This window comes from Ruegeria sp. AL11, from assembly GCF_056540865.1.
On the sequence record NZ_JBQFXO010000017.1, the window covers coordinates 1 to 52,351 of the forward strand.

Annotated in this window: 45 protein-coding genes, 1 other RNA gene and 1 riboswitch; of the genes, 34 read left to right on the forward strand and 12 right to left on the reverse strand. The window is 58.5% G+C overall.

Annotated features, from left to right (window positions below):
- Positions 1-104: 104 nt before the first annotated feature.
- Positions 105-1,862 (reverse strand): DNA polymerase III subunit gamma/tau, encoded by a 1,758-nt coding sequence (locus ACR0IP_RS21830; RefSeq protein ID WP_480527952.1) that lies wholly within the window; start codon positions 1,860-1,862, stop codon positions 105-107.
- Positions 1,863-2,031: 169 nt separating this feature from the next.
- Here ACR0IP_RS21830 and ACR0IP_RS21835 point away from each other — a divergent pair, with 169 nt between their 5' ends.
- Entirely contained in the window at positions 2,032-2,535 is a 504-nt protein-coding gene (locus tag ACR0IP_RS21835) for a phosphatase domain-containing protein (RefSeq protein ID WP_170642670.1), read from the forward strand.
- Here the strand turns inward: ACR0IP_RS21835 and ACR0IP_RS21840 are convergent.
- Entirely contained in the window at positions 2,532-2,939 is a 408-nt protein-coding gene (locus ACR0IP_RS21840) for a hypothetical protein (protein WP_480527954.1), read from the reverse strand. The genes ACR0IP_RS21835 and ACR0IP_RS21840 overlap by 4 nt on opposite strands.
- A gap of 88 nt (positions 2,940-3,027) precedes the next feature.
- A riboswitch (cobalamin riboswitch) is annotated at positions 3,028-3,247 on the reverse strand.
- A 160-nt stretch (positions 3,248-3,407) separates the two neighbouring features.
- Here ACR0IP_RS21840 and ACR0IP_RS21845 point away from each other — a divergent pair.
- Positions 3,408-4,265, forward strand: coding sequence for an alpha/beta hydrolase family protein (locus ACR0IP_RS21845; RefSeq protein ID WP_480527956.1), 858 nt, complete (start codon positions 3,408-3,410; stop codon positions 4,263-4,265).
- A gap of 43 nt (positions 4,266-4,308) precedes the next feature.
- On the opposite strand, the gene rsgA is transcribed toward ACR0IP_RS21845, so the two are convergent.
- The 3 genes from rsgA to ACR0IP_RS21860 form a co-directional block, all read right to left on the reverse strand.
- Positions 4,309-5,337 carry a ribosome small subunit-dependent GTPase A gene (rsgA, locus tag ACR0IP_RS21850; RefSeq protein ID WP_480527958.1) on the reverse strand — a complete coding sequence of 343 codons (1,029 nt, stop codon included), beginning with the start codon at positions 5,335-5,337 and terminating at the stop codon, positions 4,309-4,311.
- Positions 5,338-5,494: 157 nt separating this feature from the next.
- Positions 5,495-5,593, reverse strand: an RNA gene (ffs, locus tag ACR0IP_RS21855) — signal recognition particle sRNA small type.
- Positions 5,594-5,632: 39 nt separating this feature from the next.
- Positions 5,633-7,480 carry a bifunctional 2',3'-cyclic-nucleotide 2'-phosphodiesterase/3'-nucleotidase gene (locus ACR0IP_RS21860; protein ID WP_480527960.1) on the reverse strand — a complete coding sequence of 616 codons (1,848 nt, stop codon included), beginning with the start codon at positions 7,478-7,480 and terminating at the stop codon, positions 5,633-5,635.
- Between the two features lie 185 nt (positions 7,481-7,665).
- On the opposite strand from ACR0IP_RS21860, the gene nudC reads away from it, so the two are divergent.
- Positions 7,666-8,649, forward strand: coding sequence for an NAD(+) diphosphatase (gene nudC, locus ACR0IP_RS21865; RefSeq protein WP_170661513.1), 984 nt, complete (start codon positions 7,666-7,668; stop codon positions 8,647-8,649).
- A gap of 39 nt (positions 8,650-8,688) precedes the next feature.
- The gene (locus ACR0IP_RS21870; RefSeq protein WP_480527962.1) at positions 8,689-9,156 is read left to right on the forward strand and encodes an SRPBCC family protein; all 468 of its coding nucleotides are present in this window, start codon (positions 8,689-8,691) and stop codon (positions 9,154-9,156) included.
- Between the two features lie 25 nt (positions 9,157-9,181).
- Here ACR0IP_RS21870 and ACR0IP_RS21875 read toward each other — a convergent pair whose 3' ends face one another.
- Complete coding sequence (locus ACR0IP_RS21875; protein ID WP_480527964.1) at positions 9,182-10,015, reverse strand: prephenate dehydratase; 834 nt, start codon at positions 10,013-10,015, stop codon at positions 9,182-9,184.
- Between the two features lie 120 nt (positions 10,016-10,135).
- Between ACR0IP_RS21875 and ACR0IP_RS21880 the strand changes: the two genes are divergently transcribed.
- The 5 genes from ACR0IP_RS21880 to ACR0IP_RS21900 all read left to right on the forward strand — a co-directional run bounded on the left by ACR0IP_RS21880 (position 10,136) and on the right by ACR0IP_RS21900 (position 16,507).
- Positions 10,136-10,651 (forward strand): c-type cytochrome, encoded by a 516-nt coding sequence (locus ACR0IP_RS21880; RefSeq protein WP_170471271.1) that lies wholly within the window; start codon positions 10,136-10,138, stop codon positions 10,649-10,651.
- A 171-nt stretch (positions 10,652-10,822) separates the two neighbouring features.
- Positions 10,823-12,730 carry an extracellular solute-binding protein gene (locus ACR0IP_RS21885; RefSeq protein WP_480527966.1) on the forward strand — a complete coding sequence of 636 codons (1,908 nt, stop codon included), beginning with the start codon at positions 10,823-10,825 and terminating at the stop codon, positions 12,728-12,730.
- Between the two features lies 1 nt (position 12,731).
- The gene (locus tag ACR0IP_RS21890) at positions 12,732-13,826 is read left to right on the forward strand and encodes a microcin C ABC transporter permease YejB (protein ID WP_170375427.1); all 1,095 of its coding nucleotides are present in this window, start codon (positions 12,732-12,734) and stop codon (positions 13,824-13,826) included.
- Positions 13,827-14,933, forward strand: a complete 1,107-nt coding sequence (locus tag ACR0IP_RS21895) for an ABC transporter permease (RefSeq protein WP_170661509.1) — start codon at positions 13,827-13,829, stop codon at positions 14,931-14,933.
- Positions 14,930-16,507, forward strand: a complete 1,578-nt coding sequence (locus ACR0IP_RS21900) for an ABC transporter ATP-binding protein (protein ID WP_480527968.1) — start codon at positions 14,930-14,932, stop codon at positions 16,505-16,507. The genes ACR0IP_RS21895 and ACR0IP_RS21900 overlap by 4 nt, the downstream gene beginning before the upstream one ends.
- Positions 16,508-16,526: 19 nt before the next feature.
- Here the strand turns inward: ACR0IP_RS21900 and ACR0IP_RS21905 are convergent, their stop codons facing one another.
- Both ACR0IP_RS21905 and hemN read right to left on the reverse strand, forming a co-directional pair.
- The gene (locus ACR0IP_RS21905; protein ID WP_480527970.1) at positions 16,527-18,455 is read right to left on the reverse strand and encodes an elongation factor G; all 1,929 of its coding nucleotides are present in this window, start codon (positions 18,453-18,455) and stop codon (positions 16,527-16,529) included.
- Between the two features lie 214 nt (positions 18,456-18,669).
- Positions 18,670-20,025, reverse strand: a complete 1,356-nt coding sequence (gene hemN, locus ACR0IP_RS21910; protein ID WP_480527972.1) for an oxygen-independent coproporphyrinogen III oxidase — start codon at positions 20,023-20,025, stop codon at positions 18,670-18,672.
- 61 nt (positions 20,026-20,086) lie between these two features.
- Between hemN and fnrL the strand changes: the two genes are divergently transcribed.
- Positions 20,087-20,830, forward strand: coding sequence for a transcriptional regulator FnrL (gene fnrL / locus ACR0IP_RS21915; RefSeq protein ID WP_170375417.1), 744 nt, complete (start codon positions 20,087-20,089; stop codon positions 20,828-20,830).
- A 73-nt stretch (positions 20,831-20,903) separates the two neighbouring features.
- Here fnrL and ACR0IP_RS21920 read toward each other — a convergent pair whose 3' ends face one another.
- A complete protein-coding gene (locus ACR0IP_RS21920) occupies positions 20,904-21,743 on the reverse strand; it encodes a universal stress protein (RefSeq protein ID WP_170690606.1) in 840 nt (279 codons plus the stop codon).
- A gap of 193 nt (positions 21,744-21,936) precedes the next feature.
- Between ACR0IP_RS21920 and ccoN the strand changes: the two genes are divergently transcribed.
- The 11 genes from ccoN to nusG all read left to right on the forward strand — a co-directional run bounded on the left by ccoN (position 21,937) and on the right by nusG (position 32,022).
- Entirely contained in the window at positions 21,937-23,544 is a 1,608-nt protein-coding gene (ccoN, locus tag ACR0IP_RS21925) for a cytochrome-c oxidase, cbb3-type subunit I (RefSeq protein ID WP_170690605.1), read from the forward strand.
- A gap of 14 nt (positions 23,545-23,558) precedes the next feature.
- Positions 23,559-24,287, forward strand: a complete 729-nt coding sequence (ccoO, locus tag ACR0IP_RS21930; protein WP_170375411.1) for a cytochrome-c oxidase, cbb3-type subunit II — start codon at positions 23,559-23,561, stop codon at positions 24,285-24,287.
- Between the two features lie 11 nt (positions 24,288-24,298).
- Positions 24,299-24,505, forward strand: coding sequence for a cbb3-type cytochrome c oxidase subunit 3 (locus ACR0IP_RS21935; protein WP_170375409.1), 207 nt, complete (start codon positions 24,299-24,301; stop codon positions 24,503-24,505).
- Positions 24,502-25,365: a cytochrome-c oxidase, cbb3-type subunit III gene (gene ccoP, locus ACR0IP_RS21940; protein WP_170375407.1), complete on the forward strand. Its 864-nt coding sequence runs from the start codon at positions 24,502-24,504 to the stop codon at positions 25,363-25,365. The genes ACR0IP_RS21935 and ccoP overlap by 4 nt, the downstream gene beginning before the upstream one ends.
- A gap of 400 nt (positions 25,366-25,765) precedes the next feature.
- Positions 25,766-26,644 (forward strand): LysR family transcriptional regulator, encoded by an 879-nt coding sequence (locus ACR0IP_RS21945; RefSeq protein ID WP_170375403.1) that lies wholly within the window; start codon positions 25,766-25,768, stop codon positions 26,642-26,644.
- Between the two features lie 99 nt (positions 26,645-26,743).
- Positions 26,744-28,171 carry a cytochrome c oxidase accessory protein CcoG gene (gene ccoG / locus ACR0IP_RS21950; RefSeq protein WP_480527976.1) on the forward strand — a complete coding sequence of 476 codons (1,428 nt, stop codon included), beginning with the start codon at positions 26,744-26,746 and terminating at the stop codon, positions 28,169-28,171.
- 2 nt (positions 28,172-28,173) lie between these two features.
- The gene (locus ACR0IP_RS21955) at positions 28,174-28,632 is read left to right on the forward strand and encodes a FixH family protein (protein ID WP_170460237.1); all 459 of its coding nucleotides are present in this window, start codon (positions 28,174-28,176) and stop codon (positions 28,630-28,632) included.
- A gap of 4 nt (positions 28,633-28,636) precedes the next feature.
- Positions 28,637-30,814 carry a heavy metal translocating P-type ATPase gene (locus tag ACR0IP_RS21960; RefSeq protein WP_170690598.1) on the forward strand — a complete coding sequence of 726 codons (2,178 nt, stop codon included), beginning with the start codon at positions 28,637-28,639 and terminating at the stop codon, positions 30,812-30,814.
- A gap of 5 nt (positions 30,815-30,819) precedes the next feature.
- Positions 30,820-30,978, forward strand: a complete 159-nt coding sequence (ccoS, locus tag ACR0IP_RS21965; RefSeq protein WP_170375394.1) for a cbb3-type cytochrome oxidase assembly protein CcoS — start codon at positions 30,820-30,822, stop codon at positions 30,976-30,978.
- A 101-nt stretch (positions 30,979-31,079) separates the two neighbouring features.
- On the forward strand, positions 31,080-31,277 hold the full coding sequence (secE, locus tag ACR0IP_RS21970; RefSeq protein WP_170690596.1) for a preprotein translocase subunit SecE: 198 nt from the start codon (positions 31,080-31,082) through the stop codon (positions 31,275-31,277).
- Between the two features lie 211 nt (positions 31,278-31,488).
- Positions 31,489-32,022, forward strand: a complete 534-nt coding sequence (gene nusG, locus ACR0IP_RS21975) for a transcription termination/antitermination protein NusG (RefSeq protein ID WP_117872965.1) — start codon at positions 31,489-31,491, stop codon at positions 32,020-32,022.
- A gap of 35 nt (positions 32,023-32,057) precedes the next feature.
- Here nusG and ACR0IP_RS21980 read toward each other — a convergent pair whose 3' ends face one another.
- Positions 32,058-32,435, reverse strand: coding sequence for a winged helix-turn-helix transcriptional regulator (locus tag ACR0IP_RS21980; RefSeq protein WP_170690595.1), 378 nt, complete (start codon positions 32,433-32,435; stop codon positions 32,058-32,060).
- Positions 32,436-32,549: 114 nt separating this feature from the next.
- Between ACR0IP_RS21980 and ACR0IP_RS21985 the strand changes: the two genes are divergently transcribed.
- The 3 genes from ACR0IP_RS21985 (at position 32,550) to rplA (ending at position 34,670) form a co-directional block, all read left to right on the forward strand.
- Positions 32,550-33,266, forward strand: coding sequence for a glutathione S-transferase family protein (locus tag ACR0IP_RS21985; RefSeq protein ID WP_480527979.1), 717 nt, complete (start codon positions 32,550-32,552; stop codon positions 33,264-33,266).
- A gap of 254 nt (positions 33,267-33,520) precedes the next feature.
- Entirely contained in the window at positions 33,521-33,970 is a 450-nt protein-coding gene (gene rplK / locus ACR0IP_RS21990) for a 50S ribosomal protein L11 (protein WP_113791694.1), read from the forward strand.
- Position 33,971: 1 nt separating this feature from the next.
- The gene (rplA, locus tag ACR0IP_RS21995; protein ID WP_170375389.1) at positions 33,972-34,670 is read left to right on the forward strand and encodes a 50S ribosomal protein L1; all 699 of its coding nucleotides are present in this window, start codon (positions 33,972-33,974) and stop codon (positions 34,668-34,670) included.
- Positions 34,671-34,736: 66 nt separating this feature from the next.
- Here rplA and ACR0IP_RS22000 read toward each other — a convergent pair whose 3' ends face one another.
- A complete protein-coding gene (locus tag ACR0IP_RS22000; RefSeq protein ID WP_480527981.1) occupies positions 34,737-35,696 on the reverse strand; it encodes a phosphotransferase family protein in 960 nt (319 codons plus the stop codon).
- A 434-nt stretch (positions 35,697-36,130) separates the two neighbouring features.
- On the opposite strand from ACR0IP_RS22000, the gene rplJ reads away from it, so the two are divergent.
- The 6 genes from rplJ (at position 36,131) to ACR0IP_RS22030 (ending at position 47,997) form a co-directional block, all read left to right on the forward strand.
- On the forward strand, positions 36,131-36,649 hold the full coding sequence (rplJ, locus tag ACR0IP_RS22005) for a 50S ribosomal protein L10 (protein WP_170375385.1): 519 nt from the start codon (positions 36,131-36,133) through the stop codon (positions 36,647-36,649).
- A gap of 79 nt (positions 36,650-36,728) precedes the next feature.
- Complete coding sequence (rplL, locus tag ACR0IP_RS22010; RefSeq protein ID WP_008204003.1) at positions 36,729-37,103, forward strand: 50S ribosomal protein L7/L12; 375 nt, start codon at positions 36,729-36,731, stop codon at positions 37,101-37,103.
- Between the two features lie 250 nt (positions 37,104-37,353).
- Positions 37,354-41,490 carry a DNA-directed RNA polymerase subunit beta gene (gene rpoB, locus ACR0IP_RS22015; protein ID WP_170375383.1) on the forward strand — a complete coding sequence of 1,379 codons (4,137 nt, stop codon included), beginning with the start codon at positions 37,354-37,356 and terminating at the stop codon, positions 41,488-41,490.
- 50 nt (positions 41,491-41,540) lie between these two features.
- Positions 41,541-45,782 (forward strand): DNA-directed RNA polymerase subunit beta', encoded by a 4,242-nt coding sequence (gene rpoC / locus ACR0IP_RS22020; RefSeq protein ID WP_170471243.1) that lies wholly within the window; start codon positions 41,541-41,543, stop codon positions 45,780-45,782.
- Positions 45,783-45,925: 143 nt separating this feature from the next.
- Positions 45,926-46,999 carry a PLP-dependent cysteine synthase family protein gene (locus ACR0IP_RS22025; RefSeq protein ID WP_480527984.1) on the forward strand — a complete coding sequence of 358 codons (1,074 nt, stop codon included), beginning with the start codon at positions 45,926-45,928 and terminating at the stop codon, positions 46,997-46,999.
- 128 nt (positions 47,000-47,127) lie between these two features.
- Entirely contained in the window at positions 47,128-47,997 is an 870-nt protein-coding gene (locus ACR0IP_RS22030; protein WP_480527986.1) for a DMT family transporter, read from the forward strand.
- On the opposite strand, the gene ACR0IP_RS22035 is transcribed toward ACR0IP_RS22030, so the two are convergent.
- Entirely contained in the window at positions 47,982-48,797 is an 816-nt protein-coding gene (locus ACR0IP_RS22035) for a putative rhamnosyl transferase (RefSeq protein ID WP_480527988.1), read from the reverse strand. The two genes, ACR0IP_RS22030 and ACR0IP_RS22035, sit on opposite strands and share 16 nt — an antisense overlap.
- Before the next feature lie 409 nt (positions 48,798-49,206).
- Here ACR0IP_RS22035 and rpsL point away from each other — a divergent pair, with 409 nt between their 5' ends.
- From rpsL to ACR0IP_RS22055, 4 genes are all read left to right on the forward strand, one after another.
- Positions 49,207-49,578, forward strand: coding sequence for a 30S ribosomal protein S12 (gene rpsL / locus ACR0IP_RS22040; RefSeq protein WP_005621086.1), 372 nt, complete (start codon positions 49,207-49,209; stop codon positions 49,576-49,578).
- A 15-nt stretch (positions 49,579-49,593) separates the two neighbouring features.
- Positions 49,594-50,064 carry a 30S ribosomal protein S7 gene (gene rpsG / locus ACR0IP_RS22045; RefSeq protein ID WP_039529242.1) on the forward strand — a complete coding sequence of 157 codons (471 nt, stop codon included), beginning with the start codon at positions 49,594-49,596 and terminating at the stop codon, positions 50,062-50,064.
- An 18-nt stretch (positions 50,065-50,082) separates the two neighbouring features.
- Positions 50,083-52,200: an elongation factor G gene (fusA, locus tag ACR0IP_RS22050; protein ID WP_170375372.1), complete on the forward strand. Its 2,118-nt coding sequence runs from the start codon at positions 50,083-50,085 to the stop codon at positions 52,198-52,200.
- Positions 52,201-52,260: 60 nt separating this feature from the next.
- The coding region (locus ACR0IP_RS22055; protein WP_215675807.1) for a GTP-binding protein at positions 52,261-52,351 on the forward strand (91 nt) is incomplete at its 3' end.

Consider the following 52,351-nt stretch of genomic DNA (forward strand, 5'->3'; position numbering starts at 1 on the left):
GCTCGTGCAAAGCCCGAGCGCTGCCGGGCCCAAGGCCGCTCAGGGTGATCGGCTTTAGCCGATTGCCCGTGGCGGGCGCGGGAGGGTTTTGCTTTTTATAGAGGTCAGTCTTCTTCGAAAGGATCCCATTCATCTTCGACCTCGGGCAGGGCTTCGGTCTCGACTTGGGCGGCGCGTTGTTCCGGTGTTTCGATACGGGTGATTTTGGCCTTGGGGAAACTTGCCAGAACGGCCTGAACCAGCGGATGCGCCGAGGCCTCTTCTTTCAGAGCCAGTTCCGCTTTATCGCGGATTTCGGCGATCGTCGGAGCGTCGCCATCCGATACAATGGACACCGCCCATCTGTTGCCAGTCCAACGTTGCAAGGCCGATCCCAGCCGTGGTGCAAGATCAGTCGGGGCTTGCGCTGAAGGGGTGAACTCGATCCGTCCCGGCTGGTAAGAGACCAGCCGCACGCCGTTTTCGACCTCGACCAGAAGTTTGACGTCTCGGTTGTTCCGGATCAGCTCGACCACATGTTCGAAACTCGGGTATCGCGCCAATGCGGTCTGCGTGTCTTGCGCCAAAGCGGCGACTGGAGCGCCGCCGGACCTGCGTGGCGCAGGGGCGTAGCTTGTAGCGGCGCGGGCTTCAACCGGGGCCGCGCCGTTGCTTTGGATTGGCATCCCGCCGCCTGGGCCGCCGTTGGGGGGCGGAGGCGTATCCTGCAGCCGTTTGATCAACTCTTCCGGGCTGGGTAAGTCGGCCACGTGAGTCAGGCGGATCACAGCCATTTCGGCAGCCATCATGGCGTTGGGGGCGGCTGAAACTTCCTCAAGCGCTTTCAACAGCATCTGCCACATCCGAGTCAGTACCCGCATGGGGAGGGCCTCAGCCATCTGCTGGCCCCGGGCGCGTTCATCCGGGGAAACTGTAGGGTCTTCGGCTGCGTCCGGAGTGATCTTTACAACAGAGACCCAATGAGTGATTTCGGCCAGATCACGCAGCACGGCCAGTGGATCAGCCCCTTCGGCGTATTGGCCACCAAGCTCGGTCAGCGCCCCAGCTGCATCGCCCCGCAGGATCATGTCCATGAGATCCAGAACCCGGCCACGATCCGCCAGGCCCAGCATCGCGCGTACTTGATCTGCCGTCGTCTCTCCGGCCCCGTGCGAGATCGCCTGATCCAGCAATGAGGTCGCGTCGCGAGCAGATCCCTCGGCAGCACGGGTGATCAGCGCCAGCGCATCCTCGGCAATCTCTGCGCTCTCAGCTGAGGCGATCTTGCGCAGCAGGCCGATCATATCCTCGGGCTCGATCCTACGTAGGTCGAAGCGTTGGCAGCGCGACAGAACCGTGACGGGAACCTTGCGAATCTCAGTTGTGGCGAAGATGAACTTCACGTGCGCGGGAGGTTCTTCAAGCGTCTTGAGCAGCGCGTTGAAGGCGCTGGTCGACAGCATGTGGACTTCATCGATGATGTAGATCTTGTAGCGGGCCGAGGCTGCGCGGTAGCGAACACTGTCGATAATCTCGCGAATATCATTCACGCCGGTGCGGCTGGCGGCGTCCATCTCCATGACGTCGACATGACGACCTTCCATGATGGCGACGCAGTGCTCACATTGGCCGCAAGGCTCGGTCGTGGGTCCGCCAGTTCCGTCCGGTCCGATGCAGTTCATGCCTTTCGCAATGATCCGTGCGGTCGTGGTTTTACCGGTTCCGCGAATGCCTGTCATGACAAAGGCTTGCGCGATGCGATCCGCCTCGAACGCGTTTTTGAGCGTGCGGACCATCGCATCCTGACCCACCAGATCGGCAAAGGTTTCCGGGCGGTATTTTCGGGCGAGAACCTGATAGGCGGGGCTGTCTGAGTCGGTCATGTCTGCTCTGGCGGATTCGGAACGTCACCGCAGCGTAGAGGCCCGCGCCGCCCGCGTCCACATGAGTTGAAGAACGATTTTGTTTTGGAAACTGGCGCGTCAGGGGTACACTCTTCAGATTGTGAATCAAGCCTAGAGTCAGGATCAACGCTTCCGGGGGGATGCTGTCATGACGAATTTGGTCATTCATGCTTTGCAAGTGGGCGGGGGCACACTTGCCCTAACGTCGATGCCGGGAAAGGGCGGCGACTATGCAGGCGACCTTGAAACGATTGGAGATTGGAGGCCGGGGCTCGTGCTTTCGATGACAACCGAGGCCGAGCTGGTCCAGTTCGGAGCCCGCGATTTTGGCCGCGACGTTCAGGGTCGCGCCAGCCGCTGGGTGCATCTGCCGATTCAGGATTTCGGCGTGCCACCGTCAGAGGTTGATGCGCAATGGCCCGATGTCAGTGCCGCGGCGCGTCAGGCTTTGTCTGGCGGAGGGCGCGTGCTTGTCCATTGTCAGGGCGGATGCGGTCGCTCCGGCATGGTGGTGCTTAGGTTGATGATCGAATGCGGCGAGGCTCCAACCCAAGCACTGGACCGGTTGCGCAAGCTGCGCCCCTGCGCAGTCGAAACCGATGCACAGAAGCACTGGGCCACCTTGCCCGCCCGAGCTTTGGCGGATTCTTAAGCCGACAGTTGCAGTTCCGCCGGGGCCGGTTTGCGTGGCGCAATCACTGATGCCTCGAGCATGGCGCAGGGCAGGGAAGTCATGGCTGCGGCAGGCAGGCTGCTCGTGTCGGTACCGAACATCAAATCGGCATAGAGATCGAGGACCTCACTGTCGACATCAGGGTCCGCTCCGCAATAGACCCGCACCTGAGACTGGCTGGCCCGAAACCGGGCGTGGCAGCCGTCCGTGCAATGGGTCAGGTCGCTGCTGCCTTCTATTTCGAAATCCGATGTGGTCGCCGGACCGGCTTGGTCCAGCGCGTCAACCATCGAACGCGCCAGCCGTGCAAGTGCAGGGCATGTCTTGCCGGTATGTTGGCAGATGGTTGCTGAGAACCTATGTGTCTTCGTCTTCCAGATCATCCTGCGCCCTCCGCGCGGTGGACAGGGGCTGGGATCAGGTGGGGCAGATAGGGTCTGTCACGGCCTGCCCGGACACCCCGCCCGAGTTTGGGTTATGTTGACGATGGCAGGTCTCCTGACTTGCGGGTCATCGCTTTGCCGACCTTCCCGGCCTTTCGGCCAGTGGCTCTTCGACATCGCTCACCGCTTACAGTTGCGGGGGCAGTCGCGGATTTGGTTCGTCCCGAGCAAGCCGGGGAAAACCGCACCGTGTTCCCTTTTCATCCCGACTTCTTGTGAAAGCCGGGAACCATCGAACCATCGCTAGCGTTCATAACCATTCTGAGTCAAGTTGAACTTTCTGCGCTGCGGAAAGACGATCCGCAAAGTGGACGCGTGGTCAAGCGGGATCGCAGTTGACTTGCATGGGCTGTCTGGGGTCAAGTTGCAATGTGAACTCATCAGTTCAGTTTTCCACCGAGGATGCCCATGTTGGATGCAAACCAAACAGTGCTGATCGAAGATGTTCAGATCCCGGTGGGGGATGGTGCCCTGTCCGGGCGGATCTACCGGCCCGTGGCGCAGCCCGAAACCGTAGTGGTGGTCAACAGCGCGACAGGGGTTCCGCGAGACTACTACAAGCATTTCGCACAATGGTTGGCCTCGGATCGTGATATCGCCTGTCTGATCTACGACTACCGGGAATTCGGGCATTCGAAATCGGGCCCACAGCGTTGGTCGAAGATTTCGATGGCCGATTGGGCGTTGCAGGACATGCCCGCCGCGCGGGCCGAGATGCGCCGACGGTTCCCGCTGGCGCAGCATTGGTCGATTGGCCATTCGCTTGGAGGGATGTTGGGACCGGTACAGCCGGATATCGACAAGATTGATCGCATGATCTGCGTCTGTTCCGGCCTTGTGACACTACGCGATCATCCTTGGCCGTACCGCGCTTTGGCAGGGTTATTCTGGTACGGGCACGTGCCTCTGGTCGTGCGCGGTTTGGGCTACTTGCCCGGCAAGGCTCTGGGGTTCGGGTCGGACCTGCCGCCTGCGGTCTATTGGCAGTGGCGCAAGTGGTGCACCGCGCCGCACAGCTACCTGCCCGAGATGGGAGACACCCTGCCGCATGCCACATGGCAAGATGCGGACACTCCCGTCGACCTGTTCGCCTTCACGGATGACGAGATGGTCCCAGAAGCTGCCGTTTGGCGGTTGGCTGAACTTTACGGGCCAAAGGCGCGCCGTAACCTGCTGTCACCAGAAGAGTTTGACGTTCCGGAAATCGGCCATATCGGTGTGTTTGCCCGCCGCAATGCGGCGCTCTGGCCTCGATTGATCGCTTGATGGGGGGCGCCGGTGGACCGGCGCCCCTGTTTCAGCCCGTGTTTCAATCGCCGCGCCGCGCGGATTTTCCGTGCATCGCGGATCGGACCATCTTGCCGAAAGCCTTGTCGCGTGCCCGCGCCTCGGCCACGGTCTCGGAGTTGCGCTGATCCTCGCGCCGCAGCTTGCGCCAGCGGTCCAGCCGATCTGCATCCAGCGTGCCGACCTCAATCGCGGCCTGCACGGCGCAACCGGGCTCGGCCTCATGCTGGCAATCCGAGAACCGGCAGGCTTGGGCCAGCTCCAGAATGTCCGAGAACACCTCGTCCACCCCGTCCTGCGCATCCAGCAGGCGCAAGGCGCGCATGCCGGGAGTGTCGACCAGCCAACCGCCGTTTTGCATCGGACGCAAGGCACGAGACGTCGTGGTGTGACGGCCGCGGGCGTCATCCTCTCGGATTGCGGCTGTTGCCTGATCCTGCCCGGTCATTCCGTTGGCGAGCGTTGTTTTGCCAACCCCGGATGACCCGACCAAAGCCGCTGTCTGACCTGTCGGACACCATGCCAGAACCTGCTGCAGGTCTAACGCGTCATGCGCGTTGACCGTCAGGACTGTCAAAAACGGTGCCAGCGCTTCGGCCTGTTTGGCGTAGGCTGCTGGGTCCGAGCAGCTATCTGCTTTGGTCAGGACCACGACAGGATAGCAGCCCGCCTGATGCGCCAGTGCCAGATACCGTTCGAGCCGGGGCACATTGAAATCCGCATTGCACGAGCTGACGATGAACAGCACGTCAACATTGGCTGCGATCAACTGCGCCTCGGCCCCGGTTCCGGCAGCACGGCGTTGCAACAGGCTGCGCCGGTCAAGCAGATGCTGAACGCGATTCTTGTCATCGGCCAGCACCCAATCTCCGACAGCAAAGTCGCCGGTAGAGTGACCAGGGGCAAACAGAGATGCTTCACCAGCCTCGTTCATCCCGACCAGACGGTCCCGGTGAACGGCGGTGATACGAAAAGGCGTGAGCTGCGCGTGCGCCGTGTGCTGTGCAGCAAAGTGAGAGGACCATCCCAGGTCCGAAAGAGTAAAAGACATTGGTTTGCCTGTGTTCAGATATAGCAATCCCATCTGATGGCAGACGCGCATCCGTTGGTGATGTGTTCAGGCAATCGGAGAGTTGGGTTTAGAACCGATCTGCCCGAAGGGTGTTTACTACAATCACGAAGCCCTCCTGCGGCTGATGGTTTCTATAAAGTGAGAGGTTGGACATCGACCCAAGCGGGGCTCGTTGTGGCTGCTTCCTTCCGGACCTGACCAGGTTGGCGAGGCGCTCGCCCGCGCCAACCTCTCAGGGCCTGGTATAGGGAAACGATGTGAAAATGACAACCCGTCACAAAGTCAGTCGTATCCTTTCAAAGCCATCGGTATCAGGCCCCAGCAATTCCGGGGAGTACTCGTTTAGCTCGGGCAAATACTTCAATGCTCCGCTGCCGGTTCTTAGGATCGTGTGCGTTCCATAAAGCGGGGCTAAGGAGAATGGGTAAGGAGCCTGATCCAGAGGGTCTGCGAGCAGTCGATCTGACAGGTAGTCCCGCAGTATCTCTTTGATATCCCTGGACGGCAGAGGAATGGCCCGGGCTTTTGTGACGAAAGGGAAATGCCCACCACCGCTGGCGCGATAGTTGTTGAGGGCGACCACAAAGCTCTGGTCGTCGCGGACTATTTGCCCGCCAAAGCACAGGTCGCGTACGCGCTGGGCGGTTGGATCGGTCAAGGCGCCGTTGCTATCGAACCGCGCCGGGCTGGACAGGTCGATCTGATAGGTCACGCCAAACACGACGTCAAAGTTATGCCCCGCCCGGCGGGAATCGGTTATCTCGGTTTCGGCGTCTGGGTGGATCTGGTTGAAAACACCCGCCGACATCTCAAGCCAATCCCGCAGTTGCGCGCCAGTGATATCGACGGCCCGCAACTCGTTGGGAAAGACATGCAGGTCAGCGACGTGACGCAGGCAAATCTCACCCACAGGCACGTCCGTGTAGTTTCGGGGTCCAGCCCGGCCGCCGAATTTGTAAGGAGACACTGCTGACAGAAGTGGAACTCCAGCGAAGGCGTTGCCGTGCAGAAACGGGCGCAAACCCGCAGCTTGCGCCGCAGCCACCAGGGCCAGCCCTCGATCTGGCGCGCAGAAACTGAAATAGCTGTGCAGGCTCTGCTTGGTATGGCTGACAGGTTCGGCCATCATCTTGCGCGTGGCCAGATGAGCGGGCTTGAACATCTCGTTCAGGTCTTTGTCTTCGACCTCATCGGCTGTTTCAACTAGGTCACAGTGGCGATCAGTGATCTGCCAGCGCCCCTCGGGCGACTTGGTCAGGCGCAGGTCCATCACCCCCAAAAAAGATCCGGCAGACCCGGCCATGACCACAGGTGTGCCGTGGACCAGAGCATTTTCGGCATCAACGCCGTCAAGCCCGAGATGCCCCGCGCCCGGCAGTGTCAGGTGCGTGTGACCGGCAACAATCGCGTCAATGCCCTCAATCTCGGCGAGGGGAATCACCGCATTCTCAAGCCCCGGCTGAGTCGTCGATTGCTCCAACCCCGAATGGGCCAGCGCGATGACCAGATCACAGCCTTGCGCGCGCAACGCCTCAGCCGTTCGTCGGGCGGCGGTCAAGATATCCTCGGCAATGAACGTGTCTTTTAGGTGATGCGCCTCCCACATCGTGGTTTGAGGCGGAAGCACTGAAAATACGCCGATTCGGATCGTTTCTTCCTGCGCAACGGACCGGGTCAGAACGACACTGCGCAGCCAAGGCTGCCGGTCGTTCACATGGTTCAGATTGCTGCAAATCACCGGGCAAGGGGCTTGGGTTATTACGCGCTCAAGTACATCCAGCCCGAACCCGAAATCATGATTGCCCAAGCCGATCGCGTCATATTCCAGCGCCTTGAAGGCCTGCATCATCGGGTGCGGGCCATCGTTTTCCACCGCCCAGTCCCCAATCGGTGTTCCTTGCAGCGCGTCGCCATTGTCGAACAAAAGAGTCAAACCGTCCTCGACCTGTTGACGGGCGTTTCGGATCGCCGACGCCGTACGAGTCAGCCCGATGGTCGGGTCTGGTTTGTCCGCATAGTAGTCGAACCCGGTCAGGGTCATATGCAGATCTGTGGTTGCCAGAATGCGGATATGCATTCCTGCGTCCTGCGCGTCTTTCATGCGCGGGGAGATTGCGGTCACGTTTGATTGTCTACTTTTGCGCTATGAGAGCTAAGAAAATTTACCAAGAGGACAAATAAGTGAAAAATCCGAGGCGGTCATGCGGTGTTTCGGTGGCACCTGTCGATATGCCGCAGTAGTGAATTGACATTGCAACACCTGCGCGGACATGGCAGCCCTAGGCGCAAAAGGCCGAGGGGACCCCAATGAAAAACGCAGAAAACGTGACATTCGGCAGCTCGGGCCTTGATCGTGCGGCCCATCTGCGGGGGGATGCGGACAAGCTGGCTGAGGCGGCCCAAGATCCAAACGCCCGCTGCTTGTTGCTGTGGCGTGGAAAAGTGCTGGTGCAGGGCGAGGCTCTGGATCGGTTGGGTCTGGTCAACATGGCGCATCCTCTGGTCGCCAATGGCCCCGGTGGAGTGGTTGAGGCTCCGATCTTGCTTGGCTGCTCTGGTGACGGGGCGGCGATGTTTGCCGCAGATATCTCTGAATGGCAGGCCGAGGGGCTGGATCTGTCGAGCTTGGGCAATTTCATCGACCCGTCCGAGCAACAGCATCCCGATCTGCCCGAGGGTCACGTGTTTGGCGAGCTGCGCCGGATCATGACGCGCCTGTCCGCCCGCGATGCCGAGCTTGCGGCGACAGCCAAGGCGGTGATCGGCTGGCACGAGACGCATCGCTTCTGCGCCCGCTGCGGTGCGCCAAGCGACGTATCGCAAGCCGGATGGCAGCGCAGTTGTTCGGCCTGTGGTGGCCAACACTTCCCACGCACCGACCCGGTTGTGATCATGTTGATCACCCACGGCGACAGCGTGCTGATGGGGCGCTCACCGGGGTGGCCCGAGGGCATGTTCTCGTTGCTTGCAGGGTTCGTCGAGCCGGGCGAAACGCTGGAATCCGCGGTGCGGCGCGAGGTGATGGAAGAGGCGGGCGTTCCCGTCGGCGCAGTGTCCTATCTGTCCAGCCAGCCCTGGCCGTTTCCGGCGTCGTTGATGTTCGGCTGTGCCGGTGAGGCTTTGTCTCGGGACATTCAGATCGACCCGGTTGAAATCGAAGAGGCAATGTGGGTCAGCAAGTCCGAGATGATGCAGGCCTTCGCGGGGGAGCATCCGCGCCTGCTGCCCGCTCGCAAGGGGGCGATTGCGCATTTTCTGCTGCAGAACTGGCTTGCAGATACGTTGGACTAACGAAACACTGGCAAGCAAGAACGAGCAGCAAGGGCCCACATGCAGTTTTCAGCGCGCGAAGATATCGAGGCTCCCATCCACTCGGTTTTTGACATGGTTGCCGATTTTGATCGGTTCGAACGCATGGCGATGCGCCGTGGCGTTGACGTGCGCCGTACCACCGGCGGGGTTGCGCCCTCCGCAGGCATGGCGTGGGAGACCGAATTCAAGTTGCGCGGCAAACCCCGCCAGATGTCCGTACTGCTGACCGATTGCGACCACCCCTTGCAAATGCGATTCGAGGCGACAGGCAAGGGCATGACCGGGGTTACAGTGGTTGACTTTATGGCCCTGTCTCAGCGTCGGACCCGCTTAAGTGTGGATTTGTCACTCAGCGCCAAGTCCCTACCTGCGCGGTTGCTAATTCAGTCGATGAAGCTGGGCCAAGCACGGTTTCGCAAACGCTTCCAAATGCGCCTTGCGGAATTCGCCCGAGAACTGGAGCAGCGCCACAGGCATGGCGCTTAAACTCACATTTACCTGAAGCGCGGGCCTAGCCGCGTGGCTGGGCCGCCGGGTAGACGCCAAGTATTTCCACATTGGTGGTGAAATGCTCAAGCTCTTCCATCGCCAGTTGCACGTTCCGGTCTTCCGGATGCCCGACGATATCGGCATAGAACTGGGTCGCCGTGAACGAGCCATCGACCATGTAGCTTTCCAGCTTGGTCATGTTGATCCCGTTAGTCGCAAACCCACCCATCGCCTTATAGAGCGCCGCTGGAATGTTGCGGACCTGAAAGACAAAGCTGGTGATCATGCCGTGCTCGCCCCGACGCGACAGGTCGGCCTCGGGTGACATGACCAGAAAACGCGTGGTGTTGTCGCCATGATCCTCGATATGGCGGGCCAAGACGTTCAGGCCGTAGATCTCTCCGGCCAGTTCACTAGCCAGAGCGGCGGAATGGATTTCACCCGCCTCGGATACCTCGCGCGCGGCGCGGGCGTTGTCGGGGCTGACCCGCCCATGAATACCGTGCTGGCGCAGGAAGCCCGCGCATTGGGGCAGCAGCACCAAATGGGAATGCGCCTCGGTGATGTCGTCCAGCGTCGCACCGGGCACGGCCAGCAGGTTGATGTGGACACGCACGAAGGCCTCATCAATGATTTGCAGACCACTATGCGGCAACAGCCGGTGGATATCGGCCACCCGCCCGTAGGTCGTGTTTTCGACCGGCAACATCGCCAGATCAGCCGCGCCGGACCGAACTGATTCGATCACATCCTCGAAAGTACGGCAGGGCAGCGCCTCCATTTCCGGGCGCGCGTTGCGGCAGGCCTCGTGGCTGTAGGCGCCGGGTTCGCCTTGAAAGGCAATGCGTTTGGTCATTTGGTCGGTCCCGTGCAACAAGTTACAAAATTGGGCGTTTCGTCGCGGTGTCTATACCTTGCCTCTCGCAAGGGGAAGCCTTAGACACCTTTTCAGACAGCTGAAATGGACTAGCGATCAATGTTCGACACGATGACAGTTACCAAGGCCGCTGCGGGCCTGTTTGGCACGTTCCTTGTGCTGCTTCTTGCCAAATGGGGTGGTGACATCCTGTACCATTCGCATGGGGGCCATGGGGATGCACAGGCTGCCTACATCATCGAGACCGAAAGCTCGGGTGAAAGCGCCGATGGCGAAGAGGTGGTCTTTGAAGACCTGCTGGCCGCCGCGGACCCTGAAAAGGGCGCCAGAGTTTTCCGCAAATGTACTGCGTGCCACAAGTTGGAAGACGGTGCGAACGGCACCGGACCCTACCTATACGGCATTGTAGACCGGCCCGTTGCGTCGGCCAAAGGCTTCACCGGCTATTCGGCGGCGATGCAGGCGCATGGTGGCAACTGGACCCCCGAAGCGCTTGATGCCTTCGTTGAAAGACCCAACGCATATATCTCGGGTACATCCATGAGCTTTGCCGGCCTGAAAAAGCCTCAAGAACGCGCTGACCTGATTGCCTATCTGCAAACCATCGGCAACTGATTGCCATCACGTTTGTGAAAAAACCCAAAGCCGCTGCCTTGTGCAGCGGCTTTTTTTATGTCGAAAATCTTCACAAAGCGTTCACGCATTCTAAACTTGAATCAGCCAGGACTGGCGATTTAGCTGGCGGAACAAACATAGATGACGACAACAATCCAGAGGATGAGCCATATGAAACCCCTCCTGCCTGCTGCGCGCGACATGAGTATTCGGCATTGGGGGGTGGTCTTAGGGTTGGTCGCCGTAACGCTCGGATCAGCCGAGGTCGCCCAAGCAAATGATGAAAACGTTACAACCAGTCATGGGTACTCCTATTTTGGAAATCTGGACTACCCGGCGGACTATCCGCATCTGAATTACGTCAATCCCGACGCTCCCAAGGGCGGTGAGATGTCACTGGCAGCCTCTGGAACCTTTGACTCGCTGAATCCTTACTCACGAAAGGGTCGGAGCGGAGCGTTAACCACAATCCAATATGACCGCCTGTTTGAAAGCGCGGATGACAGCGTCGGTCAGTACTACGGTGTTCTGGCGGAAAACCTCGAGTACGACGAAGGGCGCAACTATGTCATTTTCAACTTGCGCCCTGAGGCCATGTTCTGGGATGGAACACCGGTCACGGCTGAAGACGTTGTTTACAGCCACCGTTTGTTTATCGAGCAGGGCCTGCCGTCTTACGCGCAGGCCGTCGGGCGTATGGTCACCGGGGCTGAGGCGCTGGATGATCACACCGTGAGGTTCACTTTCAACCCAGAAGTCACGCGCCGTAGCTTGATCGAAACCGTAGGATCGACGCCCGTTTTCTCGAAAGCGTGGTTTGAAGCCGACGAGTCGCGTCGTCTGGATGAACCTCGTCTGGAAGTGGCGGTGGGGTCGGGCCCATACAAACTGGACAGTTACGATATCAACCGCCGTATCGTCTACAAGCGCCGCGACGACTATTGGGGCAAAGACCTGCCATTCAACGTAGGCCGCAACAACTTTGACACTATTCGCGTCGAATATTTTGCTGACCAGACTGCCGCGTTCGAAGGTTTCAAGGCGGGCGAATATACGATGCGGATCGAGAGCGATCCCAAGCTCTGGGCGACAAGCTATGACTTCCCCAAGCTGACAGAGGGTTCGGTTGTGCGCGACGAAATCATGGATGGCAGCCCGCCGACGCCGTCTGGTTTTGTGTTCAATCTCGGCAAGCCCCAATTCGCAGATAAGAACGTCCGCAAGGCGTTGGCACTGGCATTCAACTTCGAATGGGCAAACGAATCCCTGTTGTTTGGATTGAATTCGCCTCGCAACTCTTTTGTGCAAGGCACACCGCTTGAAGCGCAGGGCGCCCCAGCGGGCCCAGAGCTGGCCTTCTTGGAAACGCTTGGCGATGTCGTCCCAGCCGATTTTATATCCGAGGATGTCGTTGTCGCTCATGAATCCAACCCAGCGCGCCTGAACGACCGGCGCAACCTGCGCAAAGCGTCGAAGATGCTGGACGAGGCGGGCTGGCCCGTGGGCGAAGGCAACGTGCGTCGCAATACCGAAGGGCAAACACTGAAGGTGAATATCCCATACCCTTCGAACTTGCCGACATCGACGGCGACGATGATCGAAACCTATGTTCAGAATCTTCAGGCACTGGGTGTAGATGCATCTGCTGAAAAGGTTGATCCGGCACAATATACATTGCGTAGCCGAGAGCGCGACTACGACATGGTCTATTCCACGCGGTATGGTTCGTTCCTGTCGACCGGCGGCGGATTGAGCCAGATGTATGGGTCCGAAGAGGCAGCCTTTAGCCTGTTTAATCCCGCTGGCCTGGCAAGCCCGTTGGTCGACGCGATTATTGAAGCGTCTTTTGAAACCGACAATCAGGCTGATCAGGACGCAGCACTTATGGCTTTGGATCGTGCCCTGAGGTATGAGTTTTTCGTGATCCCCGTGGGATACATCGCGGACTACTGGACAGCCTACTACGACATGTACGAATACCCTGAAAACCTGCCACCCTATTCATTGGGTCATTTGGACCTTTGGTGGATCAACCCCGAGAAAGAAGCCGATTTGAAGGCAAAAGGCGCGCTGCGGTAAAATGGGCGCCTATATTCTAAGACGCCTGCTTTTGGTCATTCCGACCTTGCTGGGCATAATGGTCGTCAACTTCACGCTTGTGCAGTTTGTTCCGGGTGGACCCGTTGAACAAATCATCGCTCAGATCGAAGGACAGGGCGATGTCTTCGCGGGCTTCGCTGGGGGTGGAGACGCCGGTGCAGGGTCCGAGCCTGCAGGCGGTGTATTCGACGACAAATATGTGGGTGCGCGCGGCCTACCTCCGGAGTTCATTGCCGAATTGGAAAAGGAATTTGGTTTCGACAAGCCGCCGCTTGAGCGTTTTCTTGGAATGATGGGCAACTACCTAACGCTCGATTTTGGCGAGAGCTATTTCCGGTCGATCAGCGTGATTGATTTGGTGTTGGAAAAGATGCCTGTGTCCATCTCGCTTGGCCTGTGGTCGACCTTGATCGCCTATCTGGTCTCTATCCCGTTGGGCATCCGCAAAGCCGTAAAGGACGGGTCGCGGTTCGATACGGTGACGAGCGGCGCTATTATCGTGGCCTACGCGATCCCCGGTTTCCTATTTGCCATCCTGCTGCTGGTGCTGTTTGCCGGTGGATCCTACTGGCAGATCTTCCCGCTGCGAGGGCTGACCTCGGACAATTGGGACAGCCTCAGCCTTTTGGGCAAGATCGCCGACTATTTCTGGCATATCGCGCTGCCGATCATTGCCTTGACCATTTCGGCCTTTGCGACGCTGACGCTGCTGACCAAGAACTCGTTTCTGGATGAGATCAAGAAGCAATATGTCATGACCGCCCGTGCCAAGGGATTGGGGGAACGTAGGGTCCTCTATGGTCACGTCTTCCGCAACGCTATGCTGATCGTGATTGCGGGCTTTCCGGCAGTTTTCATCGGTGTCTTCTTCGGCGGGTCAATTATTATCGAGACGATCTTCTCTCTGGATGGTCTGGGTCGCCTCGGGTTCGAGGCCGCCGTGGCGCGGGACTATCCGGTGATCTTTGGCACTCTGTTCATCTTTGGTCTGATGGGGCTGGTTGTAGGTATCATCAGCGACCTGATGTATGTGCTGGTCGACCCACGCATCGATTTTGAGAAGAGGGAGGGGTAAATGGCGCTTTCCCCTCTCAATCAACGGCGTTGGCGCAATTTCCGCCGCAATGGCCGGGCTTTCTGGTCGCTGATCATCTTCTCGGTGCTGTTCGGCCTGTCCCTATTCGCCGAGTTCATTGCCAATGATAAACCGATCCTCGTGCAATACCGTGGTCAATTCTACACGCCGATTTTTAACTTCTATCCCGAAACTGAATTTGGCGGCGATTTCCAGACCGAGGCGATCTATCGCGACCCCGAAGTCCGCTGCCTGATCGACAGTGGCGGGCTTGAGGACTGTTTCGACGACCCAGAAGGTATAATCGAGCAGATCGAGGCAGGGACATATCAGGCCGAAGGGTTCGAGCGCGGCTGGGCCATCTGGCCGCTGATCCCCTATTCCTACAACACCAGTGTTGATCGCCCCGGTGCGGCCCCCTTGCCGCCGAATGGTCAGAACCTGCTGGGAACGGATGATACCAAACGGGATGTGCTGGCGAGGGTGATTTATGGTTTCCGCCTGTCGATCCTATTCACGTTGATGGTGACCGGCGTAGCCAGCCTGATCGGTATTTTCGCCGGGGCCATACAGGGCTTCTTTGGCGGTTGGCTCGATCTTACATTTCAACGGGTCATCGAGATATGGTCCGCGACCCCGTCTCTTTACGTCATCATCATTATGTTCGCCATTCTCGGCCGAAGTTTCTGGCTTCTGGTGATCCTGATGATCCTGTTCAGCTGGACCGGCTTGGTCAGCGTTGTAAGGGCCGAGTTCCTACGGGCACGCAATCTGGAATACGTCCGCGCCGCGCGGGCGCTGGGAGTGGGCAACATGACGATCATGTTCCGCCACATGCTGCCAAATGCGATGGTTGCGACGCTGACTTTCATGCCTTTCATCGTGACCGGTACAATCGGCGGGCTGGCTTCATTGGATTTCCTTGGTTTCGGTTTGCCCTCTTCGGCGCCGTCGCTAGGTGAGCTGACCTTGCAGGCCAAACAGAACCTGCAGGCCCCGTGGCTGGCCTTCACCGCTTTCTTTACCTTCGCTATCATGCTGTCGCTGCTTGTCTTCATTTTCGAAGGCGTCCGCGATGCATTTGATCCCAGAAAGACCTTCTCATGAGCCTTTTGGATGTAAACAACCTCAAGGTCTCATTCCGCCAGGACGGAGAGGTATCAGCTGCGGTCAAAGGCGTCTCTTTCACCGTGGATCGGGGGGAGACGGTTGCCCTGGTGGGTGAGTCCGGCTCGGGCAAGTCGGTGACGGCATTGTCGACCGTGTCGCTGCTGGGCGATAGCGCCATGGTCGAAGGCTCGGTCAAATATGACGGGGCCGAGATGATCGGGGCGTCCGAGGACAAGCTGATGGAGGTGCGCGGCAATGATATCAGCTTCATCTTTCAGGAGCCGATGACCTCGCTTAACCCGCTGCACACGATCCAGAAGCAGATGGCGGAATCGCTGGCGTTGCATCAGGGCCTGGCCGGGGATGCCGCGCGCGACAGAATTGTGGAGTTGCTGAACAAGGTTGGCATTCGCGACCCCGATGATCGTCTGGATAGCTATCCGCACCAGCTTTCGGGCGGGCAGCGACAGCGTGTGATGATTGCCATGGCGCTGGCCAACAAACCGGATGTTCTGATCGCGGATGAACCAACGACCGCCTTAGATGTGACCATTCAAGCGCAAATTCTCGAACTATTGGCCGAGCTGCAAAAATCCGAGAACATGGGGATGCTGTTCATCACCCATGACCTTGGCATCGTGCGTCGGATCGCCGACCGGGTCTGCGTGATGAAAGACGGTGAGATTGTCGAAACCGGAATCACGGCTGAGATTTTCAACAACCCACAGCATCCCTACACGCGCAAACTGCTGGAGGCCGAGCCTTCGGGGCACCCCGATCCAGTCGCTGCAGACGCGGAAGAGGTCGCCCGGACCGACCATCTGAAGGTTTGGTTCCCTATTCAGCGCGGCTTTCTGAAACGCACGGTCGGTTATGTGAAGGCCGTCAACGATGCGACGTTCAGCGTCCGGGCCGGGGAAACCCTTGGCATCGTCGGAGAAAGCGGCTCGGGCAAGACGACGATGGCGCTGGCCATCATGCGGTTGATCGCGTCCGAGGGTGGGATCACCTTCCGCGATCAGGATGTTCGCCGCTGGTCCACGCGAGAGTTGCGGCGTCTGCGCAAGGACATGCAGATTGTGTTCCAGGACCCGTTCGGCAGCCTGAGCCCACGTATGACATGCCAGCAGATCATCGCTGAGGGGCTGTCCATTCACAATGTCGACCCGCATCGCGCCCCGCGCGAGCTGGTGGCCGAAGTGATGACAGAGGTGGGCTTGGACCCGGCCTCAATGGATCGCTACCCGCATGAGTTTTCGGGCGGGCAGCGTCAGCGGATTGCAATTGCGCGGGCCATGGTGCTGCGTCCGAAACTACTGGTTTTGGATGAGCCGACAAGCGCGTTGGACATGACGGTGCAGGTTCAAATCGTTGATCTTCTGCGCGATCTGCAGCGGAAATACGGTTTGGCGTATCTGTTCATCAGCCACGACCTGAAAGTTGTGCGGGCGATGTCCCACAAGGTCATCGTCATGCGCAACGGCGACGTGGTCGAAATGGGCGCATCCGAGGATCTGTTTGAAAATGCGCAAACAGATTACACCCGTGAACTGATTGCGGCGGCGGGCTAAAGCCCGCCTCGCGTTTCCCTTAAGCGCTGGCTTTCTCGCGATCGGCGGATTTGGGGACCGGTCCGCGCAACTCTTCATAGTGATCGAAGCTCAGATTGACCCACCCCGTTCCCCGCGTGGCACTGGCGAGGGTTCGGTGAAGCTCATCCTGCGCTACGGCAGGAAGTTGGGCGTTGAAGATTTCCCAACCGGAGGCATTGGGATTGCCTTCGAACCCCAAAACCTGACCTTGCAGAGAACTGATCGTAGGGACCAGATCGCCGACGAAATCTGACGGCAGATGAATCTCGGCCGTGAGAATCGGCTGTAGCACCACGGGCTTGGCCTGCGGCAACGCCTCGCGCACCGCATTCTTGCCCGCCGTCCGGAACGCGTAGTCCGAACTATCGACATTGTGGTGTTTGCCGTCGCTGAGGGTGATTTTGACATCCACGACCGGGAAGCCTTCGGGGCCTTGTACTAACGCGTCTTTGGCCCCGTGCTCCACGGATGGGATGTAGTTCTTCGGTACCGCGCCGCCCTTCACAACCTCTTCGAATTGAAAGCCCGAGCCACGGGGTAGAGGCGCGACCGAGATCACAACGTCGGCGAATTGTCCGGCGCCGCCCGATTGCTTGCGATGACGGTGGCGATGTTCGACCGGCGTACGGATGGTTTCGCGATAGGCGGTCTCGACGGGGTCGGTTTCGATCTCGATGCCGAAATCCTCCAATAGCTTGGCCGTCACGCGCCGCATATGTTGCGGACCCTGCGAACCCAGTACGGAATGACCGCTCAGCTCGTCTTGCTCCATATGCAGCCCCGGGTCGATCTCGACCAAACGGCTCAGAGCGTTTGATAGGCGCACGTCGTCGCGCTCATGCGCGGGTGAGACGACCTGCCGGTGCGCAACCGGATGCGAAGACGCCCAATCCGGAAGCGGTGTAGCCGACCGGCTGTCATAGATGTATCCCGGGTTGAGATGATCAGATTTGACCGCAAGACCGATTTGCCCGGCCTCCAACGCGCCGATCTGTGTTTTGGCGTCGAGGCTCGTCAAATTGCCGACCGTTTCGCCTCCCAAAGCCTCATGCGCTTTGACGCCATCGCCCAACCCGCGCAGCACGGTGATCTTGCCGATATGTTTCTTCACATCGGCAAAGCCCGCAATCGCGCGCGCATTGTCCGCGGCCTCATCCCGCCCAGCGGCGATATCGAACTCGGGCGCTTCGTGCCGCAGGGCTTTCATCAAGCGTGTGAGCCCATTGCCATGTTGCGCAGCCCCCAGGCAGGCCGGAATCAGCTGATGATTTTGCAGAACCTGAGCGGCCAGATCGTAAATCTCGGCGCTGGGGGGCTGCTTGTCCTCTATAAGCTGCTCCAGCAGATGGTCGTCGAAATCCGACAGCGTTTCCAACAATTCAGTGCGGGCTTCCTGTTCACGGTCCTCGACGGATTGAGGCAGTTCGATCAAGGCCGAGGGCTGGCCCTCCTGATACTTCCAAGCGCGTTCCGAGATCAGATCGACCGCGCCTATGATTGTATCGCCGTCACGGATCGGGACCTGCCGCAAGGCGATGTGATGGGTGCAATAGGTCTGCAGGGCCGCGATGATGTCACGGATACGGCCGTTGGGGTTGTCCATTCGGTTGATGAATAGAAAGCAAGGGATGCCCGCCTCTTCCACCAGCCGCAGGTACGGCGCGCATAGAACGGCGGCATCGGGGTCTGGCGGGACGACAACCACGGCGGCGTCCGAGATCGCCATAGCTGGTCCAACATAGGCCAGCGCATCGCCGCCGCCATCCACGTCAACCGCGCACCACGGTTCGTCCAAATAAGAAAAACCGTGCAAATGCACGGTTCCGGAGATGTCGAATGTTGTCGGGCGCCCGTCGAGGCGGCTGATGGCCTCGACCAGAGTGGATTTGCCCGATTGACTGGGGCCTAGGACGGTGAAAACGCGCATATGTGCTGTCCCTCTTTCAGGTTGCAGAGTGGCTGCACGAAAGGGGCTGCCTTGCGCAAATGCGTTGGCATGGTTTGTCTGCGGATTTGCCTGCCTCGGGCTGTGGACCTGATCGAAGACCCACGCCCCGAGTGTGGAGAAAACACCAGCCTTGCGTCAAGCCCCCGTTCGGGATCGGCTTGGGTCTGCCGAAAACCGGGCCGCTTGCCCGAGGTTAGATCGCAGAGCTATGTCCGGCTTTGCTCAGGTCATAGGCATCGAAACTGCGGGCGATCATCCGGGTCAGAGCACGCGCCTCGGGCGGGATAAACAGCCCGTCATCGGTGACGCGCAGCAGGCCGTCAAATCTTGCGTTTACCTCAGCATACATCTTGTTCAGCTCTGCGATGGATACATCATGGCTGCGCAGAATCTCGGCCGAGTCGACCCGGAAATCGCACATCAACGCTTCGATCAAGCGGGCGCGCAACACGTCCTGTCCCTTGAACAAATGCCCACGCGAGGTCGAGAACTGACCTTCACAAATTGCCTTGGTATGGGCCGAGGTCGCGGGGTTGTTCTGTGCGTAGCCCTGAGGAAAGCGCGAGATCGAGCTTGCTCCGACGCCGATCAGAACCTCGGCCTGATCGTCCGTATAGCCCTGGAAGTTGCGTTTCAGTTGGCCCGCTTTCAATGCTTTGGTCAGCCCGTCTTGTTGCGTCGCAAAGTGGTCGATTCCGATTTCGGCGTAATTGTCCCACATGAACAGGCGGCGGGCGGTGTCGAAAAGATCCAGACGCTGCTCGGGTGTTGGCAAAGCCTCGGACGGGATCAGTTGCTGCCGTTTCGCCATCCACGGCACATGGGCATAGCCATAAAGCGCGACGCGATCCGGGCTGAGCGACAGAAGCTTCTGCACGCTTTCAGTCATCCGCGCCTTGGTCTGATGCGGCAGGCCAAACAGGATATCGGCATTCAGGCTGGTGATCCCGCGCGCGCGGATCATATCCACCGCATCCCGCGTGGTATCGTAGCTTTGGATGCGCCCGATGGTTTTCTGGATCTCATCATCGAAATCCTGCACCCCGATCGAGGCGCGGTTCATGCCCGCGTCTGCGAGGACATCCAGACGCGCTTCGTCAATCTCATTCGGGTCGATCTCGACCGAGAACTCGGCATCCGGTCCCAGCGGCACGATATCCAGAATGTAGCGCGCCAGATCGCGCATCAGGTCGGCATTCAGCAGGGTTGGGGTGCCGCCGCCCCAATGCAGGCGGGATAGAACCACCCCCTCGGGCAGGCGCGCAGCCAATAGGTCCAGCTCGGCCTTCAGCACGTCGACATAGGCGACCACGGGGCTGTCGGTTTGCGTGCCTTGCGTGCGGCAGGCGCAGAACCAGCATAGACGCCGACAGAAGGGGACATGGACATAAAGCGAAATGGCGCTGCCGGGTTTAATCCGGGCGATCCAGTCACCAAAAAGATCAGCCCCCACGTCATTGCTGAAATGGGGGGCGGTCGGGTAGCTGGTGTAGCGAGGCACCTTCGCGTCAAAAAGTCCAAGCCTTGCCAATTGTGATTTATCTATCATGGAGATACCTTTAAGGGACCCAAGTCTTGGTTGCTTTGATAGAGATCAAGTAGGAAAGCGAATGTCAGTAGAGATAAAGTTTGATCATTCCAACTGTGACGAATGCCCGATTCGTCATCGGGCCGTCTGCGCCCGGTGTGATGCGGATGAGCTGCAGTCCCTTGAAGAGATTAAATATTATCGCAGTTTCGAAGCGGGTCAGACGATCATCTGGTCCGGCGATCAGATGAACTTTGTCGGCTCGGTCGTCTCGGGTATCGCGTCTCTGACCCAGACGATGGAGGACGGGCGGACCCAGATGGTGGGTCTGCTGCTGCCCAGTGATTTTGTCGGGCGACCGGGGCGTGATTCTGCGCCTTATGACGTTCAGGCCACCACAGATGTGGTGATGTGCTGCTTTCGCAAGAAGCCGTTCGAAGGGTTGTTGAGTGAGACCCCTCATATCGCGCATCGTCTTTTGCAGATGACATTGGATGAGCTGGACGCCGCGCGGGAATGGATGCTTGTTCTGGGCCGCAAGACGGCGCGGGAGAAGATCGCCAGCCTGCTTTCGATCATCGCGCGCAGGGATGCTTCGATTACGCAGAAAGGGCTGTCAGGCCCGCTCGTGTTTGACCTGCCGCTGACGCGTGAGGCGATGGCGGACTATTTGGGTCTAACGCTGGAAACGGTGAGCCGGCAGATATCGGCCCTGAAAAAGGACGGGGTTATCGTGCTGGAAGGCAAGCGCCACGTGACCATCCCTGATCTTGGTCGCCTTATGGAAGAGGCCGGAGACGACTCGGACGGAGGTTTCCTCGTTTAGACGCCACCCGCCAGTCACATACCAAAGCGATCGAGCCGCCCCGCAGGGCGGCTTTTTTTGGTTCAGGACGCGATCAGTGTGCCATGAAGACCGGTACAGCGGATTGTTCCAGCATGTTGCGCGTAGCACCGCCAAGGATCGCTTCGCGAAAGCGGGAATGGCCGTAGGCGCCCATGACAATCATATCTGATTCCGTATCCGTAGCGTGGCGGTTCAGAATGTCAGACACCCGTGTCATGGTTTTGCTGAGGACTTCGATATCGCACCTGACACCGTGCCGCGCGAGCATCTGGGACAGCATGCCACCTGGGTCAGAGCGGTCGGGCCCATGCCGTGGCGGGTCGATCACCACGATACGTGCCAGATCGGCATCTTTCAGAAATGGCAGGGCGCAGCGCACCGCACGCATAGCCTCGACGCTTTCGTTCCACGCGATCATGATGTTTTTAGGCTTCGAAACAGGTTGCCCCGCGTTCGGGACGACCATGACCGGAGCGTGACCTTCGAACATGGCGGCTTCGACAATCGGTTCCGCTTCGGCACCGCGCCCTTCGCCATAGGGGTGCGGTAGGACAACCAAATCCGAGAACCGTGCCCGATGGGCAACGTGGCGTCCAATGTCCGCGATCTGGGCGACTCCGTTTTCGGCCGACCACCGCACACCGGTTTTTCCCAGAAAATCCTCGGCATAGCTTAGCAGTTCATCGGCCTCGGCATTGGCCCGGCTGAGGGTTTCCTGAAGGATAAGTGCGTTCGCCCCGGCGTAGTAATACCCTGTCTGACTGCGATCGACGCCCAGGCACAGGGCCTCGGCATGACCATCCTGCGCTTCGGCCAATGCCGCTGCCTGAGACAACGCTGCCTGCGCATTCGTAGTTTCCGTCATGATGGTGAGAATTGATTTGTAAGCCATATCGACCTCGTCTTTCGAGCAGCCGATCCAATGCGACCAGCGCCCCTCCACTTGACAATGGGTGTCACAGAAAACAACGGATTGTCTTGACTCAGATCAAAGCGGCAGAGGGTGTTCTTCTACATTACGGTGGACAGTCAAAAAGGTTCTGTGCGGCACGTAAATCGCGCAGGGCAGGGTAAAGGGACGCAATATGTCGAATTACATCAAGCTGATCGTGCTTGGTCTGGTCGTGCTGTTTGCCGCGATCGGGTCCAATTATGCACGCGATTTGGCGTATCAGGTGCATGCGATACTGGTGATGATCATCGCCGGTGGTCTGTTCATCTGGACGCTTCGAAACACGGATGAGCCAGATATTCTTGTCGATCGCTCCGGCGAGTACATGGACGGCGTGATCCGCTACGGCGTGATCGCAACTGCCTTCTGGGGCGTGGTCGGGTTCCTGGCGGGAACTTTTATTGCGTTCCAGCTGGCATTTCCAACGCTCAACTTCGAATGGGCGCAAGGCTATCTGAACTTTGGGCGGTTGCGTCCGCTGCACACCTCAGCGGTGATTTTTGCCTTTGGGGGCAACGCTCTGATTGCGACCTCGTTCTACGTGGTGCAGCGCACCAGCGCGGCGCGTCTGTGGGGCGGAAACCTGGCATGGTTCGTGTTCTGGGGTTATCAGCTGTTCATCGTTCTGGCAGCAACCGGATATGTTCTGGGTGGCACGCAGTCCAAGGAATATGCCGAGCCTGAGTGGTATGTGGACCTGTGGCTGACCGTCGTCTGGGTCGCCTATCTGGCTGTCTATCTGGGCACGATCATCAAACGGAAAGAGCCGCATATCTATGTGGCCAACTGGTTCTACCTTGCCTTTATCGTGACCGTTGCGATGCTGCACCTGGTCAACAACATGACCATCCCGGTCAGTATCTGGGGTTCGAAATCGGTTATCGTCTGGTCGGGCGTACAGGATGCTATGATCCAGTGGTGGTATGGCCACAACGCTGTGGGCTTCTTCCTGACTGCGGGCTTCCTGGGCATGATGTACTACTTCATCCCGAAACAGGCCGAACGTCCCGTATTCTCGTACAAGCTGTCGATCATCCACTTCTGGGCGCTGATCTTCCTGTATATCTGGGCCGGTCCGCACCACCTGCACTATACCGCGCTTCCCGACTGGGCCTCGACGCTGGGCATGGTGTTCTCGATCGTGCTGTGGATGCCGTCTTGGGGTGGTATGATCAACGGTCTAATGACGCTCTCGGGCGCATGGGACAAGCTGCGCACCGACCCGATCATCCGTATGATGGTCATCTCGGTCGGCTTCTACGGTATGTCCACCTTTGAGGGTCCGATGATGTCGATCCGTGCGGTGAACTCGCTCAGCCACTACACCGACTGGACCATTGGTCACGTACATTCGGGCGCGCTGGGCTGGAACGGCATGATCACCTTTGGTGCGCTGTACTATCTGGTGCCTGTCCTGTGGAAGCGTGAGCGTCTGTACTCCTTGCAGATGGTCAGCTGGCACTTCTGGCTCGCGACGATCGGCATCGTTCTCTATGCCGCGTCGATGTGGGTCACCGGTATCATGGAAGGCCTGATGTGGCGCGAAGTGGATGCCAACGGCTTCTTGGTGAACTCGTTCGCTGACACCGTTGCCGCCAAGTTCCCGATGTATGTGGTTCGCGGTCTGGGTGGGGTTCTGTTCCTCGCTGGCTCGGTGATCATGTGCTACAACCTGTGGATGACTGTGCGCAAGGCGCCGGCTAAAGAGGCCAGCCTGACCGTCGCAGTCCCGGCTGAATAAAGGAGGCCGGAGCAATGGCAATTCTTGACAAACACAAAGTGCTTGAGACCAACGCGACCCTTCTGCTGATCTTCAGCTTTCTGGTCGTGACCATCGGTGGCATCGTTCAGATCACCCCGCTGTTCTATCTTGAGAACACTATCGAGAAGGTGGAGGGTATGCGCCCTTACACCCCTCTCGAGATGGCGGGCCGTGAGATTTACATCCGCGAAGGCTGCTATGTCTGCCACAGCCAGATGATCCGTCCCATGCGGGACGAGGTCGAACGCTATGGCCATTACTCGCTGGCGGCTGAGTCGATGTATGACCACCCGTTCCAGTGGGGATCCAAGCGGACCGGACCTGATCTGGCACGTGTCGGCGGCCGTTACTCGGACGATTGGCATGTTCGCCACCTGCGCGATGCGCAATCAGTGGTGCCGGAATCGGTGATGCCGAAATATGGCTTCCTCGAAAACCGCAAGATCGATGGCAAGTATATCGGCGACATCATGGCGGCAAATGCGGTGGTCGGTACACCTTACACCGACGAGATGCTGGAGAACGCGCAAGCTGACTTCCGCGCTCAGGCCGATCCCGACAGTGACTATGACGGGCTGCTGGAGCGTTACGGTGACAAGGTCAACGTCCGCAACTTCGATGGTCAATCCGACCTGACCGAAGCTGACGCGCTGATCGCCTATCTGCAAATGCTGGGCACGCTGGTCGACTTCTCGACCTTCACGCCTGACGCAAACCGCTGAGGGAGGGTGCAATGGAAGAATATACCCTCCTGAGGCAGTTCGCAGATAGCTGGATGTTGCTTCTGTTGTTCGCCTTCTTTGTTGGCATCATTGTCTGGGTGTTCCGCCCAGGCGCCAGCAAGGAATACAGCGACACCGCCAACATCCCTTTCCGGCACGTTGATGCACCCGCACCGCAGCAAGACCAACCCGCCACATCCGAGGAGGCGCGGAAATGACTAAGACACCTGAAAAACAGCCGGGTGACCCGAATACAACCGGTCACAGCTGGGACGGCATCGAAGAATTTGATAATCCGATGCCCCGCTGGTGGCTGTGGACCTTCTACGCCACGATCTTCTGGGGTGTAATTTACACGATCATGTATCCCGCATGGCCACTGGTTCAGTCGGCAACGGCAGGCGTCATGGGTTGGTCATCTCGGGCCGAAGTCCAGCAAGAGCTGGTCTCGTTCGAAGAGGCCAACGCTCCGTGGAATGCCAAGCTGGTGGACACCCCGCTTGAGGAGATTTCGGCTGACCCTGAGTTGCAGCAATATGCCGTCAACGCAGGCAGCGCTGTGTTCCGCACCTGGTGTGCACAGTGTCACGGCTCGGGCGCGCAGGGCGCGGCTGGCTTCCCGAACCTTCTGGATGATGCATGGCTGTGGGGTGGCACGATGGAGGATATCCATTTCACCGTCAGCTATGGGATCCGGAACGAGGAAAGCGACGATGCGCGCTATTCCGAGATGCCGGCCTTTGGTGAGCTTCTCGAAGGCGAAGAGATCACTCAGGTGGTTCAGTACGTGATGTCGCTGACCAATGCGCAGACCGATGATGCGGCCGCGCAGGCAGGCAAGGTTGTCTTCGAAGACAATTGTGCCGCCTGTCACGGCGAGGACGGCAAAGGCGACGTCTTCCAGGGCGCGCCGAACCTGACGGATGCCATCTGGCTCTATGGCGGCAGCGAAGAGGCCCTGACTGAAACGGTGACCTACAGCCGTTTTGGCGTGATGCCCCCATGGGATACCCGCCTGACCGAGGCGCAGATCCGCGCCGTGACTGCCTATGTCCACCAACTGGGTGGCGGTCAGTAAGGCTACAAGAATACCTCGGGGCGGCTCGCTGCCCCTTGGTCCCGGCACCGGCTGTTCCATCTGTTCGCGCGTTTCCTGAACAGCCGGTGCCTATTTCCAAAACCATCATAGAGCCATTGGCCAATCCAGAACAGGCCGCGTTTCAAAGGTCCTCTAGATCGACCGTGCGCGGGTGTTTCCTCCACCAATGATGCTCGGGCAACCAGCGCGATTTGTTGCGGGTTGGTTTTGGTGCATCCCTGAGATTTGGCTCGTTGATCCGTGTCGCGGTCATGAACGATTTTGCAAAAACACTCAGCATGAGGCTTTCCTTTCGCGTTTTCTGTATGCGCCTAGGATGATGTTTCCCTGTACAGGATGCGAGCCAATTGCTATTTCTATATGTAAGTTGGGATTACATATGAACTGGTTGAAACTGCCTCCTCTCTCGTCCCTTCGCGCTTTTTCGGCTTTTGCTGAGAAGGGTGGTGTGGTGCAGGCCGGAGCGGCGCTGAATGTGAGTCACGCTGCCATAAGCCAGCAGTTGCGTGTGTTGGAGAAGCACATGGGCGTCGCTCTGGTCCGGCGCGATGGGAAGTCGCTCTCCCTGACACCCGAAGGCACGCATCTGGCGCGTGCGGTGCAGCTTGGTTTCGGTTCAATCGGCGCAGCCGTGGAAGAGGTGATGAGCGCAGGCGGCGCCCGTCCGGTTCACGTGTCGCTGACACCAACGTTCGCCGCCTCGTGGTTAATGCCGCGACTGCCGGAATTTCAGGCCAAATACCCTGAAATCAGTCTGACGATCGACCCTTCTCCGCATCTGGTGGAATTGACACCGGGCGGCGTCGATGTCGCGATCAGGTACGGCTCCGGAGGGTGGCCTGGTGTGGATTGCGAAATGCTGCTTGAAACCCCTTTTGTTGTCGTTGCGGCCCCCAGCCTGCTGGGCGGTCGGTCGGATTGGACACCGGAAGAGTTGAGCCAGCTGCCTTGGCTGGAAGAGTTTGGCACCACCGAGGCCTCGACCTGGCTGGCCAGACGTGGAGTTGATCACCCGCCTCAGGGGCGGCGCATCTCGCTGCCGGGGACCTTGCTGCTTGAAGGGCTGCGGGCAGGGCAGGGTGTCACAGCCACGGTGCGACATTTCGTCGAGCAGGACATCAAGGCGGGCCGCCTTGTCGAGCTCCATACTGAGCCTGAAAGCAGCGGATACCACGTTTTGACGGCAAAAACGCCTCTTAGACCGGCGGTAAAGACTTTTGTCAGCTGGTTGAGGCGGCAGGCGAGTGACGCACGGTAAAAGGTGTTTGTCCGATGCGCGTTTTGACCCATGTCAATGTTTGCGCGTCCATGATCTGGAAGAACACACTTCCATAAGACCCATCCTTGGAGCCAGCCAGTGAGCGATTCCGATCCCGCCCCCAGCTTGTATGCCGCCCGAGAACCTATCTTTCCTCGGCGTGTCTCAGGTCCGTTCCGGAACCTGAAATGGATTATCCTGATTGTGACCTTGGGGATCTACTACGTCACCCCTTGGATCAGATGGGACCGAGGGCCCAGCCTGCCGGATCAGGCTGTGTTGCTGGACCTGGCAAACCGCCGCTTCTATTTCTTCTGGATCGAGATCTGGCCGCACGAATTCTACTTTGTTGCGGGCCTTCTGATCATGGCCGGTCTTGGGCTTTTCCTGTTCACATCGGCCTTGGGCCGGGTGTGGTGCGGATATGCTTGCCCGCAGACCGTCTGGACCGACCTGTTCATTCTGGTCGAACGCTGGATCGAGGGCGACCGCAATGCCCGCTTACGCCTGCACCGGCAAGAAAAGATGGACCTCCGCAAGGCCCGCTTGCGTCTGACGAAATTGACCGCATGGTTCCTGATCGGCCTCGCAACCGGCGGAGCCTGGGTCTTCTACTTTGCCGACGCGCCAACCCTTCTGCATGATCTGGTGACCGGCAACGCACACCCGGTTGCCTACACGACCATGTTGATCCTGACCGGCACAACTTTCTTATTTGGTGGCTTCGCGCGCGAACAGATCTGCATCTATGCTTGCCCTTGGCCGCGCATTCAGGCCGCGATGATGGACGAGGACACTCTGGTCGTCGGCTATCGCGAATGGCGCGGTGAGCCGCGCGGCAAAGGCAAGCGCACGGCCGATTCCGAACTGGGTGATTGCATCGATTGCATGGCCTGTGTGAATGTCTGCCCCGTTGGTATCGACATTCGCGATGGTCAGCAGTTGGAGTGCATCACCTGCGCCCTTTGCATCGACGCCTGCGACGACATGATGGCCAAGATCGGTAAACCGCGGGGTTTGATCGACTATATGGCGCTGAGTGATGAGGCGCATGAGCGCGCAGGTCAGCCACCTAAGAATATCTGGAAGCACATTCTGCGTCCGCGCACGATCATGTACACCGCGTTGTGGTCTCTGGTCGGTTTCGCGCTGCTGTTTGCCCTGTTCATCCGGTCCGATATCGACCTGACGGTCGCGCCTGTGCGCAATCCGACCTTTGTGACTATGTCGGACGGCACCATCCGCAACACCTACGACGTGCGCCTGCGCAACAAACATGGCGAAGAACGTCCGTTCAATCTGTCTCTGACCGGCGATCCGGCCATGTTACTGGAAATCGAAGGCGTTGACGGGCAAACTGTTACTGTGGCCCCCGATACCGCGCAACTGGTACGCGTCTACATTACGGCGGCGCCTGACACGGGGCCTGCGCGTGCGGATACCTCCGCCGTCCGGATCTGGGTTGAGGATATCGACAGCGGCGAACGCGCCTATAAAGACACAAGCTTCAACGGACGAGGGAACTGATCATGTCCGAGCGGAAATTCACCGGTAAACACGCCCTTGCGGTGTTCGTATGTGCCTTTGGTGTGATCATCACGGTGAACCTGATCCTGGCCTATAGCGCGGTCAAAACCTTCCCGGGGCTGGAGGTCAAAAACTCCTACGTTGCAAGTCAGGAGTTCAACGACCGTCTGAAGGAGCATCAGGCGTTGGGCTGGGAGGTGCGCGCAGAAAACACGGGCGGTCTGCTGATCCTGCACATCACCGATGCCACCGGCGCGCCGGTTCAGGTGGCTGAGTTGCAGGCCGTTGTGGGCCGTGCAACCCATGTGCGCGATGATTTCTCGCCCGATTTCACCTTTGACGGGCTTGCCTATGCAACGCCTGCGACGCTGGGCAAGGGGAACTGGAACATCCGTCTGGTCGCCCGCGATCATTCAGGGGCCGAGTTCGCTCAGCGGGTACCCCTGTACGTGAAAGGGTAGGGCGGTGACGGTTCAGCTATCCTCAGGTACGTCGGCTTGTCCGGGGTGTATCGCCGCCCCGGCGGAAGCTGCGCGGCCGATCCCTGAGGATGTTCAGATCGCGTTGTCTCTGCCCGGCATCCATTGCTCGGCTTGTATCGCCAATGTCGAGCGGGCTTTGAACGCCCATCCGGGGGTCGGGGACGCGCGCGTCAACTTGACCCTGAAACGTGCGATGATCAAAGCCGCGCCTGAAATGCGCGCTGCTGATCTGATACCGGTGTTGGAGCACGCGGGTTATGAGGCGCATGAGCTGGACGCTGGTGCCCTGTCGGCCACCAGTGCGAACAAGGCGGGGCGTGACCTGCTGATGCGCTTGGCGGTGGCCGGGTTTGCCTCGATGAACGTGATGCTGCTGTCGGTCTCGGTCTGGTCGGGGGCGACGGACGCGACGCGGGATATGTTCCACTGGATCTCTGCCGCAATCGCCCTGCCTGCGATAGCATTCTCGGCCCAGCCCTTCTTTGCCAACGCTTGGTCGGCCCTTCGCGTGCGTCGGCTGAACATGGATGTGCCGATCGTTCTGGCGATTCTGCTGGCGCTGGTGACGTCGCTTTGGGAAACAGCGCTGAGCGGCGAACACGCCTATTTCGACGCCGCGCTGACGCTAACCTTCTTTCTGCTGGCAGGTCGATACTTAGACTACCGCACCCGCGCCGCCGCGCGGTCCGCGGCTGAGGAGCTGACAGCGCTAGAGGTCCCTCGTGCCCTTCGGCTGATCGACGGCTCTGAAGAAGAAGTCGCTGTATCCGCCCTGGCCGTCGGAGACCTGATCCTTGTGCGGCCCGGAGGGCGGATGCCGGTGGATGGCCAGATTGTCTCAGGCCAGTCTGAATTGGACCGCTCCCTGCTGACGGGTGAGACCCTGCCTGTATTTGCTGAGGCAGGCCAGATCGTCAGCGCTGGCGAGGTCAACCTGACCGGCCCTCTGACCATCCGCGCCACGGCGGTTGGCGAAGATACATCCCTCCATCGTATGGCTGATCTCGTGGCCATCGCCGAATCCGGCCGGTCTAGATACACCTCGCTAGCGGACAAAGCGGCCAAGCTTTACGCCCCCGGCGTTCACATCCTGTCGGCGCTCAGCTTTGTGGGCTGGTACATCTATTCCGGCGACCTGCGCACGGCTCTGAACATCGCGGCAGCGGTGCTGATCATCACTTGCCCTTGCGCTCTGGGGCTGGCGGTTCCTGCGGTGACCACGGCGGCCTCGGGTCGGTTGTTCCGCAAGGGGATGCTGATAAAACACGCCACCGCGCTGGAGCGTCTGGCCGAGGTCGACACGGTCGTCTTCGACAAAACCGGCACTCTAACCTCCGGCGCGCCCGAGGTGATCAATCTGGGCTATCACACCACGGCCGATCTTGAGATCGCACTGGCTCTGGCTGAGGCATCGGCGCATCCCTTGTCGGTCGCTCTGGCCAAAGCGGCGCGTGAGGCCGGGATCAAACCCGCTAAGCTGCGCGATATCGCCGAGGTTCCGGGCTTTGGCACCGAAGCCCAGTATCGAAACCAGCGCGTGCGCCTTGGACGTGCGGCTTGGGTCGGTGCGGAACAAGGGGTCGAGACCTCTGCATGGCTGTCAGTTGGATCGAACGCGCCGGTGGCCTTCCGGTTTACCGATGCCTTGCGGCCGGGCGCGGCCGAGGCCGTCTCGGGCTTTGCCAAGGCCGGAAAGCAGGTGGTCCTGATTTCAGGCGATTCGACGGGGGCGGTGAAAGCACTGGCCGTGAAACTGGCGATCGAGAACTGGATTGCCGAAGCGCTGCCTCAGGACAAGGCGCAGCGCATTCAGGACCTCAGCGAGCGGGGCCACAAGGTCCTTATGGTGGGCGATGGCCTGAATGATACGGCAGCCCTCGCGGCAGCGCATGTGTCGATCTCGCCTGCCTCGGCCCTGGACGCGGCGCGCGTTGCGTCTGACATCGTACTTCTGGGAACTGACTTGTCCCCCATCGCGGATGCCTGCGACACAGCCGTCAAAGCCACGAAACGGATTCGCGAGAATTTCCGGATTGCCACGGTCTATAACGTGATTGCGGTGCCGTTGGCGGTGATCGGGCTAGCCACGCCATTAATCGCAGCGTTGGCGATGTCGACCTCGTCGATTACCGTATCTTTGAATGCCCTGCGGCTGAGGTAACTGTCATGGAAGTGCTCGCTTATCTGATCCCGATTTCCCTGTTTCTGGGCGGAATTGGCTTGGTTGCTTTTGTCTACACGGTCCGCTCGAACCAATACGAAGACCCCGAGGGCGATGCGCGCCGTATCCTCAGCGATGAATGGGATGACAAACCCAAGCAGTAGCTGGCTGAGGGTGCAAAATCACAGTTGATCCCAACCGCCCTTGAAATTGCCGCAATGCCCGGCTATGTCCGGCCTATCCGCTAGCAGAGAGAACCCGCCAAATGGCCACCACCAACCCGATCCAGTTCATTCAGCAAGTTCGAGCCGAAGTTTCCAAGGTCATCTGGCCGACCCGGCGCGAGGTGCTGTTGACCACGGTCATGGTGTTCATCATGGCTGCTCTGACCGCTGTTTTCTTTGCTCTGGTCGATCTGGGCATTCGTGGCGGTTTGCAACTGATCCTGGGCGCGTTCAGCTAACGCCCCTCAAGCGCGGAAACACCGCAGCCCCCCTTGCACAGCACGGAATCTCAGAGTACTTCACACGGGACTATTCGGAATGGGCGTGTGGCGATTCGGGCTGCGCGCCGCTTTTTATTCCGGAACACGCGGACAGGCCGCGACAGGATTTTAATACAGGGTGAACCCGCGATGCGGGGCTTGGCCCAAGACAAACAAGGACGACAGGTTCATGGCGAAACGGTGGTACTCGGTCAGCGTTCTTTCGAATTTCGAAAAGAAGATCGCAGAGCAGATCCGCACGTCGGTGGCTGAACAGGGTCTTGAGGACGATATCGACGAAGTACTGGTCCCCACCGAAGAGGTGATCGAAGTCCGTCGCGGCAAGAAAGTCACGACCGAGCGCCGGTTCATGCCCGGCTACGTGCTGGTTCACATGGAAATGTCGGATCAGGGCTATCACCTGATCAACTCGATCAACCGCGTCACCGGTTTCCTTGGTCCCCAAGGCCGCCCGATGCCGATGCGCGACGCCGAAGTGAACCAGATCCTGAACCGCGTTCAGGAAGGTGAAGAAGCGCCTAAGCTGATGATTAGCTTCGAGGTCGGCGAGAAGGTCAAGGTCAACGACGGCCCGTTCGAAGATTTCGACGGCATGGTCGAGGGCGTGGACGACGAGAACCAGAAGCTGAAAGTCTCGGTTTCGATCTTTGGTCGGGAAACGCCGGTCGAGCTGGACTTTACGCAGGTTACCAAGCAGGGCTGATTGCCCGGACCGGGCAACCTGAGTTGGTCCTGATATCAGTTTGCTTCGTCGGGCTTCTCGGCGGGCAGACTTTCGCTCCATTTGCGCAGTTCATCCAGAAAGCCAAGGGCGGTACGTCCGAAATCGGTTATCTCGTAGTCCACGGATAGTGGTCTCGTATCCAGCACGTTGCGGCGAACCAAGCCTTGTTGTTCAAGCTGTCGTAGCCGCTCTGTGATCATCTTTTTGCTGGCGCCACTGATCATCCTCGACAGGTTGTTGAAACGCACCGGGCCATCCTTGAGATGCCAAAGGATTGATCCTGTCCATTTACCCCCGATGATACGCATACCTTGTTCAATCGCGCAGGGTGCTTCGCATGCGTCTTTCACCGTTTTTCGGCCATGTTGATCTTGGTGAATATGCGCTTCCATCGGTGCATCCTTTGCCCTGACTAGGTTACAAAAAGTAAACTAGTTGATTTTTGATATTTAGTGCGCAGCTTTTGAAAGGTCCATTGGATTAACGATCTCTATTGGAGAACTTAAATGTCGCAACCTGCAATTCACCTCTACACCGCAGCAACTATGAACGGATATAAACCAGTCATTTTTCTGGAAGAGGCTGGTATCCCCTACGATCTGACCGCTATCGACTTTTCAAAACAGGAGCAGAAAACGCCTGAATACCTGTCGTTGAACCCAAACGGGAAAATCCCGACAATTGTTGACCGCGATCAGGACCGCGCAATTTTCGAGAGCGGTGCGATCCTTTGGCACTTGGCCGAGAAATATGGGAAATTTCTTCCTGATGATCCGGAAAAGCGCTTGGACGTGATGCAATGGATGTTTTTCCAGGTTGGTCACGTCGGACCAATGATGGGGCAGGCCATGTACTTTCAACACATCGCAGCGCCGAACGGCCATACAGAGCCATTTTCGATCAAGCGCTATGTTGATGAATCGCGACGGCTGCTTGAAGTTCTCAACACCCGACTGGACGGCCGCCACTGGCTTGCCGCAGATGAGTATACAATCGCGGATATGATGACGTACCCTTGGGCGCGTGCCTATGTTTGGGCACGGGCGAGCGTTGAAGGTCTCCCGCATTTGCAGGCTTGGTTCGATCGCATTGACGCGCGCCCGGCGGTTCAAAGAGCGTTGACCATCCCGAAAAGCAACCCGCAGTTTTGGGACGTTAACGCAGATGCCAGTGCGTTTTCGAAAGAGAACGCCGCCCGATTTGCCAGCGATGTAAAGAAGTAGGGCATCCCCAATGCTGGTTCTGCGCGGCTTTGGGCTGTGCCGGTCTTGCTGCGCCTGGCAAGACTGCATCCAAAGTGGTCGTCGTTGAGAGCGCGTCGACCACTTGCCAACCCCGCCATTCCACTGTAGATGCCGCCTCTATCGTCTTCGGGCGAGATTCTCTCGTGGGAGGTTTCAGGGATCGCGATCCCGGATCGGACCACGCAACATAAACCGGGTGGGACGCGTCCTGCCTACGTTGAAAGGAAAGCCAAATGGCTAAGAAGCTTGCTGGTACAATGAAACTGCAGGTTCCTGCAGGTCAGGCGAACCCGTCGCCTCCAGTTGGTCCGGCGCTGGGTCAGCGCGGCATCAACATCATGGAATTCTGCAAGGCGTTCAACGCCAAGACCGCAGACATGGAGCAAGGCGCTCCTTGTCCGACCGTGATCACCTACTATCAGGACAAGTCCTTCACCATGGACATCAAGACGCCGCCCGCGTCTTATTACCTGAAAAAAGCAGCTGGTCTGAAGCCGGTTGGCAAGCGTAACCGCCCTCGTGGTGCGGAGAACCCTGGTCGTGAGACCGTGGCCACCGTAACCACCAAACAGGTTCGCGAAATCGCCGAAGCCAAAATGAAAGATCTGAACGCCAACGACGTCGAAGGCGCAATGCAGATCATCCTGGGCTCGGCCCGCTCTATGGGCATCGAGGTGAAGTAAGATGGCAAAACTCGGTAAACGTACCCGCGCTGCGCGCGAAGCTGTCGCCGGCAAGGAAAACCTGTCGGTTGAAGAAGCAGTTGCCCTGGTAAAAGGCAACGCGACCTCGAAATTTGACGAAACCATCGAAATCGCGATGAACCTGGGCGTGGACACTCGTCACGCAGACCAGATGGTTCGTGGCGTTGTTGGCCTGCCGAACGGCACCGGTAAAGCGATGCGCGTTGCTGTATTCGCGCGTGGACCCAAGGCGGACGAAGCGAAAGAAGCTGGCGCAGATATCGTTGGCGCAGAAGACCTGATGGAAACCATCCAGGGCGGCACCATCGAATTCGATCGCTGCATCGCGACCCCTGATATGATGCCGATCGTTGGCCGTCTGGGTAAAGTTCTGGGCCCGCGCAACCTGATGCCGAACCCCAAAGTTGGCACCGTGACCATGGACGTGAAAGCGGCCGTGGAAGCAGCCAAGGGCGGTGAAGTTCAGTTTAAGGCGGAAAAAGGTGGCGTTGTGCACGCAGGTGTTGGCAAAGCGTCCTTCGACGAAGCCAAACTGGCCGAAAACGTCCGTGCCTTCATCTCGGCCGTGGCCAAAGCCAAGCCGTCGGGCGCCAAAGGCACCTACATGAAGAAGATCGCGCTGAGCTCGACCATGGGCCCGGGTGTGACTCTGGACGTGGCGGCTGCAGCAGGCGAATAAGCCTTAACGCAGATGAAACAATCCTTGAAACCCGAGTAGCGCAAGCTGCTCGGGTTTTTTGCTGCCTTAGCGAAAGGCCTGTTGCAGTCGTATTTGCAGCCGGTCGCGTTTGCGCAGTTCGAACTCGCTGCAGGTGATGTCGGGTTGCCAGAGGCGCAGCCAGTCCTTCAGTAGTCGGCCCCGCAGGCAGCAATCGAGGATCTGAGTGTCAATCGGGTGGCGATACTGGCGGAAGAACATCTTCTTGTTGCGGGTCAGAGCGCCGCTTCGATCGATGTCCCTATCCGCCCCGTCCCGGAAGATATCCGCTTTCAGAAAGTCGACGATATCGTAGACGGCCAGCTTGTCGCGGGCCTCGGTGAAATCCAGCCCGATGGCGGTGCCTTGGCCCATGATCAGGTTCAGGCCGTGAAAATCCCCATGTGAAAACACGCGCAGGTCGGGGCGGTTTTTCAAGGATGCGGCTTCGGCCAGAAACACCTCGACCATGGGCTGGCTGACGTCCGAGATATGCGAGGGCACTTGGGTGGACTGCTCGCGTATGCTGTCGGTCATCCAACGCGGCCGAAACGCGTAGTCCGTGGCGGTGTGAACCCCGTGCAGGTCATGCAGCCACGACCCCGCACGGCGATAGACTTGTGCCACCTGGGCGTCGTCTTCGCTGTTGTAGATGATGTCTGTCGCGGTCGGACGCGCGACAAACTCGGTCACCATGAATGCGCCGCTTGGTGACATGTAGACGGGGCGAACGACCCGATTGTTTTTGGACGTCTTGAAGTGATCGGTCAGTTGCACCAGCAGATCGAACTCTTTGCGCAAGCGCCCTGTTTCCGGCGACAGTGTATCAAGTTTCAGCGCGTAGGAACGGTTCGAGGTTTCGACCTTCCACACCAGACGGCTATCGGGAAATGCATGGGATCGGCAGTGGAACCGGATCTGCGTGATGGGCGTGCACAGACAGTCCTGCGCCAACTCTTGGGCGCAGGCACTGGCCTTGTCGAATTCTTCCAGAGTAACCGCTGTCATTTTGCCTCAAGCCCGGAGTGTTTTCGGGCATTCATACCGGAGGTGACCGTAGCTGAAACCCACTGTCAATGACATTGCTGGCGTCTATTGACCGCTCTGCGGGTCGCCCCGCATACAAAGGGCGGTTCGGACCTGATGCCGCAAGTGCAAATAGGGGCAATTTACCCCTTGGAAACCCCCTCCATCTGCCCTAAGTAGGGCTGCGAAGTAAAGCGTGCGATTCGTCGTGCGCTTTATTTCGTTTCGTCCAAGACGGTGGGTGGTGCCAGATGGCCCTTAATTCCCTGCCTGAGACGGGTAAGACCAAAGAATTCTGAGGGTCCCACCCTCGGGCGCATTTTGGCCAATCCCGTAACAACGGACCTGAACGCTGGGGTTAACCCCTCGGCAAATATGAGCCGGGGTGAGTGATCGCCCCAAACTTGGAGAGAACTGTGGATAGAGCCCAGAAAGAGAAAGTGGTCGAGGAACTCGGCCAAATCTTCGAAAGCTCTGGCGTCGTAGTGGTTGCTCACTACGCCGGTCTGACAGTTGCCGAGATGCAGGACCTTCGCGCACGTGCTCGTGACGCGGGCGGCTCCGTGCGTGTTGCCAAGAACAGGCTCGCCAAAATCGCCCTTGAGGGTAAGCCGTGTGAAAGCATGGCCGACCTGCTGACAGGGATGACCGTTCTGACCTATTCCGAGGACCCCGTGGCAGCAGCCAAGGTGGCCGAGGACTTCGCCAAAGAGAACCAAAAGTTCGAAATCCTTGGCGGTGCAATGGGCGAGAACGCTCTGGACCGGGCTGGTGTTACAGCCGTGTCGAAAATGCCGTCGCGTGAAGAGCTTATTGCTACGATCGCTGGTATGCTTGGCGCGCCTGCTTCGAACATCGCCGGTGCAATTGGCGCACCTGCAAGCAACATCGCAAGCATCCTTTCCACCATCGAAGAGAAGGCGGAAGCTGCGTAAGCGGTTGGCACTGAATGATCTGCGTATGGGATACCCCCTGACGTTGGAACACACACTGTAAACGGAAAGAGCTGATAAAATGGCTGATCTGAAAGCACTCGCAGAAAGCATCGTGGGTCTGACCCTGCTGGAAGCACAAGAACTGAAAACCATCCTCAAAGACGAATACGGCATCGAGCCCGCAGCAGGCGGCGCAGTTGTCATGGCTGCTGGTGGCGACGCCGGCGGTGCAGCTGAGGAAGAAAAAACCGAATTCGACGTCGTTCTGAAGAACGCCGGCGCATCGAAAATCAACGTCATCAAAGAAGTTCGCGGCATCACCGGCCTGGGCCTGAAAGAAGCCAAGGAACTGGTCGAAGCCGGCGGCAAGATCAAAGAAGGCGTGGACAAAGCAGAAGCAGAAGACGTCAAAGCCAAGCTGGAAGCAGCTGGCGCCGAAGTCGAACTGGCCTAAGCTTAGTCTCTGGCGCATCGCTGATGTGCCGAAAAATTTGGCTGGGTCCGGAGAAATCCGGGTCCAGCCGAACCTGTCTTAGAAAGGGCCTCAATTCGTGGGGCGTTTTCTAAGACACGGTTTTCGGATCGGGAGGCCGCCTTCGGGACGGTGGCCACGAATTGATCCGGGCGTGTCGTCTCGAATGTGCAAGATGCCGGGGCCCGACGGTGTCTTTGCCCGCTGAGAACATCGAAAGGTGACATCTGACATGGCTCAAACGTTCCTTGGCCAGAAACGTCTTCGTAAATATTACGGCAAAATCCGCGAAGTGCTGGAGATGCCGAACCTCATTGAGGTACAGAAATCTTCTTATGATCTTTTCCTGCGCTCCGGCGATGCAGAACAGCCCACGGACGGCGAAGGCATCAACGGTGTGTTCCAGTCGGTTTTCCCGATCAAGGATTTCAACGAAACCTCCGTTCTGGAGTTCGTGAAATACGATCTGGAAAAACCGAAATACGACGTCGAAGAGTGCATGCAGCGCGACATGACCTACAGCGCACCGCTGAAGGTCACTCTGCGTCTGATCGTGTTTGATGTCGATGAGGACACCGGCGCGAAATCGGTCAAAGACATCAAAGAACAGGACGTATTCATGGGCGACATGCCCCTGATGACACCGAACGGGACGTTCATCGTGAACGGCACCGAGCGTGTGATCGTGTCCCAGATGCACCGCTCGCCCGGTGTGTTCTTTGACCACGACAAGGGCAAGACCCATTCCTCGGGCAAACTGCTGTTTGCCTGCCGCATCATCCCGTATCGCGGCAGCTGGCTGGACTTTGAGTTCGACGCCAAAGACATCGTCTTCGCCCGTATCGACCGTCGCCGCAAACTGCCTGTGACAACCCTGCTATATGCACTGGGTCTGGATCAGGAAGCGATCATGGACGCGTATTACAACACTGTGTCCTACAAGTTGGACAAGAAGAAGGGCTGGGTCACGCCGTTCTTCCCCGAGCGTGTACGCGGCACCCGTCCGACCTATGATCTGGTTGACGCCAAATCTGGTGAAGTGATTGCCGAAGCGGGCAAGAAAGTCACCCCGCGCGCGGTCAAAAAGCTGATCGACGAAGGCACTGTCACCGACCTGTTGGTTCCGTTCGATCACATCGTTGGCAAATACGTCGCCAAGGACATCATCAACGAAGAAACCGGTGCGATCTATGTCGAAGCCGGTGACGAGCTGACGCTGGAATATGACAAGGACGGCGATCTGATCGGCGGCACCGCGAAAGAGCTGATCGACGCGGGTATCACCGACATTCCGGTTCTGGACATCGACAACGTCAATGTTGGTCCGTACATGCGCAACACCATGGCGCAGGACAAGAACATGAACCGCGAAAGCGCGCTCATGGACATCTACCGCGTCATGCGTCCGGGTGAGCCGCCCACCGTCGAAGCCGCGTCGGCTCTGTTTGACACTCTGTTCTTCGATAGCGAGCGTTACGACCTGTCCGCAGTTGGCCGTGTGAAGATGAACATGCGTCTGGCTCTGGACGCGCCGGACACCCTGCGCACCCTGCGCCGCGAAGACATCGTGGCCTGCATCAAGGCACTGGTGGAACTGCGTGACGGCAAAGGCGACATCGACGATATCGACCACCTCGGCAACCGTCGTGTGCGTTCGGTTGGCGAGTTGATGGAAAACCAGTATCGCGTTGGCCTGCTGCGCATGGAACGCGCCATCAAAGAGCGTATGTCGTCGGTCGAGATCGACACTGTCATGCCGCAGGACCTGATCAATGCGAAACCTGCTGCGGCTGCTGTCCGCGAATTCTTCGGCTCGTCGCAGCTGTCGCAGTTCATGGACCAGACCAACCCACTGTCGGAAGTTACTCACAAACGCCGTCTCTCGGCGCTTGGCCCCGGTGGTCTGACGCGTGAGCGTGCAGGCTTTGAGGTGCGCGACGTACACCCGACCCACTATGGCCGGATGTGCCCGATTGAAACGCCGGAAGGTCCGAACATCGGTCTGATCAACTCGCTGGCCACATTCGCCCGCGTGAACAAGTATGGCTTCATCGAAACACCCTACCGCGTCGTCAAAGACGCAGAGGTGACCGATGAGGTTCACTACATGTCCGCGACCGAGGAAATGCGTCACACCGTGGCGCAGGCGAACGCGACGCTGGATGCTGATGGCAAGTTCATCAACGATCTGGTCTCGACCCGTCAGGCTGGTGACTACACCCTCGCCCCGCGCGAGAACGTGGACCTGATCGACGTGTCGCCGAAACAGCTGGTCTCGGTCGCCGCATCGCTGATCCCGTTCCTTGAAAATGACGACGCCAACCGCGCTCTGATGGGCTCGAACATGCAACGTCAGGCGGTTCCGCTGCTGCGCGCCGAAGCGCCGCTGGTCGGTACCGGGATCGAGGAAAAGGTCGCGATCGACTCGGGCGCTGCGATTCAGGCGAAACGCGCTGGTATCATCGACCAGGTCGATGCCCAGCGTATCGTTATCCGCGCGACTGAGGATCTGGAACTGGGCGACGCTGGCGTTGACATCTATCGTCTGCGTAAATTCCAGCGTTCGAACCAGAACACCTGCATCAACCAGCGTCCGCTGATCAAGGTGGGTGACACCGTCCAGAAGGGCGAGGTCATTGCTGATGGTCCGTCGACCGATATGGGTGAACTGGCCCTTGGTAAGAACGTGGTCGTCGCGTTCATGCCGTGGAACGGTTACAACTACGAAGACTCGATCCTGATCTCGGAACGTATCGCGCGTGATGACGTCTTTACCTCGGTCCATATCGAGGAGTTTGAAGTCGCCGCCCGTGACACCAAGCTGGGCCCGGAAGAGATCACCCGCGACATTCCGAACGTCGGTGAAGAAGCGCTGCGCAACCTCGACGAGGCGGGCATCGTTTACATCGGTGCGGATGTTGAGCCGGGCGATATTCTGGTCGGCAAGATCACTCCGAAGGGCGAAAGCCCGATGACCCCGGAAGAAAAGCTGCTACGCGCCATCTTTGGTGAAAAAGCGTCTGACGTGCGCGACACCTCGCTGCGCGTGAAGCCGGGTGATTACGGGACGGTCGTTGAGGTCCGCGTCTTCAACCGTCACGGCGTCGAGAAAGACGAGCGTGCGCTGCAGATCGAGCGTGAGGAAGTCGAACGCCTGGCCCGTGACCGGGACGACGAGCTAGCGATCCTTGACCGTAACATCTATGCGCGTCTGCAAGGCCTGATCCTGGGTAAAACCGCTGTCAAAGGCCCGAAAGGCGTCAAGGCAGGGTCGGTGATTACCGAGGAACTGCTGGAAACTCTGACCCGTGGTCAGTGGTGGCAGCTGGCATTGGAAGGCGAGCAGGACGCACAGATCGTTGAGGCTCTGAACGAGCAGTACGAAGTGCAAAAGCGTGCTCTGGACGCCCGTTTCGAAGACAAGGTCGAGAAAGTCCGCCGTGGTGACGACTTGCCGCCGGGAGTGATGAAGATGGTCAAAGTCTTCATCGCCGTGAAGCGCAAGCTGCAGCCGGGCGACAAGATGGCCGGTCGTCACGGGAACAAAGGTGTGATCTCCAAGGTTGTTCCGATGGAAGACATGCCGTTCCTGGCCGATGGTACTCCGGTAGACTTCTGTCTGAACCCGCTTGGTGTGCCTTCGCGTATGAACGTTGGTCAGATCCTTGAAACCCACATGGGTTGGGCCGCGCGCGGTCTGGGTCTGAACATCGACGACGCTCTGGGTGAATACCGCCGCTCTGGCGACCTGACCCCGGTGCGCGAAGCGATGAAGCTGGCCTATGGCGAGAATGTCTACGAAGAAGGCATCACCGGTCTGGACGAGGATGGTTTAATCGAGGCTGCGGGCAACGTGACCCGCGGTGTTCCGATCGCAACCCCGGTCTTCGACGGTGCCAAGGAAGCAGACGTCAACGACGCGCTGGTGCGTGCGGGCTTCTCGGAAAGCGGTCAGTCGGTTCTGTTCGATGGTCGCACCGGTGAGCAATTCGCGCGTCCGGTGACCGTGGGCATCAAGTACCTGCTGAAACTGCACCATCTGGTGGACGACAAGATCCACGCGCGTTCGACCGGGCCGTACAGCCTGGTTACCCAGCAGCCGCTGGGCGGTAAGGCGCAGTTCGGTGGTCAGCGCTTTGGTGAGATGGAAGTCTGGGCTTTGGAAGCTTACGGCGCCGCCTACACCCTGCAGGAGATGCTCACCGTGAAATCGGATGACGTCGCCGGCCGGACCAAGGTCTATGAGTCGATCGTCAAGGGCGAGGATAACTTTGAAGCGGGCGTACCGGAATCGTTCAACGTTCTGGTTAAAGAAGTCCGTGGCCTCGGCCTGAATATGGAACTCCTGGATGCGGAGGTTGAGGAGTAAGGGCGCTGCCCTTTCTCCCGTCCCCCCTTCCGCAAGATTTGAGGTAACAAATGAACCAGGAAATCACCAACAACCCGTTCAACCCGCTGACGCCCCCGAAGGTCTTTGACGAGATCAAGGTCTCGCTGGCGTCGCCCGAGCGGATTCTGTCTTGGTCCTATGGCGAGATCAAGAAACCCGAAACCATCAACTACCGGACGTTCAAGCCCGAGCGTGACGGTCTGTTCTGCGCGCGTATCTTTGGCCCGATCAAAGATTACGAATGCCTGTGCGGCAAATACAAGCGGATGAAGTATCGCGGCGTTGTCTGCGAGAAATGCGGTGTGGAAGTCACCCTGCAGAAAGTCCGCCGTGAGCGTATGGGCCATATCGAACTGGCCGCGCCTGTTGCACATATCTGGTTCCTGAAATCGCTGCCGTCCCGCATCGGTCTGATGCTGGACATGACGCTGCGTGATCTGGAACGCGTTCTGTACTTTGAAAACTATGTCGTCATCGAGCCCGGTCTGACCGACCTGACCTATGGCCAGATGCTGACCGAAGAAGAGTACATGGATGCGCAGGATGCTTACGGCATGGACGCGTTCACCGCCAATATCGGTGCCGAAGCCATCCGTGAGATGCTGGCCCAGATCGATCTGGAAGCCGAAGCCGAGCAGCTGCGCGCTGATCTGGCCGAAGCAACCGGCGAGCTGAAGCCCAAGAAAATCATCAAGCGTCTGAAGGTTGTTGAATCCTTCCTCGAGTCGGGCAACCGGCCCGAGTGGATGGTGATGACCGTGATCCCGGTCATTCCGCCGGAACTGCGTCCGCTGGTTCCGCTGGATGGTGGCCGTTTCGCGACCTCGGATCTGAACGATCTGTATCGCCGCGTCATCAACCGGAACAACCGTCTGAAGCGTCTGATCGAACTGCGCGCACCTGACATCATCGTCCGTAACGAAAAGCGGATGCTGCAGGAATCCGTGGATGCTCTGTTTGACAACGGCCGTCGTGGCCGCGTGATCACCGGTGCCAACAAGCGCCCGCTGAAATCGCTGTCGGACATGCTAAAGGGTAAGCAGGGTCGCTTCCGTCAGAACCTTCTGGGGAAACGCGTCGACTTCTCGGGCCGTTCGGTCATTGTGACCGGTCCGGAACTCAAGCTGCACCAATGTGGTCTGCCCAAGAAGATGGCGCTGGAGCTGTTCAAGCCGTTCATCTACTCGCGCCTTGAAGCCAAGGGTCTGTCTTCGACCGTGAAACAGGCGAAGAAACTGGTCGAGAAAGAACGCCCCGAAGTGTGGGATATCCTCGACGAGGTGATCCGCGAACACCCTGTCATGCTGAACCGTGCGCCGACGCTTCACCGTCTTGGCATTCAGGCGTTCGAGCCGGTTCTGATCGAAGGCAAAGCCATCCAGCTGCACCCGCTGGTCTGTTCGGCCTTTAACGCCGACTTCGACGGTGACCAGATGGCTGTCCACGTCCCGCTGAGCCTTGAGGCCCAGCTGGAAGCCCGTGTTCTGATGATGTCGACGAACAACGTTCTGTCGCCTGCAAACGGCGCGCCGATCATCGTTCCGTCGCAGGATATGATCCTGGGTCTCTACTACGTGACCCTGGAACGTGAAGGCATGCCGGGCGAAGGCAAAGTGTTCGGTTCGATCGACGAAGTTCAGCACGCGCTGGATTCTGGCGAAGTGCATCTGCACTCGAAAATCACCGCGCGGATTACGCAGATCGACGACGAAGGCAACGAAGTTCAGAAGCGTTATGAAACCACTCCGGGCCGTCTACGCTTGGGTGCACTGCTGCCGATGAACAACAAAGCGCCGTTCGATCTGGTCAACCGCCTGCTGCGGAAGAAAGAAGTGCAGCAGGTGATCGACACCGTCTACCGTTACTGCGGTCAGAAAGAGTCGGTCATCTTCTGTGACCAGATCATGTCGATGGGCTTCAAAGAAGCGTTCAAGGCGGGCATCTCGTTCGGTAAAGACGACATGGTCATTCCGGACGACAAGTGGGGCATCGTTGATGACACCCGCGGTCAGGTGAAGGACTTTGAACAGCAGTACATGGACGGCCTGATCACTCAGGGCGAAAAGTACAACAAAGTTGTTGATGCCTGGTCGAAGTGTAACGACCGCGTGACCGAAGCGATGATGAGCACGATCTCGTCGTCGGATCGGGCTGAGGACGGCTCCGAGCAGGAACCGAACTCGGTCTACATGATGGCCCACTCGGGTGCGCGTGGCTCGGTCACTCAGATGAAACAGCTGGGCGGTATGCGCGGCCTGATGGCCAAGCCGAACGGTGACATCATTGAGACGCCGATCATCTCGAACTTTAAAGAAGGTCTTACCGTTCTCGAGTACTTCAACTCGACCCACGGTGCCCGTAAGGGTCTGTCGGATACCGCTCTGAAGACGGCGAACTCGGGTTACCTGACCCGTCGTCTGGTGGACGTGGCACAAGACTGCATCGTTCGTGAGATCGACTGTGGCACCGAGCGTGCGATCACTGCCGAAGCCGCCGTGAACGACGGTGAGGTTGTTGCCTCGCTGGCCGAACGTGTGCTGGGCCGTGTGGCGGCTGACGATGTTCTGCGTCCGGGCACCGATGAGGTGATCGTCGCAGCAGGTCAGCTGATCGACGAACGCATGGCCGACACCATTGATGAAGCCGGTGTTGCGTCGATGCGCATCCGCTCGCCTCTGACCTGTGAGTCCGAGGAAGGCGTCTGTGCAACCTGCTACGGTCGTGACCTGGCCCGCGGTACCATGGTGAACACAGGTGAAGCTGTCGGCATCATCGCCGCGCAGTCGATCGGTGAACCCGGTACACAGCTGACCATGCGGACCTTCCACATCGGTGGTGTTGCGCAGGGTGGTCAGCAGTCGTTCCAGGAAGCCAACCAGGAAGGCGTTGTTGCGTTCGAGAACCCGCAGATCCTGGTCAATGCCGCAGGCGAAAGCCTGGTCATGGGCCGGAACATGAAGCTGGTGATCAACGACGAACACGGCGAAGAGCGTGCCAGCTTCAAGCTGGGCTACGGCTCCAAGCTGTTCGTCAAGGACGGCACCAAGGTTGCTCGTGGCGACAAGCTGTTCGAATGGGATCCCTACACCCTGCCGATCATCGCCGAAAAAGCCGGTACTGCGAAATATGTCGATCTGGTTTCGGGCCTTGCTGTCCGCGACGAGACCGACGAAGCAACCGGTATGACCCAGAAGATCGTGATCGACTGGCGCGCGGCCCCCAAAGGCAGCGACCTCAAGCCCGAGATCATTCTGGTCGGCGAAGATGGCGAACCGGTCCGCAACGATGCGGGCAACCCGGTTCACTATCCGATGTCGGTGGATGCGATCCTGTCGGTCGAAGATGGTCAGAAGGTCGAAGCCGGTGACGTTGTTGCGCGTATCCCGCGTGAAGGTGCCAAGACCAAGGACATCACCGGTGGTCTGCCGCGTGTGGCCGAACTGTTCGAAGCGCGTCGTCCGAAAGATCACGCGATCATCGCAGAAGCCGATGGTTACGTGCGCTTTGGCCGCGACTACAAGAACAAGCGTCGCATCAGCATCGAACCGGCTGACGAGTCCATGGAGACCATCGAGTACATGGTGCCCAAGGGCAAGCACATCCCGGTCGCCGAAGGGGACTTCATCCAGAAGGGTGAATACCTGATGGACGGTAACCCGGCTCCGCATGACATCCTGTCTATCATGGGTGTCGAAGCGCTGGCGGATTACATGATCGACGAAGTGCAGGACGTCTATCGTCTGCAGGGCGTGAAGATCAACGACAAGCACATCGAAGTCATCGTGCGCCAGATGCTGCAGAAGTGGGAGATCCTGGATTCAGGCGACACCACCCTGCTGAAAGGCGAGCATGTCGACAAGCAAGAGTTCGACGCGGCCAACGAGAAGACCATCGCCCGCGGTGGTCGTCCGGCACAGGGCGAGCCGATCCTTCTGGGGATCACCAAAGCCTCGCTGCAAACACGTTCGTTCATCTCGGCGGCGTCGTTCCAGGAAACCACACGTGTGCTGACCGAAGCTTCGGTTCAGGGCAAGAAAGACAAGTTGGTTGGCCTGAAAGAGAACGTCATCGTTGGCCGCCTGATCCCCGCCGGTACCGGTGGTGCAACTCAGGCCGTCCGCCACATCGCGCAGTCGCGTGACAATGTGGTCATCGAAGCCCGCCGGGAAGAGGCCGAAGCCGCTGCTGCTCTGGCCGCGCCCAGTTTTGACGACGACATGGTAGGGGATGAACTGGACGTTCTGGTGGAAACACCGGAAAGCCGCGAGTAACCTTCGGATATGAGAGAAAGAAAAGGCCCTGCGATTTCGCGGGGCCTTTTTGTTTGCGCCCCCCGAAGCGCTCTTTCGCAAAGAAAATTATCAATGTGACCCGGTTTGTGGCATGGTTGCGCAAAGCAGAGGAGGGGGCCGCCATGACAACTCGGCAAACGCAAGGGCGCAAGCGCCTGTATGACAGCATTCTGGACACTGTCGGAGACACGCCCTGCGTGCGGATCAACAGAATCGCGCCCTCAAACGTAACAGTCTATGTGAAGTTCGAAGCGTTTAACCCGGCCAGTTCCGTCAAGGACCGACTGGCGCTGAACATCATCGAAGCGGCCGAGCGAGACGGTCGGCTGAAACCAGGTCAGACGGTGGTTGAGGCGACCTCGGGCAATACCGGGATTGGGCTGGCGATGGTCTGTGCGGCCAAGGGCTATCCTCTGGTTGTGACCATGGCCGACAGTTTTTCGGTCGAGCGGCGCAAGCTGATGCGGTTCCTGGGGGCCAAGGTTGTCCTGACTCCGCGCGCCCAGAAAGGGTTCGGCATGTATACCAAAGCCAAGGAGCTGGCCGAGCAGAATGGCTGGTTCCTCGCCAGTCAGTTTGAAACCGCGGCAAATGCCGACATTCATGAAAACACCACCGCGCGGGAGATTCTGGCGGATTTCGACGGGCAGAAGCTCGACTATTGGGTGACGGGTTATGGCACTGGCGGAACCGTCTCGGGCGTGGCGCGGGTTCTGAGGAAAGAACGCCCGGACACGAAGATTATCCTGACGGAACCTGCGAATGCGGCGATTGTCTCTTCGGGCTATGTGAACACCCGCAACGACACGCATCAGCCGACCGAAAGCCATCCGAACTTCGAGCCGCATCCGATTCAGGGCTGGACACCTGATTTCATTCCTTGGGTCCTGCAGGAGGCCATAGACAACGGCTTCTATGATGAATTGATCCCCGTGCCCGGCGCTGACGGTATTGCCTGGTCGCGCCGTCTGGCTGCGGAAGAGGGAATTTTCACCGGCATATCAGGTGGATCCACATTTGCGGTGGCGATGAAACTGACTGAGACCGCTCCGAACGGATCAGTGATGCTGGTGATGCTTCCAGACACAGGAGAGCGGTATCTTTCGACCCCGTTATTCGAAGGGGTGGAGGAAGAGATGACGGATGAGGAGATCGCGATTTCCAAATCGACGCCCTCGGCCCAGATGACGGGCTGAAGCGACTGGAAAACAACCGGTTACAGTTGCTCTTCGTGAAAAAATTTTAGGATTGAGACGCGCGAATTGACTTTGCGTGAGATTGAAGCGTGAATACCGCCATTGTTTGAAGGCCGAGTATTGTTTGAATGAGTCCGAATGTTAAAGGCGCGCTGCTGATGATGGCCAGCATGGCCGCATTTACAGTGAATGACACGCTGGTCAAAATCGCCCTGCGAGAGCTGCCCTTGTTTCAATTGGTTGCGATCCGAGGGGCTTTGGCGACTCTGCTTGTTTACGGGTTGGCGCGCCATCTTGGGGCGTTGCACCTGAATTTTTCACGGCATGACAAATGGCTGGTTTCCATTCGCTGTGTTGCTGAACTGTTCGCGACGTTTTTCTTTCTGACCGCGCTCAAGAACATGCCACTGGCGAATGTGACAGCGGTTCTTCAGGTGTTGCCGTTGACCGTGACGCTGGGGGCGGTCCTGTTCTTCTCGGAACATATCGGCTGGCGGCGCATTATGGCGATTGTCGTCGGGTTCATGGGCATGTTGCTGATCGTACGGCCCGGGCCGGACGGTTTCAGCGTCTATGCGATCTATGCGTTGCTGGCTGTGGTCTCGGTGACGATCCGAGACCTGATCACCCGGCGCATGTCACCGCAAGTACCGTCACTGGTGGTAACCCTTGCAACCTCGCTGTCGATCTCTGTCGCCGCAGGGTTGGTGTCGGTGTTTGAAGGGTGGGTCAACCTGTCCGGCGGGAATGCTGTTCTGGTGGCCTCGGCGGCTGTGTTTGTCCTGATTGGTTATCTGTGCAGCGTGATGGTGATGCGAGAAGGCGAGGTCGGTTTTATTGCCCCCTTCCGATACTCCAGCCTGATCTGGGCCTTGGGCTTGGGCTGGGTTGTGTTTGGCGAATGGCCCGATGCGGTGACCTTGTTCGGCGCCGGGCTGGTTGTCGCGGCTGGCTTGTTTACTCTGTTCCGCGAAAGGACAACTCAGGGCGCGCCGTGAACCCGCCGGACGATGCTTTGATCAATGGCAAAACGGGCGATGAACTCTCCCTCAAGTTCGGGGCTGAGGGCCGAGAGTTCGCGGTCATAGTTGCGCGCCCCGCGTGAGTCGTTGAACCCGTTGAGCGAACGCACCCACATTGGTGCATCGGTATAGCTGACGATCGGCATGAAGCGGCCCATGCGATGATGGGTAAAGCTGATGATGGTCTGTTTGCAGCCGCCTGCGATATGCATTCCAAGACCCACGCCCAAAAGCGGTTTATGCGTCGGTTTCGCTGTAATCCCATCGGTGTTGAGACGGGCAAAGAAGCCCTGATTGAAATCAATGCCGACAATGGTGCTGCGCTCCATCAGGCCCTTGCTGTCGCGGACGGCTTCGCGCAGACGCTCAACGAAATCCACGGATACGGCGTCGTCATCGTCGTGGCGGAATTGGATGCAAGGCTGATCCGGATCCTTGCGGGCCGCGTTCAGGATATCCTTCATGATATGGCGATGCGATTTGTCGGCCCGGGGCGATTCCTGAACGATCCGAACCTGTTTCACGTCGGCCGTCAGGTCGTGCAGCCTGTCATAGGCTTCTTTGGGCAGGCAGTCTCCAATCACCACCAGCAGCTCGAAATCCTCGTCGGTGTGTTCGCGAAAACAGGGCAGGGTCGAGGACTCGAACAGTCGGAACCTCTCTTCCAGACGGGTAGAGCTGTAGAGGTGACGACGCCGATCATCCAGGGTTTCATGTTCGGTCTGAAAGCTGCCAAGGGCCGGAAAGGAAAAGCGGCAAAGGCCGATAACCTGCATCTGTCATCCATAGCTAAGAGGTCTGCGCGCACTATGCCGGGCTATGCCTGCACCCGCAACGCCAGAAGAGGCTGGCCCGTGCTCGCAATCGTTGATATCACAGCGCAATCCGGCCAGTTTGGTGCCCAGATTTTCGCGCTGGGGTAAGTGCTGTTGACACTTGGGCCGACTCCCCCTATTACGCGCGTCATCTCGGTACCGGGGGCCGCCCCAAAACCGATTTCAGTAATGAACTGGTCAAGACCCGGACAATTTTGCAGTTCGCGTCCTCTGATAACAAACCGCGACGTTCACCTCGGAATGGGAACGCTCGCGGGTTTTGCGCTTGTGGACGCATAAGTGCAGCAAGTTTAACCGCACGCAATGCGCGTGCATGTCATGTGTGTTGCAAAACGGGGAAGAAACCGGAATGCCAACTATTCAACAGCTGATCCGCAAGCCGCGGCAGCCCAAAGTAAAACGCTCGAAGTCCATGCACCTGGAGCAGTGCCCGCAGAAACGCGGCGTCTGCACCCGTGTGTATACCACCACACCGAAAAAGCCGAACTCGGCTATGCGTAAGGTTGCCAAGGTGCGCCTGACCAACGGGTTCGAGGTCATCTCGTACATCCCCGGTGAAAGCCACAACCTGCAGGAACACTCGGTTGTTCTGATCCGTGGCGGCCGTGTAAAAGACCTTCCCGGTGTGCGTTACCACATCCTGCGCGGTGTTCTGGATACTCAGGGCGTCAAAGATCGTAAGCAACGTCGTTCGAAATACGGCGCGAAGCGTCCCAAGTAAGAAGGAGAGGCTGATATGTCACGTCGTCACGCCGCCGAAAAACGCGAAGTCCTGCCCGACGCCAAATTTGGCGACAAGGTACTGACCAAATTCATGAACAACCTGATGATCGACGGCAAGAAGTCGGTTGCAGAGCGCATCGTTTACAACGCGTTTGACCGCGTTGAGAACAAAATCAAGCGCGCACCTGTCGAAGTATTCCACGAAGCACTCGACAACATCAAACCGTCGGTCGAGGTTCGCTCGCGCCGCGTTGGTGGTGCAACCTATCAGGTTCCGGTCGAAGTGCGCCCCGAGCGCCGCGAAGCACTGGCCATCCGTTGGCTGATCACTGCTGCGCGTGGCCGCAACGAAAACACCATGGAAGAACGCCTCGCCGGCGAACTGCTGGACGCTGTACAGTCCCGCGGTACCGCCGTGAAGAAGCGCGAAGACACCCACAAGATGGCCGAGGCGAACAAAGCCTTCAGCCACTACCGTTGGTAATTCAGAGGCTTATCAAAAATGGCACGCGAATATCCGCTCGAACTATACCGTAACTTCGGTATCATGGCGCACATTGACGCAGGTAAGACCACCTGCTCGGAGCGTATCCTGTATTACACTGGTAAATCCCACAACATCGGTGAGGTGCACGATGGTGCAGCCACCATGGACTGGATGGAGCAGGAGCAGGAACGCGGCATCACCATCACTTCGGCTGCGACCACCACTTTCTGGGAGCGCACCGAGGACGGTCAGACCGCCGATACCCCCAAGCACCGCCTGAACATCATCGACACCCCCGGCCACGTTGACTTCACCATCGAGGTTGAGCGTTCGTTGGCGGTTCTCGACGGTGCCGTCTGCGTTCTGGACGCAAACGCAGGTGTTGAGCCCCAGACCGAAACCGTGTGGCGTCAGGCTGACCGCTACAAAGTTCCGCGTATGGTTTTCGTCAACAAAATGGACAAGATCGGCGCAGACTTCTTCAACTGCGTTCGCATGATCGAAGACCGCACCGGCGCACGCGCTGTTCCGGTTGGTATTCCGATCGGCGCCGAGTCCGAGCTGGAAGGTCTGATCGACCTGGTCACCATGGAAGAGTGGTTGTGGCAGGGTGAAGATCTGGGCGCAAGCTGGATCAAAGCTCCGATCCGCGACAGCCTGAAAGACATGGCTGACGAATGGCGCGGCAAGATGATCGAAGCGGCCGTCGAAATGGACGACGACGCGATGATGGAATACCTGGAAGGCAATGAGCCCGACGTTCCGACCCTGCGCGCCCTGCTGCGCAAAGGTACGCTGGACATCGCGTTCGTTCCGGTTCTGGGTGGTTCGGCGTTCAAGAACAAAGGCGTTCAGCCGCTGCTCAACGCTGTGATCGATTATCTGCCCAGCCCGCTGGACGTTGTTGATTACATGGGCTTCAAACCCGGCGACGAGGAAGAAGTTCGTGACATCGCACGTCGTGCAGACGACGAAATGGCCTTCTCGGGTCTGGCGTTCAAAATCATGAACGACCCCTTTGTTGGCTCGCTGACCTTCACCCGGATCTACTCGGGCACCATGAACAAGGGTGACTCGATCCTGAACTCGACCAAAGGTAAGAAAGAGCGCATCGGTCGTATGATGATGATGCACTCGAACAACCGGGAAGAGATCGAAGAAGCGTTTGCAGGCGACATCATCGCGCTGGCGGGTCTGAAAGACACCACCACCGGTGACACCCTGTGTGACGCGAAGGATCCGGTGGTTCTTGAAACCATGACCTTCCCCGATCCGGTGATCGAGATCGCGGTTGAGCCCAAAACCAAGGGCGACCAAGAGAAGATGTCCCAGGGTCTGGCCCGTCTGGCCGCCGAAGACCCGTCCTTCCGTGTGGAAACCGACCTGGAATCGGGTCAGACCATCATGAAGGGCATGGGTGAACTTCACCTGGACATCCTGGTTGACCGTCTGAAGCGTGAGTTCAAGGTTGAAGCGAACATCGGTGCTCCTCAGGTGGCCTATCGCGAAACCATCTCGATGCCGGTCGAGCACACCTACACCCACAAGAAACAGTCGGGTGGTTCGGGTCAGTTCGGTGAGGTTAAACTCGAGATCACTCCGACCGAGCCGGGCGAAGGTTATTCGTTCGAAAGCCGCATCGTTGGTGGTGCCGTTCCGAAGGAATACATCCCGGGTGTCGAAAAAGGCATCCAGTCGGTTATGGACAGCGGCCCTCTGGCTGGCTTCCCCGTGATCGACTTCAAGGTTGCCCTGCTGGACGGTAAGTTCCACGACGTTGACTCGAGCGTTCTGGCGTTCGAAATCGCGGCCCGTATGTGTATGCGTGAAGGCATGCGCAAAGCTGGCGCGAAACTGCTGGAACCGATCATGAAGGTCGAAGTGATCACCCCGGAAGAATACACCGGCGGTATCATCGGCGACCTGACCTCGCGTCGTGGCCAGGTGTCTGGTCAGGAACCGCGCGGCAACGCGATCGCAATCGACGCGTTCGTTCCGCTGGCGAACATGTTTGGCTACATCAACACTCTGCGTTCGATGTCGTCGGGCCGTGCCCAGTTCACCATGCAGTTCGACCACTACGATCCGGTTCCGCAGAACATCTCGGACGAGATCCAAGCGAAATACGCATAACCAAAGATTTGAGGGAGCGTGGGTATCACGCTCCCTTCATTACCGAAAAAGGAGGCCATCATGGCAAAGGAAAAGTTTGAGCGTACAAAACCGCACGTCAACATCGGCACGATTGGGCACGTTGACCATGGTAAGACGACGCTGACCGCAG

What these genes read in the sequence shown, in the direction of transcription:
- ccoO (WP_170375411.1), top strand. Translation starts at nt 23,559, where the DNA reads ATGGCAATTCTTGACAAACACAAAGTGCTTGAGACCAACGCGACCCTT.
- secE (WP_170690596.1), top strand. Translation starts at nt 31,080, where the DNA reads ATGGCCACCACCAACCCGATCCAGTTCATTCAGCAAGTTCGAGCCGAA.
- rplL (WP_008204003.1), top strand. Translation starts at nt 36,729, where the DNA reads ATGGCTGATCTGAAAGCACTCGCAGAAAGCATCGTGGGTCTGACCCTG.
- ACR0IP_RS21845 (WP_480527956.1), top strand. Translation starts at nt 3,408, where the DNA reads ATGTTGGATGCAAACCAAACAGTGCTGATCGAAGATGTTCAGATCCCG.
- nusG (WP_117872965.1), top strand. Translation starts at nt 31,489, where the DNA reads ATGGCGAAACGGTGGTACTCGGTCAGCGTTCTTTCGAATTTCGAAAAG.
- rpoB (WP_170375383.1), top strand. Translation starts at nt 37,354, where the DNA reads ATGGCTCAAACGTTCCTTGGCCAGAAACGTCTTCGTAAATATTACGGC.
- hemN (WP_480527972.1), bottom strand. Translation starts at nt 20,025, where the DNA reads ATGATAGATAAATCACAATTGGCAAGGCTTGGACTTTTTGACGCGAAG.
- ACR0IP_RS21890 (WP_170375427.1), top strand. Translation starts at nt 12,732, where the DNA reads ATGGGCGCCTATATTCTAAGACGCCTGCTTTTGGTCATTCCGACCTTG.
- ACR0IP_RS21935 (WP_170375409.1), top strand. Translation starts at nt 24,299, where the DNA reads ATGGAAGAATATACCCTCCTGAGGCAGTTCGCAGATAGCTGGATGTTG.
- nudC (WP_170661513.1), top strand. Translation starts at nt 7,666, where the DNA reads ATGAAAAACGCAGAAAACGTGACATTCGGCAGCTCGGGCCTTGATCGT.
- ACR0IP_RS21945 (WP_170375403.1), top strand. Translation starts at nt 25,766, where the DNA reads ATGAACTGGTTGAAACTGCCTCCTCTCTCGTCCCTTCGCGCTTTTTCG.
- ACR0IP_RS21880 (WP_170471271.1), top strand. Translation starts at nt 10,136, where the DNA reads ATGTTCGACACGATGACAGTTACCAAGGCCGCTGCGGGCCTGTTTGGC.
- ACR0IP_RS21985 (WP_480527979.1), top strand. Translation starts at nt 32,550, where the DNA reads ATGTCGCAACCTGCAATTCACCTCTACACCGCAGCAACTATGAACGGA.
- ACR0IP_RS22030 (WP_480527986.1), top strand. Translation starts at nt 47,128, where the DNA reads ATGAGTCCGAATGTTAAAGGCGCGCTGCTGATGATGGCCAGCATGGCC.
- rpoC (WP_170471243.1), top strand. Translation starts at nt 41,541, where the DNA reads ATGAACCAGGAAATCACCAACAACCCGTTCAACCCGCTGACGCCCCCG.
- ACR0IP_RS21830 (WP_480527952.1), bottom strand. Translation starts at nt 1,862, where the DNA reads ATGACCGACTCAGACAGCCCCGCCTATCAGGTTCTCGCCCGAAAATAC.
- ACR0IP_RS22000 (WP_480527981.1), bottom strand. Translation starts at nt 35,696, where the DNA reads ATGACAGCGGTTACTCTGGAAGAATTCGACAAGGCCAGTGCCTGCGCC.
- rplK (WP_113791694.1), top strand. Translation starts at nt 33,521, where the DNA reads ATGGCTAAGAAGCTTGCTGGTACAATGAAACTGCAGGTTCCTGCAGGT.
- ACR0IP_RS21885 (WP_480527966.1), top strand. Translation starts at nt 10,823, where the DNA reads ATGAAACCCCTCCTGCCTGCTGCGCGCGACATGAGTATTCGGCATTGG.
- ACR0IP_RS21920 (WP_170690606.1), bottom strand. Translation starts at nt 21,743, where the DNA reads ATGGCTTACAAATCAATTCTCACCATCATGACGGAAACTACGAATGCG.
- ACR0IP_RS21895 (WP_170661509.1), top strand. Translation starts at nt 13,827, where the DNA reads ATGGCGCTTTCCCCTCTCAATCAACGGCGTTGGCGCAATTTCCGCCGC.
- ACR0IP_RS22025 (WP_480527984.1), top strand. Translation starts at nt 45,926, where the DNA reads ATGACAACTCGGCAAACGCAAGGGCGCAAGCGCCTGTATGACAGCATT.
- ACR0IP_RS21905 (WP_480527970.1), bottom strand. Translation starts at nt 18,455, where the DNA reads ATGCGCGTTTTCACCGTCCTAGGCCCCAGTCAATCGGGCAAATCCACT.
- ACR0IP_RS21835 (WP_170642670.1), top strand. Translation starts at nt 2,032, where the DNA reads ATGACGAATTTGGTCATTCATGCTTTGCAAGTGGGCGGGGGCACACTT.
- ACR0IP_RS21900 (WP_480527968.1), top strand. Translation starts at nt 14,930, where the DNA reads ATGAGCCTTTTGGATGTAAACAACCTCAAGGTCTCATTCCGCCAGGAC.
- rplA (WP_170375389.1), top strand. Translation starts at nt 33,972, where the DNA reads ATGGCAAAACTCGGTAAACGTACCCGCGCTGCGCGCGAAGCTGTCGCC.
- fusA (WP_170375372.1), top strand. Translation starts at nt 50,083, where the DNA reads ATGGCACGCGAATATCCGCTCGAACTATACCGTAACTTCGGTATCATG.
- rpsL (WP_005621086.1), top strand. Translation starts at nt 49,207, where the DNA reads ATGCCAACTATTCAACAGCTGATCCGCAAGCCGCGGCAGCCCAAAGTA.
- ACR0IP_RS21870 (WP_480527962.1), top strand. Translation starts at nt 8,689, where the DNA reads ATGCAGTTTTCAGCGCGCGAAGATATCGAGGCTCCCATCCACTCGGTT.
- ACR0IP_RS21875 (WP_480527964.1), bottom strand. Translation starts at nt 10,015, where the DNA reads ATGACCAAACGCATTGCCTTTCAAGGCGAACCCGGCGCCTACAGCCAC.
- ccoS (WP_170375394.1), top strand. Translation starts at nt 30,820, where the DNA reads ATGGAAGTGCTCGCTTATCTGATCCCGATTTCCCTGTTTCTGGGCGGA.
- fnrL (WP_170375417.1), top strand. Translation starts at nt 20,087, where the DNA reads ATGTCAGTAGAGATAAAGTTTGATCATTCCAACTGTGACGAATGCCCG.
- ACR0IP_RS21840 (WP_480527954.1), bottom strand. Translation starts at nt 2,939, where the DNA reads ATGATCTGGAAGACGAAGACACATAGGTTCTCAGCAACCATCTGCCAA.
- rpsG (WP_039529242.1), top strand. Translation starts at nt 49,594, where the DNA reads ATGTCACGTCGTCACGCCGCCGAAAAACGCGAAGTCCTGCCCGACGCC.
- ACR0IP_RS21980 (WP_170690595.1), bottom strand. Translation starts at nt 32,435, where the DNA reads ATGGAAGCGCATATTCACCAAGATCAACATGGCCGAAAAACGGTGAAA.
- ACR0IP_RS21955 (WP_170460237.1), top strand. Translation starts at nt 28,174, where the DNA reads ATGTCCGAGCGGAAATTCACCGGTAAACACGCCCTTGCGGTGTTCGTA.
- ccoP (WP_170375407.1), top strand. Translation starts at nt 24,502, where the DNA reads ATGACTAAGACACCTGAAAAACAGCCGGGTGACCCGAATACAACCGGT.
- ACR0IP_RS22035 (WP_480527988.1), bottom strand. Translation starts at nt 48,797, where the DNA reads ATGCAGGTTATCGGCCTTTGCCGCTTTTCCTTTCCGGCCCTTGGCAGC.
- ccoN (WP_170690605.1), top strand. Translation starts at nt 21,937, where the DNA reads ATGTCGAATTACATCAAGCTGATCGTGCTTGGTCTGGTCGTGCTGTTT.
- rsgA (WP_480527958.1), bottom strand. Translation starts at nt 5,337, where the DNA reads ATGTCTTTTACTCTTTCGGACCTGGGATGGTCCTCTCACTTTGCTGCA.